Source organism: Rhizobium sp. NZLR1 (assembly GCF_017357385.1).
Lineage (GTDB): Bacteria > Pseudomonadota > Alphaproteobacteria > Rhizobiales > Rhizobiaceae > Rhizobium.
In genome coordinates this window covers 567944-623617 of the sequence record NZ_CP071633.1, presented here as the reverse complement: position 1 = coordinate 623617, position 55674 = coordinate 567944, and the positions used below count along the sequence as shown (strand labels likewise).

52 protein-coding genes and 7 pseudogenes (1 of these 59 running past the window's edge) are annotated in these 55674 nt (G+C 60.0%); 32 read left to right on the top strand and 27 right to left on the bottom strand.

Annotated features, from left to right (window positions below; all coding sequences use genetic code 11):
* On the top strand, positions 1–890 hold the 3' portion of the coding sequence (locus tag J3O30_RS25375; RefSeq protein ID WP_207584540.1) for a GGDEF domain-containing protein. Its footprint begins 418 nt before the window's first position; 890 of the gene's 1308 nt are visible here — the last part of the coding sequence; its start codon lies beyond the left edge, outside the window; its stop codon occupies positions 888–890.
* Positions 891–924: 34 nt separating this feature from the next.
* On the opposite strand, the gene J3O30_RS25370 is transcribed toward J3O30_RS25375, so the two are convergent.
* On the bottom strand, positions 925–1125 hold the full coding sequence (locus tag J3O30_RS25370) for a hypothetical protein (RefSeq protein ID WP_207584539.1): 201 nt from the start codon (positions 1123–1125) through the stop codon (positions 925–927).
* A 213-nt stretch (positions 1126–1338) separates the two neighbouring features.
* Here J3O30_RS25370 and J3O30_RS25365 point away from each other — a divergent pair, with 213 nt between their 5' ends.
* The 3 genes from J3O30_RS25365 to J3O30_RS25355 all read left to right on the top strand — a co-directional run bounded on the left by J3O30_RS25365 (position 1339) and on the right by J3O30_RS25355 (position 4344).
* The gene (locus J3O30_RS25365; RefSeq protein ID WP_207584538.1) at positions 1339–2031 is read left to right on the top strand and encodes a GntR family transcriptional regulator; all 693 of its coding nucleotides are present in this window, start codon (positions 1339–1341) and stop codon (positions 2029–2031) included.
* A gap of 76 nt (positions 2032–2107) precedes the next feature.
* Positions 2108–2995 (top strand): dihydrodipicolinate synthase family protein, encoded by an 888-nt coding sequence (locus J3O30_RS25360; RefSeq protein ID WP_207584537.1) that lies wholly within the window; start codon positions 2108–2110, stop codon positions 2993–2995.
* A gap of 8 nt (positions 2996–3003) precedes the next feature.
* Positions 3004–4344, top strand: coding sequence for an FAD-binding oxidoreductase (locus J3O30_RS25355; protein WP_207585188.1), 1341 nt, complete (start codon positions 3004–3006; stop codon positions 4342–4344).
* 21 nt (positions 4345–4365) lie between these two features.
* On the opposite strand, the gene J3O30_RS25350 is transcribed toward J3O30_RS25355, so the two are convergent.
* The 8 genes from J3O30_RS25350 to J3O30_RS25315 all read right to left on the bottom strand — a co-directional run bounded on the left by J3O30_RS25350 (position 4366) and on the right by J3O30_RS25315 (position 11617).
* Positions 4366–5400 carry an L-idonate 5-dehydrogenase gene (locus tag J3O30_RS25350; RefSeq protein WP_207584536.1) on the bottom strand — a complete coding sequence of 345 codons (1035 nt, stop codon included), beginning with the start codon at positions 5398–5400 and terminating at the stop codon, positions 4366–4368.
* Between the two features lie 10 nt (positions 5401–5410).
* Positions 5411–6817, bottom strand: coding sequence for a TRAP transporter large permease (locus J3O30_RS25345; RefSeq protein ID WP_207584535.1), 1407 nt, complete (start codon positions 6815–6817; stop codon positions 5411–5413).
* A 4-nt stretch (positions 6818–6821) separates the two neighbouring features.
* Positions 6822–7394, bottom strand: a complete 573-nt coding sequence (locus tag J3O30_RS25340; RefSeq protein ID WP_207584534.1) for a TRAP transporter small permease — start codon at positions 7392–7394, stop codon at positions 6822–6824.
* Between the two features lie 58 nt (positions 7395–7452).
* Positions 7453–8427 (bottom strand): sialic acid TRAP transporter substrate-binding protein SiaP, encoded by a 975-nt coding sequence (locus tag J3O30_RS25335; RefSeq protein WP_207584533.1) that lies wholly within the window; start codon positions 8425–8427, stop codon positions 7453–7455.
* A gap of 28 nt (positions 8428–8455) precedes the next feature.
* A complete protein-coding gene (locus J3O30_RS25330) occupies positions 8456–9214 on the bottom strand; it encodes a FadR/GntR family transcriptional regulator (RefSeq protein ID WP_207584532.1) in 759 nt (252 codons plus the stop codon).
* 390 nt (positions 9215–9604) lie between these two features.
* On the bottom strand, positions 9605–10381 hold the full coding sequence (locus J3O30_RS25325) for a molybdopterin-binding protein (RefSeq protein ID WP_207584531.1): 777 nt from the start codon (positions 10379–10381) through the stop codon (positions 9605–9607).
* Positions 10378–11220 carry a cytochrome b/b6 domain-containing protein gene (locus J3O30_RS25320; RefSeq protein ID WP_207584530.1) on the bottom strand — a complete coding sequence of 281 codons (843 nt, stop codon included), beginning with the start codon at positions 11218–11220 and terminating at the stop codon, positions 10378–10380. The genes J3O30_RS25325 and J3O30_RS25320 overlap by 4 nt, the downstream gene beginning before the upstream one ends.
* Positions 11221–11368: 148 nt before the next feature.
* Positions 11369–11617, bottom strand: a complete 249-nt coding sequence (locus J3O30_RS25315) for a pentapeptide MXKDX repeat protein (protein ID WP_207584529.1) — start codon at positions 11615–11617, stop codon at positions 11369–11371.
* A 186-nt stretch (positions 11618–11803) separates the two neighbouring features.
* Here J3O30_RS25315 and J3O30_RS25310 point away from each other — a divergent pair, with 186 nt between their 5' ends.
* Together J3O30_RS25310 and J3O30_RS25305 are read left to right on the top strand one after the other, a co-directional pair.
* Positions 11804–12352, top strand: a complete 549-nt coding sequence (locus J3O30_RS25310) for a sigma-70 family RNA polymerase sigma factor (RefSeq protein ID WP_207584528.1) — start codon at positions 11804–11806, stop codon at positions 12350–12352.
* Complete coding sequence (locus J3O30_RS25305; RefSeq protein WP_207584527.1) at positions 12349–12993, top strand: NrsF family protein; 645 nt, start codon at positions 12349–12351, stop codon at positions 12991–12993. Before J3O30_RS25310 ends, J3O30_RS25305 begins: the two co-directional genes overlap by 4 nt.
* 730 nt (positions 12994–13723) lie before the next feature.
* Here J3O30_RS25305 and J3O30_RS25300 read toward each other — a convergent pair.
* Positions 13724–15601 carry a HAMP domain-containing methyl-accepting chemotaxis protein gene (locus J3O30_RS25300; protein ID WP_207584526.1) on the bottom strand — a complete coding sequence of 626 codons (1878 nt, stop codon included), beginning with the start codon at positions 15599–15601 and terminating at the stop codon, positions 13724–13726.
* A gap of 323 nt (positions 15602–15924) precedes the next feature.
* Between J3O30_RS25300 and J3O30_RS33365 the strand changes: the two are divergent.
* Positions 15925–16182 (top strand): annotated as a pseudogene (locus tag J3O30_RS33365) (phosphopantetheinyl transferase); the annotation flags it as partial.
* Positions 16183–16190: 8 nt separating this feature from the next.
* Here the strand turns inward: J3O30_RS33365 and J3O30_RS25295 are convergent.
* A pseudogene (locus J3O30_RS25295) lies at positions 16191–16950 on the bottom strand (IS5 family transposase).
* Positions 16951–17018: 68 nt separating this feature from the next.
* Here J3O30_RS25295 and J3O30_RS33360 point away from each other — a divergent pair.
* The 9 genes and pseudogenes from J3O30_RS33360 to J3O30_RS25255 all read left to right on the top strand — a co-directional run.
* Positions 17019–17105: pseudogene (locus J3O30_RS33360) on the top strand (phosphopantetheinyl transferase); the annotation flags it as partial.
* Between the two features lie 452 nt (positions 17106–17557).
* Entirely contained in the window at positions 17558–18301 is a 744-nt protein-coding gene (locus tag J3O30_RS25290; protein WP_207584525.1) for a FadR/GntR family transcriptional regulator, read from the top strand.
* A complete protein-coding gene (locus tag J3O30_RS25285) occupies positions 18285–19883 on the top strand; it encodes an ABC transporter substrate-binding protein (RefSeq protein WP_207584524.1) in 1599 nt (532 codons plus the stop codon). Before J3O30_RS25290 ends, J3O30_RS25285 begins: the two co-directional genes overlap by 17 nt.
* A 65-nt stretch (positions 19884–19948) precedes the next feature.
* The gene (locus J3O30_RS25280) at positions 19949–20908 is read left to right on the top strand and encodes an ABC transporter permease (RefSeq protein WP_207584523.1); all 960 of its coding nucleotides are present in this window, start codon (positions 19949–19951) and stop codon (positions 20906–20908) included.
* A 2-nt stretch (positions 20909–20910) separates the two neighbouring features.
* Complete coding sequence (locus tag J3O30_RS25275; RefSeq protein WP_207584522.1) at positions 20911–21789, top strand: ABC transporter permease; 879 nt, start codon at positions 20911–20913, stop codon at positions 21787–21789.
* A gap of 18 nt (positions 21790–21807) precedes the next feature.
* Positions 21808–22725 (top strand): dihydrodipicolinate synthase family protein, encoded by a 918-nt coding sequence (locus J3O30_RS25270; RefSeq protein ID WP_207584521.1) that lies wholly within the window; start codon positions 21808–21810, stop codon positions 22723–22725.
* An 8-nt stretch (positions 22726–22733) separates the two neighbouring features.
* Complete coding sequence (locus J3O30_RS25265) at positions 22734–23750, top strand: ABC transporter ATP-binding protein (RefSeq protein ID WP_207584520.1); 1017 nt, start codon at positions 22734–22736, stop codon at positions 23748–23750.
* Positions 23751–24704, top strand: a complete 954-nt coding sequence (locus tag J3O30_RS25260) for an ABC transporter ATP-binding protein (RefSeq protein ID WP_207584519.1) — start codon at positions 23751–23753, stop codon at positions 24702–24704. It begins immediately after the preceding gene.
* A gap of 24 nt (positions 24705–24728) precedes the next feature.
* The gene (locus J3O30_RS25255; protein WP_207584518.1) at positions 24729–25664 is read left to right on the top strand and encodes a dihydrodipicolinate synthase family protein; all 936 of its coding nucleotides are present in this window, start codon (positions 24729–24731) and stop codon (positions 25662–25664) included.
* A 47-nt stretch (positions 25665–25711) separates the two neighbouring features.
* Here J3O30_RS25255 and J3O30_RS25250 read toward each other — a convergent pair whose 3' ends face one another.
* Positions 25712–26476, bottom strand: a complete 765-nt coding sequence (locus tag J3O30_RS25250) for an IclR family transcriptional regulator (RefSeq protein ID WP_207584517.1) — start codon at positions 26474–26476, stop codon at positions 25712–25714.
* A gap of 193 nt (positions 26477–26669) precedes the next feature.
* Here J3O30_RS25250 and J3O30_RS25245 point away from each other — a divergent pair.
* The 9 genes and pseudogenes from J3O30_RS25245 to J3O30_RS25205 all read left to right on the top strand — a co-directional run bounded on the left by J3O30_RS25245 (position 26670) and on the right by J3O30_RS25205 (position 36290).
* Positions 26670–28243: pseudogene (locus J3O30_RS25245) on the top strand (ABC transporter substrate-binding protein).
* Positions 28244–28391: 148 nt separating this feature from the next.
* On the top strand, positions 28392–29246 hold the full coding sequence (locus tag J3O30_RS25240) for an alpha/beta hydrolase (protein WP_207584516.1): 855 nt from the start codon (positions 28392–28394) through the stop codon (positions 29244–29246).
* A complete protein-coding gene (gene ggt, locus J3O30_RS25235) occupies positions 29243–30853 on the top strand; it encodes a gamma-glutamyltransferase (RefSeq protein WP_207584515.1) in 1611 nt (536 codons plus the stop codon). The genes J3O30_RS25240 and ggt overlap by 4 nt, the downstream gene beginning before the upstream one ends.
* A gap of 124 nt (positions 30854–30977) precedes the next feature.
* Positions 30978–31952, top strand: a complete 975-nt coding sequence (locus J3O30_RS25230) for an ABC transporter permease (protein WP_065282810.1) — start codon at positions 30978–30980, stop codon at positions 31950–31952.
* 4 nt (positions 31953–31956) lie between these two features.
* Entirely contained in the window at positions 31957–32871 is a 915-nt protein-coding gene (locus tag J3O30_RS25225; protein WP_207584514.1) for an ABC transporter permease, read from the top strand.
* Positions 32868–33845: an ABC transporter ATP-binding protein gene (locus J3O30_RS25220; RefSeq protein ID WP_207584513.1), complete on the top strand. Its 978-nt coding sequence runs from the start codon at positions 32868–32870 to the stop codon at positions 33843–33845. The genes J3O30_RS25225 and J3O30_RS25220 overlap by 4 nt, the downstream gene beginning before the upstream one ends.
* The gene (locus J3O30_RS25215; protein WP_207584512.1) at positions 33842–34843 is read left to right on the top strand and encodes an ABC transporter ATP-binding protein; all 1002 of its coding nucleotides are present in this window, start codon (positions 33842–33844) and stop codon (positions 34841–34843) included. Before J3O30_RS25220 ends, J3O30_RS25215 begins: the two co-directional genes overlap by 4 nt.
* 221 nt (positions 34844–35064) lie before the next feature.
* Entirely contained in the window at positions 35065–35739 is a 675-nt protein-coding gene (locus tag J3O30_RS25210; protein WP_207585187.1) for a L,D-transpeptidase, read from the top strand.
* A 14-nt stretch (positions 35740–35753) separates the two neighbouring features.
* Complete coding sequence (locus J3O30_RS25205) at positions 35754–36290, top strand: OmpA family protein (RefSeq protein ID WP_207584511.1); 537 nt, start codon at positions 35754–35756, stop codon at positions 36288–36290.
* Positions 36291–36388: 98 nt separating this feature from the next.
* Here the strand turns inward: J3O30_RS25205 and J3O30_RS25200 are convergent, their stop codons facing one another.
* Positions 36389–38851 (bottom strand): beta-glucosidase, encoded by a 2463-nt coding sequence (locus J3O30_RS25200; RefSeq protein ID WP_207584510.1) that lies wholly within the window; start codon positions 38849–38851, stop codon positions 36389–36391.
* A 148-nt stretch (positions 38852–38999) separates the two neighbouring features.
* Here J3O30_RS25200 and J3O30_RS25195 point away from each other — a divergent pair, with 148 nt between their 5' ends.
* Complete coding sequence (locus J3O30_RS25195; RefSeq protein ID WP_207584509.1) at positions 39000–39638, top strand: TetR/AcrR family transcriptional regulator; 639 nt, start codon at positions 39000–39002, stop codon at positions 39636–39638.
* Positions 39639–39837: 199 nt separating this feature from the next.
* Here J3O30_RS25195 and J3O30_RS25190 read toward each other — a convergent pair whose 3' ends face one another.
* Positions 39838–42864, bottom strand: a complete 3027-nt coding sequence (locus tag J3O30_RS25190) for a glycoside hydrolase family 38 C-terminal domain-containing protein (RefSeq protein ID WP_207584508.1) — start codon at positions 42862–42864, stop codon at positions 39838–39840.
* A gap of 176 nt (positions 42865–43040) precedes the next feature.
* Here J3O30_RS25190 and J3O30_RS25185 point away from each other — a divergent pair, with 176 nt between their 5' ends.
* From J3O30_RS25185 to J3O30_RS25165, 5 genes are all read left to right on the top strand, one after another.
* Entirely contained in the window at positions 43041–43457 is a 417-nt protein-coding gene (locus tag J3O30_RS25185; protein ID WP_246762820.1) for a hypothetical protein, read from the top strand.
* A gap of 349 nt (positions 43458–43806) precedes the next feature.
* Positions 43807–44073 (top strand): PepSY domain-containing protein, encoded by a 267-nt coding sequence (locus J3O30_RS25180; RefSeq protein ID WP_207585185.1) that lies wholly within the window; start codon positions 43807–43809, stop codon positions 44071–44073.
* Positions 44074–44076: 3 nt separating this feature from the next.
* A complete protein-coding gene (locus J3O30_RS25175) occupies positions 44077–44643 on the top strand; it encodes a cytochrome b/b6 domain-containing protein (RefSeq protein ID WP_207584507.1) in 567 nt (188 codons plus the stop codon).
* Positions 44640–45227 (top strand): response regulator transcription factor, encoded by a 588-nt coding sequence (locus tag J3O30_RS25170; RefSeq protein ID WP_207584506.1) that lies wholly within the window; start codon positions 44640–44642, stop codon positions 45225–45227. The genes J3O30_RS25175 and J3O30_RS25170 overlap by 4 nt, the downstream gene beginning before the upstream one ends.
* Complete coding sequence (locus tag J3O30_RS25165) at positions 45224–46540, top strand: ATP-binding protein (protein ID WP_207584505.1); 1317 nt, start codon at positions 45224–45226, stop codon at positions 46538–46540. Before J3O30_RS25170 ends, J3O30_RS25165 begins: the two co-directional genes overlap by 4 nt.
* Positions 46541–46602: 62 nt before the next feature.
* On the opposite strand, the gene J3O30_RS25160 is transcribed toward J3O30_RS25165, so the two are convergent.
* The 4 genes from J3O30_RS25160 to J3O30_RS25145 all read right to left on the bottom strand — a co-directional run bounded on the left by J3O30_RS25160 (position 46603) and on the right by J3O30_RS25145 (position 48845).
* A complete protein-coding gene (locus J3O30_RS25160; RefSeq protein WP_221166908.1) occupies positions 46603–46770 on the bottom strand; it encodes a hypothetical protein in 168 nt (55 codons plus the stop codon).
* 106 nt (positions 46771–46876) lie between these two features.
* The gene (locus J3O30_RS25155) at positions 46877–47488 is read right to left on the bottom strand and encodes an HXXEE domain-containing protein (protein ID WP_207584504.1); all 612 of its coding nucleotides are present in this window, start codon (positions 47486–47488) and stop codon (positions 46877–46879) included.
* Complete coding sequence (locus J3O30_RS25150) at positions 47485–48135, bottom strand: TetR/AcrR family transcriptional regulator (RefSeq protein ID WP_207584503.1); 651 nt, start codon at positions 48133–48135, stop codon at positions 47485–47487. Before J3O30_RS25150 ends, J3O30_RS25155 begins: the two co-directional genes overlap by 4 nt.
* Entirely contained in the window at positions 48132–48845 is a 714-nt protein-coding gene (locus J3O30_RS25145; RefSeq protein WP_207584502.1) for an HXXEE domain-containing protein, read from the bottom strand. Before J3O30_RS25145 ends, J3O30_RS25150 begins: the two co-directional genes overlap by 4 nt.
* A 125-nt stretch (positions 48846–48970) precedes the next feature.
* Between J3O30_RS25145 and J3O30_RS25140 the strand changes: the two genes are divergently transcribed.
* Positions 48971–49852, top strand: a complete 882-nt coding sequence (locus J3O30_RS25140; RefSeq protein WP_207584501.1) for an SDR family oxidoreductase — start codon at positions 48971–48973, stop codon at positions 49850–49852.
* Positions 49853–49928: 76 nt separating this feature from the next.
* Here the strand turns inward: J3O30_RS25140 and J3O30_RS25135 are convergent, their stop codons facing one another.
* The 9 genes and pseudogenes from J3O30_RS25135 to J3O30_RS25095 form a co-directional block, all read right to left on the bottom strand.
* Positions 49929–51473, bottom strand: coding sequence for an IS66 family transposase (locus J3O30_RS25135; RefSeq protein WP_207584500.1), 1545 nt, complete (start codon positions 51471–51473; stop codon positions 49929–49931).
* A gap of 92 nt (positions 51474–51565) precedes the next feature.
* Positions 51566–51895 (bottom strand): IS66 family insertion sequence element accessory protein TnpB, encoded by a 330-nt coding sequence (tnpB, locus tag J3O30_RS25130; protein WP_207584499.1) that lies wholly within the window; start codon positions 51893–51895, stop codon positions 51566–51568.
* Positions 51892–52278 carry a transposase gene (locus J3O30_RS25125; protein ID WP_207584498.1) on the bottom strand — a complete coding sequence of 129 codons (387 nt, stop codon included), beginning with the start codon at positions 52276–52278 and terminating at the stop codon, positions 51892–51894. The genes tnpB and J3O30_RS25125 overlap by 4 nt, the downstream gene beginning before the upstream one ends.
* A 533-nt stretch (positions 52279–52811) precedes the next feature.
* Positions 52812–52979, bottom strand: a pseudogene (locus tag J3O30_RS25120) (pyridoxamine 5'-phosphate oxidase family protein); the annotation flags it as partial.
* Between the two features lie 24 nt (positions 52980–53003).
* Positions 53004–53447, bottom strand: coding sequence for a plastocyanin/azurin family copper-binding protein (locus J3O30_RS25115; protein ID WP_207584497.1), 444 nt, complete (start codon positions 53445–53447; stop codon positions 53004–53006).
* 172 nt (positions 53448–53619) lie between these two features.
* Positions 53620–53865, bottom strand: a pseudogene (locus tag J3O30_RS25110) (nucleotidyl transferase AbiEii/AbiGii toxin family protein); the annotation flags it as partial.
* Positions 53858–54451 carry a DUF6088 family protein gene (locus J3O30_RS25105; RefSeq protein ID WP_207584496.1) on the bottom strand — a complete coding sequence of 198 codons (594 nt, stop codon included), beginning with the start codon at positions 54449–54451 and terminating at the stop codon, positions 53858–53860. The pseudogene J3O30_RS25110 and the gene J3O30_RS25105, both read right to left, overlap by 8 nt.
* 153 nt (positions 54452–54604) lie before the next feature.
* A complete protein-coding gene (locus J3O30_RS25100) occupies positions 54605–54856 on the bottom strand; it encodes a hypothetical protein (RefSeq protein WP_207585204.1) in 252 nt (83 codons plus the stop codon).
* Positions 54851–55157 (bottom strand): annotated as a pseudogene (locus J3O30_RS25095) (hypothetical protein); the annotation flags it as partial. The gene J3O30_RS25100 and the pseudogene J3O30_RS25095, both read right to left, overlap by 6 nt.
* Positions 55158–55674 lie beyond the last annotated feature (517 nt).

The window sequence follows — 55674 nt, the reverse complement described above, 5'->3', positions numbered from 1 at the left end:
TTTTTGCCGGAGGGGAGTTTTACGAACGGCATTTGAACATCATGCTGTTCGTCGCAACGAGTGCAATCACCATCTTCAGCGTGCCGCTGGCGTGGACAATCGCGATCGCCTTTTATGCCGTCTGCCTTTATTTTATCCTTCAATGGCATAACCCGATCTTGGAAGCGGGCAGCGTCGTCGCCGCGACGCTGTTCTTTTCCTGCGGTATTATCGCGACCGTGGTTGCCCGGCGGACGATGAACATCCTGGCGCAAAAGACATTTCTGCTGGATTGCAGGGATCGGCGCCGGGTCGCGGAGCTTGCCGATGCAAATGCAAGGTTGGAGCGGCTGGCCAGAACCGATCCGCTGACGGGAATTGCCAATCGCCGCTGGATGATGGAAACGCTCGAGGGTCTGTGGCGCGACGGTCGTGAAACCGGCGTCGTCGCAGCCATGCTCATGTGCGACATTGATCACTTCAAGGCGCTCAATGATAAGCTCGGCCATGGCGAGGGCGACCGCTGCCTCGTCAAGGTTGCCGGCATCATCCAGAGCTGCGTGCGAGCCGATCGCGACCTCGTCTCGCGCCATGGCGGCGAGGAATTTTTAATCGTGCTTCCGGATGCCGAAGAAGAAGAGGCAGTCGGGGTTGCAAAGCGAATACGCGAGAGCGTGGAAGCCGCCGCCCTTCCAAACCCCTCCTCCGGTGTCGGCCCTTCCGTGACGCTCAGCGTCGGAGTAGCCTTGAAATCGGCTCTCGATACCGACATTTCACTGACCAACCTCCAGCACCAGGCCGACATGGCGCTTTATCGCGCTAAGGAGGCGGGACGCAACCAGGTCTGCGTCTTTCGTCGGCCGCAACAGGCAGCGCTATCCGCCGCCGAGCAGATCGCCGCCCGACGCTAGAACGGGAATCCCAGTGGCCAACGGCTGATCGACGTCATCGGATCACCAGGATTGCAACCATGGCGACTGCCGAGGCGAGGCCCGCGGCGTTGAGCCCGAACATCAGATATTCCGCCGCTTTTTGTCGGGGATGACCGGGCTCCACGTTTCCGAAGACGGCCGTCAACCCGCCTGCGATCCAGCTCGCCAATGTCAGGGCACCGAGAAGAAGCGCCCACTGCGTTGCTGTATCCATGTCCTGCTCCAATGCGGATACACGCCAGGCAGGGAAATGCTGCTGCGCGGGTTGATCGGTAACACGCGGGGTCCGTTTTTGTTTCCCGGCGGTAACGCACTTTGTTGTGAGCACCCTTAGGCAGCAGGCTTGAGAGATTGAGCGACGAAGACTTGACGTCCACCTAATGTCTACATAATGTCTTCAAAAGAAATTATATAGACGAGCAACATTATGAATGCCATCGCCGCCCCGGACCGTAAATCCAGCCTCGAACTCGCCTTGCGCAGACGCATCCTGACGATGGAACTGCCTCCCGGTGCGGTGCTTGATGAAGTGGCCCTGAGCGAAGAGTTCGGGCTGTCGCGACCGCCAGTGCGCGAGCTGATGCGGCAGATGGCTGGCGAAGGTTATATCGAGCTTGAGACGAACCGCGCCGCGCGCGTCAGCTCGATGAGCTACCACTCCCTGCGCGACTTCTTCCTGCTTGCGCCGATGATCTACATTACCGCCAACAAGCTTGCGGCGGAAAACCGGACGAAAGCAGAACTCGAGATTCTCAAAAACACACAGCGCGCCTTCCGCAAGGCGGTCGACGACTGCGATGTCGAGGGCCGGGTGTTCTTCAATGACCAGTTCCACCGGCAAGTCGGCGAGATGGCTCACAATGTCTACGTGGTCCCAAGCCTGCGCCGCCTGCAGATCGACCATGCTCGCATCGGAAAGATCTTCTACAAGCATCCAAATACGCCACGCATGCAGGAAGAACTCGAACTGGCGACGGATCAGCACGACGAGATGATCGAGGCCATTGAGCGGCGCGACGCCGAAGCCTCCGGGGAATTGGCGCGGCTTCACCTCGAACTGTCCCGGCGGAACATGGCCATGTACGCGGCCCCTGAGGGAATGGAAGCGCCGACCCTCTAGGCCGACCAAGATCAATACACGCAGCTCAAGACAACCTAGCTCGAACTTTCGGCCTAACGCAACGGGATTTCACTCCATGACAGCCTTTCCGTTTCCAGGACTCAATCTCGCAATCACCACCCCGTTCGACGATGCCGGCCGCATCGACTACGGGCGGCTCGAAGTCAATGTCGAGCGCTATCTCGCGGCCGGGGTCCGCAGCTTTCTGTTCAGCTCCGGGACCGGAATGCACGTCTATCTCTCCAAGCAAGAATCCGAGGAACTGATCGCCCGTGGCGTGAAACTCGTCAACGGCCGTGCGAAGGTGATTGCCCAGACCTCGGCGCTGCTGGTGGAAGAGGTCGTGGAGCGGACCGCCCGGGCGCGTGATGCCGGGGCCGAAGGCGTCATGGTGCTTCCGCCCTTCTTCGAAGGGCCGACCGACGACCAGGGCATTCTCGATTTCTACGCCGAAGTTGCTAAGGCCGGCCTACCCGTCATTGGTTACAATGTGCCGCAGACGGTTGGCGTCGCGATCACGCCGGAACTCCTCAATAGGCTGAATGAAATTCCAGGCTTCTGCGCCGTCAAGGACAGCAGCGGAGACCTAGGGAAACAGGCGGCACTCATCCGCACCGGCCGTTTCGTCATGAACGGCGCTGACCCCCTCGTTCCCTATGCACTCTATGCCGGCTGCGACGGTTTGATCTGGGGCGGAGCGAACTTTGCGCCGCGCACTTCTGTCGCCCTCGTCGAGGCGGCAGCACAGTGCAAATGGGATGAGGTGCGCGCGCTCTGGAAAATCCTGGAGCCGTCGATGGGGCTGATCTGGGAAGGCGATTACGTGCAATCCGTCTATGTAGCCGCCGAGCTCATCGGCTACGGCGCCGGCGCGCCGAGAAAGCCGCTGCGGGCGCTCGATCCGGAAAAGCTTCCAGCCCTCCGGCGCTCCCTGGAAATGCTCATGGAGCGAGAAGCGATTTGACCGAGACCATGGCCGCCAAGAACATCTTCGTCGCATCGAAGTTTCCGAAACGCGCCGGCGTTTCTGGCTGGGTGGCCACACTTCCGCCACGCACGCCTCGACCCGCATTGGGCGAAGCGATCAGCGTCGACGTCGCGATCATCGGTGGTGGTTTTGCCGGCCTATCCGCGGCCCACCGGATCTCGCGGCTCGACCCGGCCGCCCGGGTGGCCGTTCTCGAAGCGGGCATTGTCGGCGAGGGACCGGCGGGAGCCAATTCGGGCTTCATCATCGACCTTCCGCACGAGGTTTCCTCGGCCGATTTCAGCGGCGAGTCCGAAGGCAAGTTCCGCGACTCCGTGCTCTTGCAGCGTTCGGCGATCGCTTTGGCGACTGAGCTGGCCGCTGAGAACGGCTGGGGAAAGGCGCTGTTCGATCCGTGCGGCCGCTACAGCGTCGCGATGAGCACGGAAGGCGATAAGCATCTCGAGACCTATTCGATGCAGCTTTCCAGGATGGGCGAAGCGCATCGCCTGCTGAAGGCAGCGGAAATCGAAGCAGTGACGGGTTCGAAGGCCTTCACATCAGGTCTATTCTCGCCGGGCACGATCATCATCCAGCCGGCCGCCTATATCGGAGCGGTGGCCGATTGTCTGAAGGAGCCGGTGAAGCTTTTCGAGCAGACGCCGGCTCTCTCCTTCGAGCGCTCCGGCGACGGCTGGCTGGTGAAGACACCAAAGGGAAGCGTGCAGGCGGGGAAGATCATCCTGGCCAATAATGGCCATGCGGAGAGCTTCGGCTTCTTCCGCGGGCGCCTGCTCCATGTCTTCACCTACGCATCTCTGACGGAGGAATTCGATCCGGCAAGGCTCGGCGGCGACCGGAAATGGGCGGCGACTCCGGCGCTGCCGATGGGAACGACCGTTCGGCGCATCAACACCGACGGCTGCGACCGGATCCTGGTGCGCTCGCGCTACAGCTACAATCCGAGCATCGAAATCAGCAATGCCGCCATCCAGAGCGCCGGCCGCCTGCACGACGGCAAATTCTCCCACCGTTTCCCGACGCTTGCCGGCGTCGGCATGCAGTATCGCTGGGCAGGCGCGATGGCGCTGACACGCAACCATGTACCGGCCTTCGGGGAAATCGAACGGGGTGTTTTCGCAGCCTGCGGCTGCAACGGCCTCGGGGCGTCGAACTCGACCGCCGCCGGCATCGCCGCGGCCGAACGCGTGCTTGGGCATCAATCTGAACTCGGTCGCGTCTTTAGCCGACTGGCCGAACCGGTTTCGCTGCCGCCGCGGCCGCTGACGACGATCGGCGCCAGGGTTCATCTGGCCTATCGCGAATGGCGTGCGGGAGCGGAATGACAGCGTGCCGGCGCCACACCGCTAAAACGTAAGCTGTACCTTACAGGCGGCACTGCGGTCACCAGCAAGAACGAAAGCTGCCATGGCCTGTTCGAGCGGCAGGCTGTGGCTGATGATCGGCCGTATGTCGATCGTGCGGCTCGCGATCAGGTCGACCGCGGTGGCGAATTCCTCGTGGAAGCGCTGCGTGCCGTGGATGTGAAGCTCCTTGCCGACAATGGCATTGAGAGGAATCGGAATCTCTCCCGTTACGCCGACCTGCACGATCGTGCCGCGCGGCCTGATGGCGGCGATGGCGCTGCGGATCGCCGGGGCGGCGGCGGAGCATTCGAAAACGAGATCGAAATAGCCCTTCCCCGCCTCGAATTCCCCAAGCGCTGCGGCATCCCGGGAAACGTTGATCGTCCGGCTGGCACCCATCGCCTTGGCCCTCTCCAGCGCCGCGTCCGCCAGATCGGTCACCACGATCTCGGCTGCACCGTGATAAGCGGCAACGGCGACCATCAAGGCGCCGATCGGGCCGGCTCCGGTGACGAGGACACGTTTGCCGGTGATATTGCCGGCGCGCGATGCGGCGTGCAGGCAGACCGAGAGGGGCTCGCTGCAGGCCGCTTCCGCGGCGGTCGTCGCGGCCCCCACGTCGAAGCACTGCCTGGCCGGCACCACCAGCCACTCGCGGAACATGCCCTGCTCATGCGGCAATCGCATCGCGCTACCCATGAAGCGCATTTCAAGGCAGTGGATCGGCAAGCCCTGCTGGCAATACTCGCAATGTCCGCAAGGCTGGCTCGGATTGACCGCCACCAGCGTGCCGGCCTTGAGATCGACGCCCTCGCCTGCCTGGCTCACGGTTCCCGAGGCCTCGTGGCCCGGTATGATCGGCTCGCGAACCCTGACAGGTCCGAAGCCGCCATCCTGATAATAATGCAGATCGGAGCCGCAGATGCCTGCGGCGGCCATTTTGAGAAGCACCTCGCCTGAACCGGGGACCGGAACGGTGTCGGTTTCTATCCTGAGATCGCCCTTTTGGTAAAGCCGTGCCAGACGTGTCTGCATTGTATCCCTCCTATCTCAGCAGCCCGAGCTGCTCCGGCAGCCAAAGCGATACCGAGGGCACGAAGGTGATCAGGATCAGCGCCAGGAAAAGCGGCACCAGCCAGGGCAGGATCGCCATCGTCGTGCGTTCGACCGAGAGTTTCGCGACCCTCGACAGCACGAAAAGCACCATGCCGAGCGGCGGGTGTAGCAGGCCGATCATCAGGTTCAGCGTCATGATCAGGCCGAATTGAACCGGATCGATGTCGAACTTCGCGACGATCGGCAGCAGGATCGGCACGAGGATTGTGATCGCCGCGATCGTATCCAGGAAGCAGCCGACGAAGAGCATCAGCAGGTTCACGAGGATCAGGAACACCCATTTATTGTCGGTGATCGACAGGATCGCATCGGACAACAGTGCTGCGGCCTGGCTCACCGTCAGCAGCCATGCGAAGACCGAGGCCGCGGTAACGATGAAGAGAACGGATGCCGTCGTCTCGATCGTATCGAAGCTTGCCTTGGCAAGCGTCGAGAACGTCATCGTGCGGTAGCGCACAAGGCCGAGAAATAACGACCAGAGGACGGCTGCGACGGCGGCCTCCGTCGGCGTGAACCAGCCCATCGTCATGCCGCCGATCAGAATGACCGGGGTCATCAGCGCCATGACGGCGGAAAAGCGGAAATGCCAGTCGAGCGCCAGAAGCACGAGAAGAGCAATGCCCGCCGCCGCGTTCATCGATAGCCCGGCGCGCATCATCAAATAGATTGTTACAGGCACCAGCAGGACGACGACGATTTCCATTCCGGCCGACAGCAGCTCGCGCATATTAAACGGCGCGTCCGAGCCCCATCGCTTCCAATAGGCAAAGGCGGCGACGGTGATCATCATCAGCAACGTCATGACAATGCCGGGCAGGATGCCGGCCATGAAAAGTGCGCCGATCGAGACGTTCGCCATCATGCCGTAAATCACGAAAGGCAGCGACGGCGGGAAGATCGGCCCGAGCGTTGCCGACGCCGCCGTCACGCCAACCGCGGCCTCGACCGGATAGCCGTGGTCCTTCATCGCCTTGATCTCGATCGTGCCGATACCGGCCGCATCGGCAAGTGCGGTGCCCGACATGCCGGAGAAGATGACGGAACCAATGATATTGACCTGCGCCAGCCCGCCCTTCATCCAACCGACGAGCGCAACCGCAAAGGAATAGATGCGGCCTGTGACACCCGCCGAATTCATCAGGTTGCCCGCCAGAATGAAGAACGGCACGGCGAGCAGGGGGAAGCTTTCGACACCGGCGATCATGCGCTGGGCGACGATGATGTCGGGGGCAACGCCGTAGAGAACGATGTAAAGCACGGACGCGACAGCCATCGAGATTGCGACGGGCACCCCGATCAGCATCAGCACCAGAAACGAGCCAAGAAGCAGCAGCATCGGATCAATCCTCGACGGTCTGGAATTCTTCCGGGCGCTCCAGAACGGAGTAGCCGCGGCGCATATTGGCGATGAAGACGATGACCGCGCGGATCAGCATCAGCACGAAGGCGACGAGAACGGAGTAGAAGACGATGTTGCGCGGCAGCTCGACGGTGACCATCTGCTCGTCGGCGACGATATCGACATAGCGCCACATCAGGTGGCAGCCATAGGCGAAAAAGCCGATGCGAACGATGTCGACGACGGTCGCCAGCACGCGGGCAAGGCCTGCCGGCATATAGTGATAGAACACGTCCACCTGGATATGCCGCGAGGTGCGCACGCACATGACGGCGCCCAGAAAGACGACGCCGATCAGGCAGTTGATCGCGATCTCCTCGGTCCATGCATAGCTGTCGTTCAGCACATAGCGCGTGAAGAACTGCAGGAAGACACAACCCGCCATCAGCCAGAAGATCATTAGCGTGATCCAGTCTTCGATGGCGTAGTCCGACATGTTTGCGGTCGGCGCGTGGCCTTCGAATTCGTGACCGATTTCCTCGGCCGTGATTTGCGTGTGTATTTCTTGCGACATGATCGGCCTTGTTCCGGTTGGGGAAGAAGGGCGCGGCGGCTAACGCCGCGCCCTGGCTTTACTGGATCGCGCGGATTGCTTCCCAATCGGCTTTCTCGTAGCCGAAGTCCTCGAACTTGACCTTTTCCATCACGGCCTTCTCGAAATCGCCCTTATCGACCTCGGCAACGTTCAGCCCCTTTTCCCTAAAGGTCGCAATCAGGCTGTTTTCCTTGCCGGCGATCATCTTGCTCGTGCGCTCGGCGGCTTCCTGCATGACGTCGCCGAAGATCTTTTTGTCTTCGTCGGACAGGCTCGCCCACCGCGTCTTCGAGATCACGGTGTTGAGGTGATCGACGATGTGTCCGGTGAGGATGATGTTCTTCTGGACTTCGTAGAACTTCTTCGCCTCGATTGTCGTCAGCGGGTTTTCCTGTGCCTCGACCGTGCCGTTCTGCAAAGCGAGATAGACTTCGGCAAAAGCGATCGGCGTGGTGTTGGCGCCGCAGGCCCGCGGCATGGCGAGATAGGCCGGAACGTCGGGCACCCGGATCTTCAATCCCTGCATATCGGCACATTTGGCGATCGGCTTGTTCGCAGTTGTGTGGCGCGTGCCGTAATAGCTGACGGCGGCAATGTGGTTGCCGGTTTTATCCTCATAGCCTTTGGCAAGGCGTTTGAAGACATCGCTCTTGGTGTAGGCGATCAAATGATCGGGACCGCGAAAAATATAGGGGAAGTAGGTGACGCCGATCGGCTTGTAGTCGCGTGCGGCAAAGCTCGATCCCGAGATGATGATGTCGACCGTGCCGAGCTTGAGGCCCTGGTTGATATCGGCTTCCTTGCCGAGCTGCGAGGCCGGATAAACCTCGATCTTGTAGCGCCCGTCGGTTCGCTTGTTGATCTCTTCCGCGGCCCAAACGGAATCCGTGTGGAAGGGCTCGGACGTTTCATAGACATGCGCCCATTTCAGCACTGTCTCAGCATGCGCGACCGCCGTCGTCGCCATGATCGCGGCTGCGGTGCAAAGTATCGTTGTCAGTCTGCTCTTCATCGCTCTCTCCTCCGGGCTCAGTTAAGTCTCAAGTCTTGGTCGTTCCTTTCGCAGGCCGCTTGCTGCGGCCGCGCTGCTCCTCTCCCGAAAGCTCCTCCCCGAAGCTCTCGGAAAACCTCTTCTGCGACATGGTGAGATGGGCGCGCATGGCCGCCTTGGCGCCTGCGGCATCGCCGGCGGCGATCGCGTCGCGAATGGTTCGATGTTCGTCGACGGCGCTGCGCCATGTTCCCGGCCCCTCGAAGTGGCTGGCGAGCTTGGCGAAATAAGGCGTCATCCGCATGTCGAACATCTCGCCGGTTACCCGGATCAGCGTCGCATTGCCGACGATCGCGGCAATGCCGGTGTGGAAAGCGCGATCGGCGGCAAGCACCGTGCTCGCATCATTGACGCCGCCGCTCATACGCGTCAGCGCTTCATCGAGCAGGGCGATATCGTCCGGCTTGGCGCAGCCTGCAGCTTCCTCGGCAATCGCGCATTCGATGATGGCGCGCGCCTGCAGCAGCTCGAAAGGCCCCTCCACCGGCTCGCGCTCGCTCCCCGCCACAGTCGCGGCATGCTGGCGCACCACATAGATGCCGGATCCCATACGGATGTTGACGAGGCCTTCGACCTCCAGGACGATCAGCGCTTCGCGGACGGTCGGGCGTGACACCGACAGCTGTTCCGCCAGGTCACGTTCGGCCGGCAACCGCTGACCGACGGCAAGCTCGCCGCTTACGATCATCAATCGAATCTGATCGGCCACCTGCCTATAGAGGCGGCGTGATTCAACAGGCGAAAACATCTTGGGCCTCCTCGGCGCGCTTCTCCTCAAGCACGCATCTGGTCAACTGGCCTGACCAATTGGCGCATAGGTATCATCGCTGGGGTTGTGCGTCAATCCGTCGCATAAACGTTAAACAGGAAAACCACAGATGGGAACCTTCATGATTTCCAAGGATCGCGGGCTATAGGGAGAATGCGACGATCGAACAGGATCTGCCGGGGAAGTGACGCCAGACAGGCCGACTATCTGGGAGATGATCGGCCAATGGCGGATAGTGGGGCGATGGCTGATCCCGTCCTCTTGTACCAGGAACGTCATGGCGGCTTCGAGCGACGCTCGCAGATCATTGCCACACCCCGGGTGGAATAGATGGGAGGCTCGCCTCGGTTTCAGAGCCCTACCGAGGAGCTATATCCCGGCATACCATTCGTAGCCGCGATCCTCCCAGAATCCGCCATTGCCGCCGTAAAGCCGACCGAGATCCGCGACCGCTTCGATGCGGGTCAGATACTTCGCCTGCTTGTAACCGAGCTGCCGCTCGACTCTGAGCCTCAGCGGCGCTCCATGCGCCACTTCCAGGTCGCGGCCGTTCATCGAATAAGCAAGGATCGTCTGCGGGTGGAAGGCATCGACCAGATCGATACTCTCATAATACCAGCCGGTGCCATCAAGCGACTTTTCGTATTCGTCGGCGCAGTGGAACACGATATAGCGCGCCTCGGGCTTCAGCCCGACCGATTGCAGCAAGGCGCCAAGCGGCAGACCAGTCCATTTGCCGATCGCACTCCAGCCTTCGACGCAGTCGTGGCGGGTGATCTGGGTGTGCGACGGCATCGCCTTCAACTGGGCGAGCGACAGCTGAGCCGGTTTTTCCACCAGTCCGCCGATATCAAGTCTCCAGGTCGAAAACTGCTGGCTCATCCAGTCGAGATATTGCGGGTTGTCAGGCATGCTGGTGCCGTTCGAGCGAAAGACCGGCGAGAGATCCGCCTCGCTGAATTCACGCGCCAGCGCGTTGTCGCCTTGCAGGAAGCGCTGCGCCTTCATGCTGAACCCCTCAGCGATCTTCAGGACCGATTTCGTCCGGTCGCTTTCGACCAATGCGTCGCAGCCGCTCAATCCCAGCGCGGAGGCAGTCAGGGTCGAACCGATCAGGAAGCGGCGGCGGGTGATGAGGCGGCTCATTGTTCATCTCCCTGTTCGATGGCGAAATAACCGGTGATCATCGAACGCAGATTGTTGAAGACACCCGACAGGATCACCATGGCGACATGCACCAAGACGAAGGCGACGAGCGAGAAGGCAGTGAGAAAATGCAGTGTGCGGGCCGATTGCCGCCCACCGAAGATATCGAGCAGCCAGGGCGCCACGGCATCGAAGCCCGGCGACATGGTCAACCCCGTCGCAACCATCAACGGCAGCAACAGGAAGATCACCAGGAGATAGGTCAGCTTCTGTAGCGTGTTGTAGTGGCGTGCCTCGGCTCCTTTGGGAAAGCGCAGCCGGGCATGGTTGACGACCTCATGGCCGAGATGCGTGAGTGTCAGCTCCGCGCCGGCCGGGGCGAGATCCCGGCCGAAATGCCGGCTGACCAACCCATAGGCGAGATAGACGAGACCGTTGAGGACGAACAACCAGGCAAAAAAGAAATGCCAGTGCCGACCGGTCGACAGATCCTGATAGCTTGGAAGGGTAAGCCAGCTTGGAAAACCCCTCGCTGTCGCCTCGCCGTCGACATTCGAAAGACCGAGCATGCCTGTCGTATCGAAGGTGAACGAACCGACATGCGTCAGCCCCTTCACCTGACTGCCGTCTTCGGTAGCTTCCATGGAGATGAAGGACGGGTCGTTGTCGGCGCCATACTGGCCCCAATAGAGCGCCGGATGTGCATTGAATATCTGCAGGCCGCTGAACAGCAGCACCGTGAGGCACAGCACGTTCACCCAATGCGACAGGCGCACAGTAAGGCTGTGGCGGTAGATGAGCGTGCGGCCGGTTTGCGTGCCGGCATCGATCGTCGCCATGACTGTTCTCCGGATGAATGGACATTTCGGGACAAGAAGACGCGGCCGCCTACAAATACATAATTCAAAGTGCGACAGCGTCCTTTGCGTCTCTAAAAAGACGCGCGGCGCTGTAGAAAGTTTCAGCAGCCGCGCAGATGCGAAACGCCTACTTCATCGCATCGCAGGTCTTCATCATGTCGGTCTTTTTCATCGCGTCCTTTTCCATGCCGGCCTTGTTCATGCAGTCCTTCTTGGTGCCCGACATCTTCATGGCATCCTTCGACATCTTGCCGCTCTCCATAGTGTCCTTCTTCATCGCATCGGTCTTCATGGCGTCCTCAGCCGATGCGACGCCTGCGAGAGAAAGACCGACGACGAAGGTGCAGGCTGCAAGGCTGGAAAAAAGCTTGGTCATGGAACTCTCCTGAAAATGGATTTTCGTGTCCGCTGGCGACGTGCCGATGGCTCACATTAAGCTATTCGAGAGAGCGTCGGAATGCGTTACAGCCTCACGTGCATGTGATAGAGCTGTGATGCCGTTACTTTTTTGATCTTCCCTGTAACCGATTGGCCGCTTCTAGCGAATGAACTCTCTGACAGCATGACAACCGCCCATTCGGAAGAAGCCCTGAAAGCATTGATGCTTCTGTCCCTTGACGGGGACGAGGCGGCGTATCGGCGTTTGCTGGCGGCTTTGCGCCTGCTGCTCGTCGGTTATTACAGCCGCAGGATGGCCGCGGCGACGAAAGCGGATATGGAAGACCTGGTCCAGGAGACATTGCTGGCACTGCATTCTCGCCGATCCACCTATGACCGAAGAAGACCGTTCACGGCCTGGTTCTTCTCGATCGCCCGCTACAAGCTGATCGACCATCATCGCGGCCGCGGCGGACGCAGGCTGGCAGAGACCGAGCTTGGCGAGGAAATCGAAAGCGACTTCAGCGAGGATAGCTTGACGGCCCGCATGGACGTCGAGCGGTTGCTCGACGGCTTGCCATTGAGACAACAGGAGCTGATCCGGCTGGTGAAATTGGAGGGCCAGTCGGTTGCCGACACCGCAAACCGCACCGGCCAGTCTGAATCGGCGGTCAAGGTCGGCATCCACCGGGCGCTCAAGGCGCTCGGAGAGAGATTGCGAGGCGCATCGTGACAAAGACGGACGACATCATCGAAAGCCTGGCAAGGGACCTGACGCCGGTGCCGCGCAATTCACTGTGGCAGCACTTTGCGCTCGGCATATTGCCGGCCCTCGGGCTCTCCCTGGTGCTGATGCTGACCATTCTCGGTCCGCGGGTCGATATGCCTGACGTGCTGATGCTGCCGGTCTTCTGGATCAAATCGGCCTATAATGCGCTGATTGCGGTAGCGGCCTTCCTCGCCGTCTATCGGCTCTCCCGACCCGACGGTTCCGAGGGCCGCTTTTTCGGTTGGCTTGCCGTGACCTTCGCCGCCATGGCAGCGGTGGCAGCCGTCCAACTCATCATGGCTCCGACCGAGACTTACCCGGTGCTGATCCTTGGCTCCTCGGCGCTCCATTGCCCGCTGCTGATCCTTGGCTTCGCGATACCTATTTATGCCGGCGCCGTCTGGGCACTGCGCCGTACGGCACCCTCGGATCTGCGGCTGACGGGCTTCGTCGCCGGTATCGCCGCGGGAGCAGCGGGCGCCTGGGTCTATTCCTGGTTCTGCACCGAAAACGGCATGCCCTTCGTGCTGATCTGGTATTCCCTCGGCATCCTGCTCACCGGCGCGCTCGGCGCTTTCACCGGCCCTCGCCTGCTGCGCTGGTAGATCCTTCCCGGCTGGAGATCAGCGATGTGCGAACGACACATGATCTATTGCTTCATCCAATACGAAATCACCCGAATGCATGGTCAATCTGAAATCAGGCAATTCCCAGAAATGGATACCAAGGCGGCCGACTCTCGTTGGCGTCCCCAATTTCTCCTCCGCATCGGCCAGTGTGCTGGAGAAGCTCAAGTCCTTCCAGATCGGACCCTTATAGCTTTCGTACTCATCCTCATCCCCCAGAAGGCGCAGTGCGTCAACAGGAACGGACCTTTGCCGTCATCCTGGAATTCATGGTCGAAGACCACGCCCGAATGCTTGAAAGTAAGGTGTATACCCAGTCGGGGCGCGGAAATGTCGTAGGTATCCAATCCTTTATCGAGGGCGACAGCGTTGCCCCAGACAATTCCGAAAGGCTCCACTATCGTCCTGCCAGTCTCGCTATCGAATGCTTGCCCAAGCGCAGCAACGAAACTCTGCGGAGCAGGATATTCCACCGGCGAAGTCGGCATTCGGTCTCCTGACATTATCCCGATTCATGCCTTCAAGGCGGTGGTCATCTCACGCGCGGACAACACCTTCATGACGCTTAGATCGGCGTTGTCTCATTCGCCGACTGATTGGCCCGATCACTTGCTCCGAGGCGGGCCAATACGGGTCCGGAAAACGGCCGACCTGACCATCTCAGCACGTCGCTCCACCTCTGAGGCGAACAATCTGACGTCATCGCGCTTCATCTTTGCGTCACGCGTCGCGGAGTGACCAACCGGATTGGCATGTTGCCTTCGAAGGCCCGGCTGCTGCGCTCCACGCCCGCCGCGTTTTTGTCGCCGTCCAATTGAAATTGACTGACCAGATCCCGCAGACGGCCTGCCTCGGAGGACAAAGAGGCGGCAGCAGCCGTCGACTGCTCGACCATGGCGGCATTTTGCTGGGTCGCCTGGTCCATATGATTGACGGCTGTATTGATCTCGGCAAGGCCAGTCGACTGCTCGCGCGCCGATGTGGCAATCGCATCCATGAGTTGGTTGATCTGTACGACGTATTCACCGATCGACTTGAGCGACGTACCGGTTTCGAGAACCAGTTTCACGCCATTTTTCACGTCGGTTGACGACTTTTGAATAAAGCCCTTGATTTCCTTGGCTGCTTGCGCGGCGCGCTGGGCAAGCTCACGGACTTCCTGTGCGACCACTGCAAAACCTTTGCCGGCCTCACCCGCACGGGCGGCCTCAACGCCGGCGTTCAGCGCCAGGAGGTTGGTCTGGAAGGCGATTTCATCGATTGCACCAATGATGTTCGAAATCTGCTCCGAACTGTCCTCGATGCGTCGCATGGCCTGCTCCGCCTCCGACACGACAGCTGCCGACCGCTGCGCGCTGATATCGGCTTCCAGGGCCACATTGCGTGCCTCGTCGGTACGTTTGGACGCCATCGACACATTCGAGGTGATCTCGTCCAAAGCTGCAGCCGTCTCCTCGAGAGAGGCAGCTTGCTGTTCGGTACGCTTGGAAAGGTCCTGCGCGGCAGAGGCAATCTCACCAGTGCCGTTGTCTATGCTGTGCACCGTCTGCAGCACGGCTCCGATCGTCGCCCCCAATTGCCGGAGCGAGGCGTTGAAGTCTTCGCGCAAGCTTTCGTATTCGGATGCAAATTGTTCCGAAAGCTGGAAAGATATGTCGCCTGCTGCAAGCCGCCGGAGGCCTCCGCCCAATGTTGTCGTTGCGAAGCGCAATTGTTCCGCCTCGCGTTCGGCGCGCTGCTGGGCTGCCGCGCGCACTGCTTCGCTCTCGCTGCGGGATGCAGCCGCTTCCGTTTCCAACCTGACGACATTGAGAGCATTCTGGCGGAAGACTTCGACGGCACCGGCCATTTCGCCAACTTCGTCGGCGCGGCCGGCACCGGGTATGTCGCTATCAAGGTCACCGTCCGACAGACGCCTCATGGCGGAGGCGATGCTTCGGATCGGATTGGCGATGCCGAATATCGCAAACACCATGCCAGCCATGGCGATCAGTACGGCCAGCGCTGCGATTGCGGACGTCAACATGAAAGCGGACGTCGCTGAACCATCGCTGGCGGCCACAAACCCTTCAGCCTGGTTGAGAATAAAAGCGACCAGATCGCCCACAGCCTTGTCCACCAGCTCGGATTGAGGTTCCATATTTTCCTTGAAGAAACGGACTGCGTCAGGCTCCTTCCCGCTGTTCTCAAGTGCGATCATTTGCTCTGCCAATTCGCGATATTTGCTCACTTCAGGCTTGAGCTGATTGATCAGTTCGCGCCCTCGCTCGGTACGGACGCCCTTTTCGTATTCGGTGACGACCTTCTCGACCGCGGCGCCGGCGGCATCGATTTTTTGCCGTGCGACGGTCTGCTCCTCCGCTGTATCCTCCAGAAGGTATTGAGCGTAGACCAGTTTCAGCTCGAGGAAGTTGTCCTTGATTTCGCGAGCGGTCACGAGCCGCTGCATCCAGAACGTCCCAATCTGCTCGGTATTGGCACGGAGTGTCGAAATCGTGCTCAGCGAGACATAGGACAGGCCAACCATGAACAGGCTGATGATCGACAGCTTCACGATCAGGGCTTGCTTGATACTGGGGCGCTTCATGCGGGTCTCCTCGAAGATAACTGGTGCGACCGGCTTGCCGGTTAATGCAAAATCTCGCACCAGATTCAAAAATTTAGTATTAACTAAACAACGGATCCGTGCGGTTTCCAGAAATCTTTTGCGCCGGCCGAAACTTCCGCGATTATTTAAACGCACAACGACCCTAAGTTACTGGAAACTCCAGCAATAAAGCAGCCATAACGAGCGAAAATCGGATCTCAATCTCCGAAAAATAACGCTCGGCCGATCGGGCCAGCGCCGGCTGATGAACGATTGGCGGACTGCGTGCTTGCCGCGCGGTCCTGAGCAGACATACTGGATCTATGCAACAGTCAGAAAATCAACCCGCCGCCATCGAAATTGCGCTCTGGCGATATCCCAAGAAGGAACACGACTGGAACCGCTGGGAGCAGTCGCTTTCACAGGCCGAACGGGATCGGGCGACGACCTACCGATTTGAAGGAGACCGAGCCTCGTTCATTGCCGGCCGCTATCTCTTGCGGCGGCTGTTGAGCGGGTCTATCGGGACAGTGCTAGGCAATGTCGTATTGTCTCCGGACAAGTACGGCAGACTAGGAATTGCGGACAGTTATCTGATCCATAGGACGATAGCCGCGATAATGACGACTGCGAGGTAGTTTTCGGCGGTTTTTTCGAAGCGCGTAGCGACCCTGCGGAACTGCTTGAGTCTTGAGAAGCAGCATTCGATGAGGTGGCGCTGGGCATAGAGATGCTTGTCCAGCGGGTATTTTTGCGCACGGGAAGGATTGTTGGGGATCACCGCCACGGCACCTTTATCGGCGATGGCATTGCGCAGGCGATCGCTGTCGTAAGCGGTGTCGCCATGACGATGTCGGCGGATAGGCCCTCGATCAGGGCTTCGGCTTGCGGCGCGTCGCCCTTCTGGCCTGCGATAAGTGTGAAGCGGACCGGGCAGCCGAGACCACGCACAGCCATGTGGATCTTGGTGCTCAGGCCGCCGCGAGAACGGCCAAGGGCCTGATCTTCAGCCCCTTTTTTGCGCCGGCAGCGTGCTGATGGGCGCGGATGATGATGGAATCGACGATCAGGTATTCGAAGTCCGGATCGTCCGACATCGCGGCGAACATGCGCCACCAGATGCCCTTCCGGCTCCAGCGGCTGAAACGGCGGAAGACACTGTTCCACTCGCCGAATACTTCCGGCAGGTCACGCCAGGGTGAGCCGGTACGGACAATCCAAAGCACCGCTTCCACAAACATGCGGTTGTCGCGGCCGGACGAACCGCGCGTGCGCTCGTCACCAATGATGTGATGCGATATCCGCTCCCACTGCTCATCCCGAAGGATCAGACGATCCAAAACACCCATGACTGCCTCCAAAAGACAGTCTTGAATCTGATTTGCTAAGCCTTGGGAATCCCAAGAGTCCACACTTCCTAAGGCTCGAGGATCGTGATACGCCGCAATTCAGCCTCGCCAACACCGACGGGCTTGTGACGGTCGCTGTCGCTTCAGGATGTGATCGCCGGCGATGCTGCAATGCCGATCACGACCAAAGCTGTCGTGGCAAACAGGCTATTCCTGTAAATTCCCGATACAACATTAGAAACATTCAAAAAAACACGCGCCATTCTTGGTCCCTTCCTCACGGATGCGGGCGGAACCTTTGGAGCGGTACAAGCCTTGTCAACATAAGGTGATTATTTTAGTCATCTTTTACCGATGAAATCCACTGCCTCCACACTCCCGAGTAGGTTGCACGCGTCACCGAGGCTCAGCAGGCGCCCTACCTTGCATTTCAACTGCATAGCCGCGACATCGAAGTGGGGAGGGCTCTCGCCGGGACGCTGTTTTTCGCGGGCGATGTGGCTGCAACGACGTTGCTAGATGGGCCCATCAGCCTAACCATTTGACAGATATCCTACAAGTATATATGCAACAAGCATCTTATTGGCGATGCGAGAAAGTGACCGGCATGACATTGAAATCGATGAAGCCGCTGACGCGCGCGCCGCTGCTGCATGTCTCCGTTCAGGAAAGTCTGCGCGCCTATATCGATGACAACGGCCTTGCGCCCGGAACCCTGCTTCCGGCGGAAGGAGAGCTTGCCACCCAGCTCGGCGTCAGCCGCAATTCGCTGAGAGAAGGCATCAAGGCCTTGGAATCGCTCGGCGTGCTGGACACGCGGCGCGGCGTCGGCATCTTCGTGAAGGCATTTTCCTTCGAACCGCTTCTCGACAACCTCGCTTACGGCCTCGGCGGCGCCCTGCGGCAGATCGAGGAGGTGCTTGAAATCAGGCGTACGCTGGAAGTGGGATTGATCGGCAAAACGATCGATGTAATCGGCGAGGAGGACATCGCCGAACTGCGCGCCACCGTCGGTCGAATGCGCGCCCATGCCGAGCGCGGCGAAACCTTTGCGGCAGACGACCAGCTGTTCCACCGGCTGCTGTTTCGCTGCCAGGACAATGAAACGCTCGTACGGCTGATCGACGTCTTCTGGCTCGCCTTCTACAAGGCGTCGGATTTCGTCAACCTTGAAAATCTCGATCCGATGGCGACGTGGCGCGATCATGCCGCGATCGTCGATGCGATCGAGGCAAAGGATCTGGAGGAGGCACGCCGACGCCTGGATCGTCATTACGAGGGTATTGCCCGGGTGATTGCCAACAACAAGACAAGTTCAAACGTGGGAGGAACACATGAAAAGACTGTCTAGATTATCCGTTATCGCCCTCGGCGCCCTGCTGTCGACGGCTGCCGTTCCGGCTCTTGTCGTTTCAGGCACTGCAGCCGAGGCTCAGGCAGCCACGCTGTCCGGCGGCTTCGATGTCGGCCCGGGCGGCTTTCAGGGCAACTTCAACCCGCTTGCGGCGACCGCCGGTTTCACCTGGCTCAGCATCTACTACGAACCGCTGATCACCTATGACGAGAAGTTGCAGAAGGTCGTCGGCGCACTGGCAAGCTCCTACGAGGTCAGCCCGGATCAGACGACCTACACGTTCAAGCTGGCGGACGCCAAATGGCATGATGGCAAGCCCTTCACCGCCAAGGATGCGAAATTCACCATCGGCCTTGCGATGGACGCGAAGACCGGCTCGGTGCTCGCTGCCCGGCTGAAGGGCATATCGTCCGTCGAGACGCCGGACGATCACACGGTCGTCATCAAACTCAGCGCACCCAGCAGCAGTTTTCTCGACACGATGACCAAGGTGATGATGCTGCCCGAGCATGCGCTCGCTTCGATACCGGCCGACCAGCTGGCAAAGAACACTTGGTGGTCCACCGCTCCGATCGGCACCGGGCCGTTCAAATTCACCAAATACGTCTCGGATCAGTATGTCGAGCTTGCTGCAAACACCGATTATCGCGGTGGCAAACCGGCACTGGAACGCGTCATCAACCGCTATTTCGCCAGCCCCGCCGCAGCGATTGCGGCGCTGAGATCCGGCGAGATCCAGTTCACCTATGTCGATTCCAACGACGTGCCGACCTTCAAGGACAACAAGGACTTCAAGGTCATCGAAGGCAACTCTTTCGTCGTCAACTATCTGGGCTTCAATCACGATTCCCCGATCTGGAAGGATGTTCGCGTCCGCCAGGCGGTGATGTATGCGATCAATCGCGATGCCATCATTCAGAGCCTCTATGGCGGCGCGGCCAAGCCAGCCAACTGCGCCTATGTCGCCGAACAGCTGATACCCCAGGGCATCGACACCTATGCCTATGATCCCGAGAAGGCCAAGAAGTTGCTGAAGGACGCCGGCTGGGACCAGATCAACGGCGCCAAGCCGATCACGCTTCTGACCTATTACAGCACGCCGCTGGCCACCAACGTGCTTGCCGCCGTCCAGGCGATGCTTGCGCAGGTCGGCATCAACATCGTTCCGCGCGCCGTCGATGCGCCGACCTATAACAGCATGGTGCTCAATGCGACGCCGGATATTGCCCAGTTCCAGATGGTTTACGCCGGGCTACAGAACGGGCCGGATGCCGGAAGCATCAATGTCGGCATCAACGAGAAGCAGATCCCTCCGGCCGGACCGAACGTCGCCAGAGTTCGCATGCCCGACCTCACCAAGGCACTCGACAGCGCCCTTGCCGAGCCCGACAGTGCCAAGCGGGATGCGGCCTATCAGGACGTCTGCAAGGTGATGAACACGAACCTGCCCTGGGCGACGCTTTGGGTGGCAAACCGCTACGGCATCGTCTCGACAAAGGTGAAGGATTTTGTCTGGACGCCGGCGCCGGGTGGTGGCCCTTACCAGGCCGCCCCGCAGAAATGGTCGATCGCCGAATAGGCGTTTCCGCAAGCCTGGGTGGCTTCGGCCACCCTGATAGGACGGCCTGACAATACGGATTGACGATGCTTCGATACAGTCTTAGACGCCTGATCATAGGGGTAGGCATGCTCGTTGCCCTGAGCATGCTGATCTTCCTGCTGCTGCGCCTGACACCCGGCGATCCGATCGATGCCTATATCGATCCGAACCTGCCGATGTCGCCGTCAGATCTTGCCGATCTGCGCAGAAACCTCGGACTCGACCAGCCCTTGCCCGTCCAGTATCTGGGTTGGCTGCAGCAGGCGTTGACCGGCAATCTTGGCTATTCGATCAAGCGCCTCGACCAGCCAGTACTCAGCCTGGTGCTGTCGCGGATCGGACCTACGGTGCTGTTGATGGGCACCGCACTTGCCGTCGCCATCGTCCTCGGCATCGCCTGCGGGGTGATCGGCGCCGTCCGCCGCAATTCGTTCGCCGATCTCTCCTTGTCGGTGGTTGCGCTTGCCGGCATTTCGAGCCCGGCATTCCTCAGCGCACTGATCGGCCTTTATATTTTCTCGGTCCGCCTGCACTGGATGCCGTCGGGTGGCATGCTGACGCCCGGCGAGGAGTTCTCGGTCGGTGATCTCCTTCACCATCTGATCCTGCCGGCCGCCCTCCTGTCCGTCGCGCAAACCGCATTGATCATGCGTTACATGCGCGCTTCGCTGCTCGAAGTTCTGAACCAGGATTACGTGCGCACGGCCCGCGCCAAGGGCGTTCTCGAGTTCTGGGTCATCGCTAAACATGCGTTGCGCAATGCGCTTCTTCCGATCGTCACCCTGATCGGCTCAACCATCGGGCTTGCGATCGGCGGCGCCATCTTCATCGAGAGCGTCTTCAACTGGCCGGGCATGGGGCTTTTGCTCGTCGATGCCGTGCAGACCCGCGACTACCCCGTCATCATGGGAGCGACGCTCGTCATCGGCGCTTGCGTTATCGTCGTCAATCTTCTGACCGACATCACCTATGCGGTTGTCGACCCGCGCATCAAGGTGGGCTGACCATGCTGGCACGCTCCCCCCAACGCCGCAGCCCGGGGCCACTTGCCCGCGCCTCCAGCCGTTTTCTGCTCAACAGCGCGGCCGTTGCCGGCGTTTGCATTGCCATTCCGATGCTGCTGCTGATCCTCTCCTATCCTTTATGGTGGGCTTTCCAGCCGAACGATATCGATCTTCTGGCGATGAACAGCGGCCCGACGGCAACCCACTGGTTCGGAACCGACGGCGTCGGCCGCGATGTCTTTGCGCGCGTACTCGAAGGCGGCAGGATTTCTCTGCTGGTTGCCGTCGCGTCGACCGCCCTTTCCGCGGTCATCGGCTTTCTGTTCGGAGCCATATCGGCGCTTGCGGGACGTTGGACGGACGCGGTCTCGATGCGCTTTGTCGATCTGGTGATGACCCTGCCGCCTGTCATCTTCCTGCTTGTGCTCGCCTCGATTGCCGGCACCGGCATCTGGCCGACCGTGCTCGTCATCTCGCTGCTCTCCTGGCCGCTGCTTGCCCGCATGATCCGCTCCCGGCTGCTGGAATTGCGTGAGCGCGACTTCGTCATGGCCGCCCGCGGCATGGGCGCCGGTATCGGGCATCTGCTCTTCCGCCACGGTCTGCCGAACTCGATCGATATCCTCGTGGTCTACGCAACGCTGCAGATTGCCAATGCCATCCTGCTCGAGGCGGGCCTGTCCTTCCTCGGCCTCGGTATCGCGCCGCCGGCGGCCAGCTGGGGCAACATGCTGAATGCGGCGCGCTCGACGGCCGTACTCGAACAATATCCGTGGCAATGGCTCTTCCCCGGCGGCGCGCTGATCCTTGCCGTGCTTGCAATCAATTTCATCGGCGATGGCCTCAGAGATGCCTTCGACCCGCGTGCCGAACTGAACTGACAATCGAAAGAAGCGAAAATGACCAAATTCAAGGGTGTCGTCCCCCCCGTCGTAACACCGCTCAATCCGGATCTCACCGTCGACTACCCCTCCTATACCCGCGTGCTGGAACATCTGATCGATGCCGGCTGCCACGGCGTATTCGTGCTCGGCTCGACGAGCGAAGTGATCTTCCATGACGAAAAGACCCGCCGCGAAATCATTGAGCATTCCGCCAAGGTGGTGAATGGCCGCGTGCCGCTGATCGTCGGCGTCATCGATCCGGCCACGGATCGGGTCATCGCTCATTCGAAGGTCGCAAAGGCCGCCGGCGCCGACGCAGTGGTGGTAACCGCACCATTTTACACTGTCACCAGCCAGTCCGAGATCCTCGACCATTTCCGTTATGTGAGAGACGCGGTGGATGTACCGCTGATCGCCTACGACATTCCTGTCTGCGTTCACGTCAAGCTGCAGCGCCAGACCGTCGTCACGCTTGCCAGGGAAGGCGCCATTATCGGCCTCAAGGATTCCAGCGGCGACGACGGCAACTTCCGCTATGCGCTCCTCGACCTTGCCGAACACAAGGACGTCTTCCTGATGACCGGTTCCGAGATCGTCGTCGACACAGCGCTATTGATGGGGGCCGACGGCGTTGTTCCCGGTATCGCCAATGTCGATCCGCACGGTTATGTGCGCCTTTGGGATGCCGCGCAGCGCGGCGATTGGGTCGCAGCAAAGAAGGAGCAGGAGCGCCTCTGCCGGCTCTTCGAAATCGTCTGGGTCGCGCAGGGCCGTGTCAGTGGAGGTGCATCGGGTATCGGCGCCTTCAAGGCCGCCATGCAGAGCCTCGGCATCATCGACAGCGCCGTCATGCCGCGACCGCGTGCCTCGCTCAACGATGCGGAAACGGCACGGATCGACGAGATCCTGCGTGCAACCGGCCTGCTGAACTGAGCAAGCCGATGGAACAGACCGCCGGACCGGTACTCGATATCAGGGGATTGCGAACGATCTTCCGCATGCGCGGCGGCGAGATCACCGCGGTCAACGATATCGACCTGACGGTTGCCGCCGGCGAGACGCTGGCGCTCGTCGGCGAATCCGGCTCCGGCAAGTCGGTCACCAGCCTGTCGGTCATGCAGCTGCTCACCCGCAACATCGGTGTGATCGCCGCAGGCAGCATCCGCCTGACCACGCGGTCCGGCGCGGTCCGGGACCTTGTTTCCCTTGATGAAAGGAGCATGCGCGGGATCAGGGGCGACGACATCGGCATGGTGTTCCAGGAGCCGATGTCGAGCCTCAATCCCGTTTTCACCATCGGCGACCAGATCGCCGAACCGATCCGCATCCATCGCGGGGCGGGCCGCAAGGCGGCGATGGACGCAGCCGTCGCCTTGCTTGAAAGCGTCGGTATACCGGACGCCCGGCGCCGTGCCGGCCAATATCCGCACGAATTGTCGGGCGGCATGCGCCAGCGTGCCACGATCGCCATGGCGCTCGCCTGCGATCCGGCGCTGCTGATCGCCGACGAGCCGACCACGGCGCTCGACGTGACGATCCAGGCGCAGATTCTCGATCTGCTTCTCAGGCTGCAGCGCGAGCGCGGCATGGCCATGCTCTTCGTCACCCACAATCTTGGCGTGGTCGCCGAAATCGCCCATCGCGTCGCGGTGATGTATGCCGGCCGGATCGTCGAAGAGGGACCGGTCGGCGAGGTTTTCCGCAATCCGAAGCATCCCTATACGATGGGCCTTCTCGCCTCCATGCCGCGCCTGGGTGACGCGGCGCGGATGAAGCAGGCCGGCGACAAGCTCGCCGCCATTCCCGGCATGGTCCCGAGCCTGATGAACATGCCGAGCGGCTGTGCCTTTTCGCCGCGCTGCAAATTCGCGATCGATGCCTGTAGCGCCGCGGTTCCCGTGCTTGAACAGGTCAATCCGCAGCACCGCAGCCGCTGCATCAGATGGCAGGAGATCTAGATGAGCGCACCGCTGCTATCCGTCCGCGACCTCTCGAAACATTATACTTCCCGCGGTACGCGGCTGAACATTCTTGAGGGCATCTCCTTCGATATCGGCAAGGGGGAAGTCGTCGGACTCGTCGGCGAATCCGGCAGCGGAAAGACCACGATCGGGCGCTCCGTCCTTCGGCTCGTCGAACCTTCGTCAGGCAGCGTCCGCTTCGACGGGAATGAACTCACAGCACTTTCCGCCTCGGCGCTCAGACGGCAACGGCCGCGCATGCAGTATATTTTCCAGGATCCCTTCGCCAGCCTGTCGCCGCGCATGACGATCGGCGAAATCCTGACCGAGGGCCTGAAGATCCAGGGGATCGGCACCTCTCACGACAGGTTGGAACGGGCGCTGTCGGCCTTGGCCCAGGTCGATCTGCCCACTGAGGCGATCAATCGGTACGCGCATGAATTTTCCGGTGGCCAGCGCCAGCGCATCGGCATCGCCCGGGCATTGACCTTATCGCCCGAATTCATCGTCGCCGACGAGCCGGTCTCGGCGCTCGACGTGTCGATCCAGGCGCAGGTGATCAATCTGCTGCGCGAACTGCAGCAGCGGCTTGGCCTTACCATGCTGTTCATCTCGCATGATCTTGCCGTCGTCGAATATATCTGCGACCGGGTGATCGTGCTCTATCTCGGCCGTATCATGGAAATTGCGCCAAGCGCCGATCTCTATGCGAGGCCGCAGCATCCCTATACGCGCGCGCTGCTCTCGGCGATTCCGTCGCCCGATCCGGATGCCCGCCGGAACAGACAGATCCTGAAAGGCGATATTCCAAGCCCGGCCAATCCGCCGAGCGGATGCGTTTTTCGCACGCGCTGTCCGAGCGCGCTCGATGCCTGCGCCGGCGTCGTCCCGCAATTGCGGGAAATCGCGCCCGGCCACGTCAAGGCCTGCATTCGCGACGACTTCGACTGATCCGCCATCTACCGGAGAAAACAGATGAACGCGAAGACGCCACATCCCGCCATCGGCGGAAACTGGGCGAGCCTGCTTTTGCCGATCGCAGCCGATGACAGTATCGAATTCGACAAGCTCGGCGAAGAGATCGATATCCTCATCGATGCCGGTGTCGATGGTATCTATTCGAACGGCACGGCAGGGGAATTCCACAATCAGACGGAGGAGGAATTCGACAGCATCCAGGCGATGCTGGCCGAACGCTGCAAGGCTTCCTCCATGCCATTCGTGATCGGCGCCTGCCAGCCCGACCCGCGGATCATGCTCAATCGCGTCCGCCGCGCCGCCGGGCTCGATCCCCGCGCCATTCAGGTCATATTGCCGGACTGGTGGCCGATCAGCGATGCCGAAGCAGTCGACTTTTTGAAACGGGCGGCCCTCGTCGCCGACGGAATTCCGCTCATCCTCTACAATCCGCCGCATGCAAAACGGGTGCTGGCGCCAAAGGAGTTGGGCATGGTCTGCGCGGCAGTGCCGGAGGTGACCGGCATCAAGCTCGCCGACGGCGACGCTTCCTGGTATGCCGAAACACGCCGGCATCTGTCCGGGCTTTCGCTCTTCGTCCCCGGCCATCATCTCGCAACCGGCATCAAGCAAGGCGTCGCAGCAGGCTCCTTTTCCAATGTGGCCTGCCTTAGTCCCCGCGGTGCTCAGACCTGGACACTCTCGATGCGAAGCGATCTCGACGCCGCACTCGAACTGGAACGACACATCTGCATGTTTATGGACGCGCATATCGTCCCCTTTCGCCAGGATTTCGGCTATTCGAACGCCGCTCTCGACAAGCTTTTGTGTGCCATCGGCAATTGGGGACCGGTGGGCACCCGCTTACGCTCTCCTTATCAATCGATAGACTCGGCAGAAGCGGTCAGGTTGCGACGCATCGCACGCTCCGAACTCCCCGATCTTTTCCCCTGAATTTGCTTAAAGAAGGGGCTTTCCGATATGGCGCAGAACGAAAAGCTCTACCATCCCAGCCGGGCCGATATCTTGCTGGAGGCCTCCTTCAGCAGAACGATGAAGCGGTCGACGTCGCTTTTTTGCGTGCGAAAGGCGGGGGCGCCGACATTCACCGCGGCGATCACGGATCCGTCGAATGCCAGAACCGGCACTGAGACGGAGACGAGTTGCTCGCTGACTTCACCGTAACTCACACAAAATCCCTGGCGGCGGATTTTATCCAATTCAGCAACCAACTTGCTGCGATCCGTGATGGTGCGCTTGGTCAGCCGCGGCAAAGTCTCGGGGATCATTTGCAACTGCACCTGGGGGTGGAGATAGGCGAGAAGCACCTTGTACGAGCCGGCGGTGAGCGGTCGTCTTCGACCGATCACCGCCTGTACCCGCAAGTCGCGCATCGGTTCGAACTTTGCAATGCACAGGGATTCGCCATTGTCGATGATCCTGAGCTGGGTCGTTTCGTTCGCCTTCTGGCCAACTTCTTCAAGAACAGGATTGGCTATTCGCACCAGATCAACCTGTGTCGAGGCGGCAGTCCCGAGAATGATCGCAGTCGTCCCCAGCCGGTAAGTGCCTGTATCGCTCTTCCGCACCAGGCCGCGCCGTTCCAGTGTGCGTAACATGCGCAAAATTCTCGGCTTGGTTTCCCCGAGGTTCTGCGCCACCTCAGTCAATCTGATATCCGGGTTTTTGGCGACATTTAGCAAGACGTCGATGCAGACATCAACAGACTGCACGATATCGCTTTTTGACGGTTGTCTTTTGTCCATGGGACCAGAATTTTTTCCGCGACAGAGGTTGAAGGCATGGCATAGTTTGAAGTTACACCTATCGTAACGCGCTTGTTTTCCGTTTGACAACCCCCTTGAGGGGCCCTTACCAATTTGTGTCGAGAGTGGACGGGAACCTGCTCGTACCGACCAAGCAAGGTCGGCCTAAAAACGCTAAACCGGGATTGAAGAAATGGCCGTAAAAACATTGACGCGAGCAGCTATCGGGCTGTTCGGCACGATTGCTATTCCTGCAATGGTCGTCGCACAGGAAACCCCGCTGACGATCGGGATGTCGACGACGCCGACGACGCTCGACCCCATGAAGACAGTTCGGCGCCCAACAATGCGACCTCGCGCCATATCTGGGACAGCCTCATAAACCTCACCGGAACGTCGGCAAATGCGCCGGAACTCGCCACCGAATGGAAGGTCGTCGACCCTACCCACTGGGAATTCAAGCTGCGAAAGGGCGTGAAATTCCATGACGGCAGCGAGTTCAACGCCGATGACGTCATCGCTTCGCTTCTGCGTGCCCGCGACAAGCCCAGCCAGAGCTTTGCTTCCTACACACGCAATATTGTGAACGTCACGGCCACGGATCTCTATACCATCGTCGTCGAGACGAAGGTTCCGGATCCGATCCTGCTGAATTCCGTCAGCCGAATTCGCATTATCAGCGCCGATTGCAAGGAGGCGCCAGTCCAGGATTTCGACAACGGCAAGTGTGCAATCGGAACCGGGGCATATTCCTTCGTCTCCTATTCGCCAGGCAGCAACCTGACCTTGAAGCGCAATGACAGCTATTTCGCTGGCCCCTCGCACTGGTCGAACGTCACGCTCCGCTTCCTGCCCGACGATGGCGCCCGTCTGGCATCGCTTCTCTCCAACGAGATCGACATTGTCGAAACCCTTCCTGCCGATGGAATGGCACGCGTGGAAGCGAGCGATAATCTGCAAGTCATCAACGGCCTGTCTTCCCGCTTCGTTTATCTTGGCCTCGATGTCAGCCGCGATGTTTCACCTTTCGTGAAGGCTGCGGATGGCTCCGATCTCGACAAGAACCCGCTCAAGGATGAGCAGGTGCGTCGCGCAATGCTGATGTCGATCAACCGGCCGGCAATCGTCGACCGCGTCATGCAGAAGAACGGCACGGTGGCCGACCAATTCGTCGCCCAAGGCTATGCCGGCTATTCCGAAAAAGTCGAGAAGGTGGGCTATGATCCTGCCGCCGCCAAGGCGCTTCTGGCCGAGGCCGGTTATCCGGATGGCTTCAGCCTGACCCTGCATGGTCCCTCTGGCCGTTACGTCAAGGATGCCGAAGTTCTGCAGGCGGTCGGCCAGATGTTCACGCGCATCGGCATCAAATCGAAAGTCGAGGTCCTGCCCTGGTCGATGTATTCGGAAGCCTATTCGAAAGGCGCCTACAGCACCTATTTCGGCTCCTGGGGTGTCAACACCGGCGAAACCACCAATCCGACTGTTGCGCTGGTCGCCACGCGCGACGAGAAAAAGGGGACCGGCAGATATAATGGCGGCGGCGTGTCCGATCCGCAGATCGACGAGGTGCTGGCCAAGGCGAGTTCGACGCTCGATGAAGCTGCACGCGCGCCCCTTCTCCAGGAGCTGTCGATTGAGACCTTCAACAACCTCTGGCTCCTACCGATGCATTACGAAAATGTCGTGCTGGGTGCCAAGAAGACCGTGTCCTACACTCCGCGCGGCGACAAATATACGCTCGCTTACGACGTGAAGCCGGCGGACTGATGCATGTCGTCCAAAAGCGTGCAGCGGTTTTGAGACAAATTAAGATTTGAAGTGCGTCGCATCGATCCATTCGATGCGACGCGGTTTTAAAACAGCAGCATGGGGCCGCACCAGAGCCGTCCCTTTCTTCATCTTCCAGGAGACATTCATGCAGGAACTTGGAACGGGCGAAGCCGTCGCCCGGGCGAAGGCCATCTATGACTATGGCCAGACGGCCATCTTCGCCTCTCAGGCCGATCCCCGCCTCCATATGGTGCTTTATGTGCCACCGACGGCGGCAGATGGCCGCGAGCTCGACCTCCTGGTCGCGGTCCACGGCACCGGGCGCACGTCGGCCATCGACTTCCGCGACGGTTTTGCCGAATTCGGGCTCTACAACGACTGCGCCATCCTTTGCCCAATCTTCCCGGTTGGCGTTCTCGGCGATGGTGCGCGTTCCGGCTACAAGTTCCTTGAGGAAGGCGACATCCGTTACGACCAGGTCGTCCTCGCCATGGTCGCGGAGATGGCCGACAAATACCGCCAGAACTGGTCCAAATTCGCCATGTTCGGCTTCTCCGGCGGCGGGCATTTCGTGCACCGTTTCACCATCCTGCATCCGGAAAAACTCTGGGCGGCATCCATCGGCGCACCTGGTTCCGTCACCCTTCTGGATCCGACGCGTGACTGGTGGGTCGGCATTCGGGATCTGGAGGCGCGCTTCGGCAAGCCCTTCCGGCCCGAAGATCTCGCCAGGGTGCCGGTGCATATGATCGTCGGCGATGCCGATCTGGAGACCTGGGAAATCACCCACAAGCCGGGCGGCAAATATTATATGGACGGCGCCAACGACGCCGGCAACACCCGGCCCGAGCGCCTTGCCGCCCTGGCGAACTCATTCCGCAAAGCGGGTGTCGATGTGACATTCGATCGTGTTCCGGGCGTCTCTCACGACCGGATGAAGGTTCTCGGTCACGTCAAGGCCTTCCTGGCAAAGGTGCTGGAGGAGCGGCTCGCGAAATGAGAAATGCAACGATCGTAGCGCCTCAGCCGGAGGCAGTCGAAGCCGGGGCGGAAGTTCTCGAACGCGGCGGCAATGCCATCGACGCAGCACTCGCCTGTGCTTTCGTCCAAGGGGTGGTCGACCCGCAGATGGCCGGCATCGGCGGCTTCGGCTCGATGCATGTCTACATGCCGAAAAAGGGCGTGCACGAGATCCTCGAATTTTATGCGCGCGCGCCGTTGAAGGCTGCACCGGACATGTGGCTCGACAAGATCAAGCACCAGAGCCGCGACGGCTTCGGCTACGTGCTTGAAGGCAATATTTCCGATATCGGCTACCTTGCCGTCTGCACCCCCGGCTCGCTCAAGGGCTATGAGACCGCGCTGCGCGACTACGGCACCTTCGATTGGGCCGATCTCATCAAGCCGGCCATCCACCTTGCCCGTAACGGTTTCATGATCCGAAACCACATGCACTGGTATTGGGCCAAGGACCAGTCGAACGACGGCTTTGCCAACACGCTCGCCAAGCTGCGCTTTTCTGCAACGGGCCGGAAAACCTATTTCCACGACGACGGCACGCTCAAGAATGTCGGCGACCTGCTCGTCAACAAGGACATGGCCGAGACCCTCGAACGCATCGCGCGAAGCGGCGACTCGGACATTTTCTATCACGGCGAACTGGCCGAACAGATCGCCGACGATTTCAAGACACATGGCGGCTTGATCGATCGGGAGGATCTGGCGCGTTACGAATTATCGAAGGTAGAGCCGGTTTGGGGCGACTACCGCGACAACCGCATTGCTACCTCACCTCCGCCAGGCTCGGGCTTCTCGATGCTCGAACTCCTGCATATCATGGAGCAGTTCGATGTCGGCTCGCTGCAGCATGGCAGCACCGAACATGTCCGCATCCTGTTCGAAGCGATGAAGCGGATGACGATCGACAAGGACGCGCATATGGGCGATCCCGCCTATGTCGACGTGCCCTATGAAAAGCTGCTGTCGAAAGAGCATGCAAAGGCGCATGCCGGCGCGATCAAGGCGGGCGAGATCGCCAGTGTTTCGCGTCCTGATGGCTCACAGCGCGACACTACCCACATCTCGGTGATCGATAAGGACGGCAATGCAGTCGCGATGACCCACACCCTCGGCAGCCCCTCGGGCGCGATCACCGACGGCCTCGGCTTCATGTATAATGGCACGATGAGCCGCTTTAATCCGCTTCCCGGCAAGCCCGGGTCGATCGCACCCGGCAAGCGGCGTCCCAGCTCGGCTGCACCGACGATCGTCTTCAAGGGCGACGAGCCCAGCATCGTCATGGGAGCGCCAGGCGGCAGCTATATCGCGCCGGCCGTTGCGCAATCCCTGATGAACATGATTGATTTCGACATGTCCGTGCTCGAAGCCGTCTCGGCGCCAAGGATTGTAGGGGTGTCAAACACGATCGACATCTGCAATCGGATTCGACACTCTGTCGAAGACGGGCTGCGGGCGCAGGGCTACCAGGTGGCGCGGTCGCCGCAGACATACGCGTTCGCCGCAGTCCACGCGATCAAGATTGACGGCGGCATCTCGAAAGGCGCGGCCGATCCGCAGCGCGACGGGATGGCGATCTCCGTCGGCTAAAGCGTGTCGCGCAAAAGTGCGCAGCGGTTTTGCGACAACGACATGCGTGAAAACAACGACGTCGATCAAAGTGTTACAGCGTCCTTCGCGGCTCTCGGAAGACGCGCGCTGGAGGGAGAGTTCAATGGTCACATCCATTATCAGGCGGTTGATACAGGCGCTGTTCGTCATTGTCGCGATGACGATCATTGTCTTCATCGGCGTCAATGTGATCGGCAACCCGGTCGACATCCTCATCAACCCGGACGCCAATCAGGCGGAGCGGGCACTGGTTATCGCCCATTACGGTCTGGATCAGCCGCTGTGGAAACAGTATCTGCTGTTTCTCCAAGGACTTCTGCATGGGGACTTCGGCAACAGCTTCGTTTATGGGCGGCCGGCGCTGGGTCTGATCCTCGAACGTCTCCCGGCGACGCTCGAACTGGCGATCACGGCTCTCGGCATCGCGCTGCTTTTCGGCTTGCCGCTTGGGCTGTATGCAGGGCTCTACCCCAATCGGATTTCCTCCAAGCTGATCATGAGCGGCTCGATTCTGGGCTTCTCACTTCCGACCTTCTGGGTCGGCCTCATGCTGATCATGGTGTTTTCCGTCGAGCTCGGCTGGTTGCCGACGAATGGCCGCGGCCCAACGCGGGAACTGCTTGGTGCACAATGGTCGTTTCTGACCGGAGACGGCATCCGGCATCTCTTATTGCCGGCCTTCAACCTGGCTCTGTTCAAGACGTCGCTCATTCTTCGGCTGACCCGCGCCGGTGTACAGGAGGTTCTTCCCCAGGACTATGTGAAGTTTGCCCGCGCCAAGGGATTGCGAGAGCGGCGGATCATTTCGGTGCACGTTCTCAAGAACCTGATGATACCGGTGGTGACCATCATCGGTCTCGAGTTCGGCTCACTGATCGCCTTTTCGGTCGTCACCGAAAGCATCTTTGCGTGGCCGGGCATGGGCAAGCTCATCATCGACTCCATCAACCTTCTCGATCGCCCCGTCATCGTCGCCTACCTGATGATGATGGTGCTGCTCTTCGTTGTCCTCAATTTCATCATCGATATCTGTTATACCCTTCTGGATCCTCGGGTCCGGCTGGAAGGAAAGGCTTGACCCCATGGCCGAACCAAACACGCAAGACACAAGCGCTCCAACGCCCGAACCCGGTCGTCTGTCGAAAGGGATCGCGGATTTCTTCAGCTCTCCGGCAGCCGCGATCGCATTCCTCACGCTGGTGATCATCTGTTGCCTGGCGTTGCTCGCGCCATGGATTTCCCCGCAAAATCCCTATGATTTGATGCAGCTCGACATCATGGACGGGCGACTGCCGCCGGGGTCCGAATCCATGACCGGGCTCGTCTATCACCTCGGTACCGACAGCCAGGGCCGCGATATCCTGTCCGGCATCCTCTATGGCCTGCGCACCTCGTTACTGGTGGGCGTTCTGTCGGCTTTCGCTGCTGCCATTATCGGAACCTCTGCCGGGCTGTTCGCCGCTTACATGGGAGGGCGCACGGAAACCGCAATGATGCGGCTCGTCGACCTGCAGCTGTCTTTTCCCACCATCTTGATGGCGCTCATGATGCTCGCCATCCTCGGCAAGGGTGTGTCCAACGTCGTGATCGCACTGATTATCGCCGAGTGGGCGACTTATGCCCGCACGGTCCGCGGCACCGCTCTGGTCGAGCGCGAAAAGGAATATATCGAGGCGGCCCGGATGCTGCGCCTGCCCGGATGGCGCATCCTCTTCAGGCACCTGCTGCCGAACTGTCTTGCGCCGGTCATCGTCATAGCCACCATGCAGATCGCCAGGGCGATCAGCCTCGAAGCAACCTTGTCCATCCTCGGTCTCGGTGCATCCGTGACCGAACCCTCGCTCGGCATGCTGATCTCGACCGGCTACCAGTATCTTCTGACAGGCCTCTACTGGATCAGTTTCTTCCCAGGCATTGCCCTTCTGGTCACGATTGCGGCGATCAATCTCGTCGGCGACCGGCTACGCGATGTCCTCAACCCGAGGAACATGTCATGACCCCGTTGCTGCAAGTGAGCAATCTCGTCACCGAATTCGGCGACGGCAGGGGACGCCCCAGCCTTTGCGCCGTCAATGATGTGTCGTTTACGGTGGAGCGCGGCAAGGTCCTTGGTCTTGTGGGAGAATCCGGATCCGGAAAATCGGTGACCGGCTTCTCGATCATGCGGCTTCTCGATAAACCCGGCCGGGTTGCCGGCGGCAGGGTCATCTTCGACGGCGCCGACATTGCGAAATATTCGGACGAGGAGATGCGGCAGCTACGCGGCAAGCGGATCGCCATGGTATTCCAGGATCCGATGATGACGCTCAATCCGGTCCTGACGGTCGGGACGCAGATGGTGGAAGCCGTCCAGGCACATGAGCGTGTCTCAAAGGATGCCGCCAGGCAGTGGGCGCGGGATGCTTTGGCGCTGGTCGGAATACCAAGCCCTGAAGAAAGGCTTGCCGCCTACCCACATCAGTTTTCCGGCGGAATGCGCCAGCGCGTGGCGATTGCCATCGCGCTTCTTCACAAGCCGGACCTTATCATTGCCGATGAACCGACAACAGCGCTGGATGTGACGATCCAGAGCCAGATCATTTCCGAATTCCAGAAACTCACCGAAGGGGGAAATACGGCGGTGATCTGGATCACCCACGATCTGGCGATCGTCTCAAGATTGGCCGATGAGATCGCTGTCATGTATGCCGGCCGCCTCGTCGAGACCGGACCGGTGGGCAAGGTTCTGACCGATCCCCACCATCCCTACACTGCCGGCCTGATCGCTTCCGTTCCTTCGCAAAACAGACGCGGAGAGCCGCTTCGCCAGATCCGCGGCATGACGCCGGCGATCAACCGCCTCCCACAGGGATGCAGTTTTCGTACGCGCTGTGATCGGGCAACCGACGGCTGTCTGGTCATGCCGGCGCTCATGCCGGAAGGTGATCGCTCCTTCCGCTGCATTCACCCCGTAACGAAAGAGATAGCATGATGACCGCCATGCCCCTGATCGAAGCGAGGAACGTGTCGCAGCGCTTCGGAGCCAAGCCCGACCTGGCCGCCAAGATCGCGCTCAAGCTCAAGCTGGCCAAACCGGCGCCTGTCGTTCACGCACTTGATGATGTCAGCCTCAGCATCCGGCCTGGAGAGGTTGTCGGCCTTGTCGGCGAAAGCGGCTGCGGAAAGTCGACGCTTGGCCGCGCCATTGCAGGGATCACCTCGCCGAGCCAGGGCCACATTCTCTGGAAGGGGATGGACCGAAGCGCCATGTCGAAAGGCGAGCAGCATCAGTTCGGTCTCGCCAGCCAGATGATCTTCCAGAACCCGATGGCGGCTCTCAATCCGCGAATGACCGTCGAGGAGCTTATCTGGGAGGCGCCTCGAACACATGGGCTTGCCCGCTCGACGGAACGCGACGCCTATGTCGACAGATATTTGATGCTGGCCGGTTTCAACCCGGCCATGAAAAAGCGATACCCGCACCAGTTTTCCGGTGGCCAGCGGCAACGCGTCAACATTGCGCGCGCGCTTGCCGTGCAGCCGAAATTCCTCGTCTGTGACGAAAGCGTCGCGGCGCTCGACGTTTCCATCCAGGCCCAGGTCATCAACCTGTTCATGGAACTTCGTGACAAGCTCGACCTGACCTATTTGTTCGTCAGCCATGATCTCGGCGTCGTGGAACATATTTCCGACCGCGTTGCGATCATGTATCTCGGCCGCATCGTCGAAGAGGCGCCCGTCGAGGAAGTTTTCAGGCGGCCCAATCATCCTTACACGAAAGCGCTCTTGGCCGAGGTGCCGCGCATCGAACCCGGCAAACGACAGTTCAAGCCCGTCGATGGCGAACTCCCCAGCCCGATAAACCCGCCGAAAGGCTGTCACTTCCATCCGAGATGCCCATTCGCGATGGACCGCTGTCATATGGAAGTGCCGGTGAAAAAGGAAATTGCACCGGGGCATCTGTCGGCTTGCCATCTCAATGATGAATGATCTCAAACGACAGGACCGCTGACAGCGATCTGTTTGTGCAAGTGGTTCGCGGGTTTGTAGGCGTGGCGTCATCTTGGATGAGTAACGATTTGAGCAAAATTTATCCAGAAGGCCGGCAACTCGACCCCGGCCCTGAGGGAAGGGAAGAATTTTCTGTTGTCGCAAATGAAAAATCTGTTTTACTGATTTTCACTGCTGTGGCTTTAAGGGGGATATTGTCGATGGTGGGGACCCGCAGAGATATTTTGCTTGGTGGTTTGGCGTTACTTGGCGCCGGTGCAGTCGGGAAACCGGCGCTCGCCGCGGCGTCTTCCTATTTTGGTGGCACGATCGTCGATAATGGCGTGACGTTCCGAGGGACCAACTTCGCCAAGATCGACAAACAGTGGCACCGCCAGGTCGTCAAATACTTCAGCAGCGAGCCGATCGGCACCGTCGTCGTCGATACAAGGCACCATTTTCTTTACGTGATTATGGAGAACAAGACCGCCATCCGCTACGGCGTCGGCGTCGGTCGCGAGGGCTTCAAATGGTTCGGCCGCGCCACGATCGATGCCAAATCGCTTTGGCCGCGCTGGACGCCGCCGCCGGAGATGCGCAAGCGCCATCCAGAACTGCCGGAATTCGTGGCGGGAGGCTCCCCGAAGAACCCGCTTGGCCCGCGCGCCATGTACCTGCATCGCGACGGCGTCGACACCGGCTATCGCTTCCATGGCACGCTTGAGCCCTGGAGCATCGGCAAGGATGCCTCCAGCGGCTGTATCCGCATGTTCAACGAGGACGCCATCGATCTTTACCAGCGCTGCCCCATCGGCACGGCCGTACAGGTTCTCCCGCATATCGCCGACCAGGCTGAAAGCACCACTCAGGTCAGCCAAACAACTCCGGTCGAATAAGGAATATCACCCTGATGTCTATCACGACCGGATACACGAGACGCCTTCTTGCTGCGGCCATGCTCCTGGGGCTTGTGGCCTGCTCCACCACAGAAATCGCCTCCCTGGAAGAACCCACCGCAGCGCCGATGACCGGCCAGACCAACGATCCCGCGCCCGGTTTCGAAAAAGTGGCGGCGGGCAGCGAAGAGGATTTTATCCTCAATGTCGGCCGGCGGATCTACTTCAAGCAGGACTCCGCCGCGCTCGATTCCGTCGCCATGGCAACCCTGGATAATCAGGCCAATTGGCTCAATAGGAACCCGACCTGGCTGCTCAAGCTGCAGGGATTTGCCGACGATTCCGGTTCCGCTTCGAAGATGGAGACGCTGTCGCAGAAGCGCGCCGATGCGGCAATGGCCTATCTCACCTCGAAGGGGGTGGACGCCAAGCGCATGTGGGCCAGGGGCTACGGCAACGATCGCGAAGTTCGCGACTGTACGGATCGCTCCTGCAAGGTGCAAAACAGGCGCGTCGTCACCAATCTCCGCACCCAGCCCGACGCGGTCTGATCGCAGATCGAACCAACCAATCGTCTCTGAGAAGACTTACGGTTCAAGGTATCGGCAAGGCCCGGTTGAAGTACAACAAGGGCCTCGCCAGCCTACCGTTAATGTGAAGGTGGCAGCACATAATCGAATGGTAACGGCAGATCGATGACGAACCTGATATCCGCGGCATTCGCCGCCACGACCAGCTGATAGTCGCCCGGTTCGGCCCGAAAGGCACCGGCCCCGACGTCGAAATAAGCGAGATCGCGCGGCAGGATCTTCATTGTGACCGTGCCGGTCTCACCGGGCTGCAGCGATAACTTTGCGAAGGCGCGCAGTTCCTTGTCCGGCCGCTCCACTTTGGTCTTCGGTGAACGCACATAAAGCTGCACCAGTTCCGATCCCGCCCGGTCGCCGATATTGGTCAGATCGACACTGACAGTCACGCCTTCGGCGCCCATTTCGCTGGCCGAAAGCCGCGGCGCACCCCAGTCAAAGCGCGTATAGCCAAGGCCGAAGCCGAAGGGGAAGAGCGGCTCGACGGCGCGTATGTCGTGATGACGGTAGCCGACGAAGACGCCTTCGGCATAGCGTACATGCCCATCCTTGCCGGGATAGACGATGGGATCGCCAGTGATGGCGGAATTGTCGGCCAGCGCCTTCGGGAAGGTCTGCGGCAGGCGCCCGCCGGGCTCGGCATCGCCGAACAGGATATCGGCGACGGCATTGCCCAGTTCCTGCCCCGGATACCAGATCTGCAGCACGGCGCGAACCTTGCCGAGCCAGGGCATTTCCACCGGGCCGCCGGTCTGCAACACGACCACGGTGTTGGCGTTGACAGCCGCAACCCGCTCGATCAGTTCCTCCTGCCGGCCGGGAAGCCGCATGTCGGGCAGGTCCAGACCCTCGGTATCCCATTCGCCATCGCGGCCGACGAAGAGAAGCGCAACATCGGCATTGCGGGCCGTCTCGACGGCTGCCCCGATATCGGCCTCGCCGAGCGGCTTTTCCAGACCGAAACGGACGGCGATGAGGTTGATGCCCTCCCCGCTCGCGGTAGACGGCTCATACTCGACGGTAACCGCATAGTCCCGGCCGGCTTCGAGCGTCAGGGTGCCGCGCTGCTCGTCATTGGCTGTGCCGAAATAGTTCTCGCCGCGCGTCCAGCCATCATGGCCGTCGACCGTCAGCACAGCATCGACGAAGAGCCGCGCCAGGCCGGCATTGGTCATGCCGAAGACATGATCACCGCTCTCCTCGGGCACGAATTGCATCTTCATCCGGGCCGAGAAATCTGCGGGGTCGAGTTCGCCCGACGGCAGCTCGAACCAGAAGAACTCGCCCTTGTCGACGGTCTCGACATGCAGCGGATTGCCCTGACAGCCACGCCCCTTGAAATATTCGACGGTGATCTTTCCCTTGAACACGTCGATCAGACGGTTGTGGCGGCAGCCGACCGCATGGCTGATGCTGTTGGCATTGGAAAGCGCGGCCCGAATGCCTTCGAGCGGGCTAACCGTATAATGCGCCGCCATCTGCGCACTGCCGCCGCCCATGACACGCGCGCTTGCGGCATTGGGGCCAATAACGGCAATCCGGTCGAGCGAGGTCTTGGCAAGCGGCAGGATGCCGTCGTTCTTGAGGAGGACCGCGCCTTCCGCGCCGAGGCGCCGGATCAGTGCCCGGTCTTCAGGCAGATCGATCGCCTGCTCGGTGAGATCGGGCTTCTTCTCGAAGGCGCCGACCCGCTCGAGCAGACGCAACATGCGCCGCGCCGCCGCCCGCACAGTGGCGGCCTCAACCTTGCCCTCGCGCACGGCGGCAACCAGCTTCTCGCCGCGATCGCGCGCCGGACCCGGCATTTCAAGATCGAGACCGGCGTTGATCGTCTCTTCAGTCGAATGCGATCCGAACCAGTCGGACATGACGATCCCGTCAAATCCCCATTCCTCACGCAGCACCTTGGTCAGCAGCCAGTGATGCTCGCTCGTATAGGTGCCGTTGAGGCGGTTATAGGAAGACATGACGGCCATCACGCCGGCGCGGCGGACGGCCTGTTCGAAGGGCGGCAGATAGATTTCGCGCAACGTCCGCTCGTCGATATCGGAGGACATGGTCTGCCGCTCGATCTCGGATTCATTGCCGGCGAAGTGCTTGATCGTCGCCGCGATCCCCTCGCCCTGGACGCCGTCGATATAGGCGACGGCGAGTTCGGCGGTCAGCATCGGATCTTCGGAATAACATTCGAAATTGCGTCCGTTGAGGCCGGAGCGATGGATATTCACCGTGGGCGCCAGCAGTACCGCCGCACCCTTGCTCTTTGCCTGACGCGCCAGCGCCACACCCATCTGCCGGACGAGATCAGGATTCCAGGTGGCGCCGAGGGCGACGCCGACGGGAAAACAGGTCGCCTTGACGCCGGCGACCAGTGAGCCGGCGCCGCGGGCGCCATTCGGCCCGTCTGTCACCTTGATCTTCGGTACGCCGAGACGCTCGACAGGAACGGTCGTCCAGAAATCGGCGCCGGATAGCAGGGAGACCTGCTCCTCGAGCGTCATCTGGTCGAGAATGGAATCGATCATGCAAACCTCCCAAGAAAATCCTTAAACCTACCGATTACTCGGTATTTTTAAGATGTCAATCGGGCAAGCCTGATGTATGGATGAAGAGCACCGGAGAAATCAGTTGAGGCGCGCGCCGATCGCCGCTCCAAGAGGCAGGCAAGAGACGATGGCGGAATTATCAGAACAGAAGACCGGACAGGACGAAAAGCGGCAGCGTCGATCCACCAAGGGCGAAGCCCGCCGCGCGGAAATCCTGACGGCGGCGATGCGGCGCTTTGCCGAAGACGGCTACCAGAATGCCGCCATCGCCGACATCGCCCGGGATGTCGGCCTGTCGCTGCCCGGTCTTCTGCACCACTTCCCGACCAAGGTCGATCTCCTGCTCGCCATCCTCGCCAGGCGCGATCTCGAAAGCGCGGATTTCATCGGGCACTACCGCTCCGATCTCAGCGGCCTGCTCAAGGGCATGATTGCAGTCTTCCGCCGCAACGCCGAAATGGTCGAGGTGGTCAGGGCCTTCGCCATCCTGAATGCTGAGAGCCTGATGAAGGATCACCCCGCCAAGCCATGGTTTCTCGCTCGCGCCACCCAGATGCAGAACGATGTCGCCTCGACCTTCGAACGAGCCATCTCAGATGGCACGATCGACGCCAAGATCGATGGCGAGGCGATGGCCGCCGAACTGATCGCCGTGATGGACGGCCTTCAGATGCTCTGGCTGCGCGATCCCACCCGCTTCGACATGGTCGGCGGCCTGGAAGCCTATGTCGGCCGGCTGTTGGCAAGCCTCGGTTTGGAAGACTGATTGGATTTATCTTCCATCAAGCCGGGCCAACCAGTTCACGATGCCGCTTACGGCTTCGCGATACCTCTGCCCGACCAGCAAACCCGTATATCTCGCACCCTGAATATCTATACGTGCCGCCAATGTGCCGCGCTGTCGCCCGGCCTCGTCCTCACCGCCGCATCGGAGCGGCGGTGCGGGCTCTCCCAAGAAAGCAACGTCAGGCCCTTTGCAGTCTCCAGGTCCTGATTTCGAACGGCATGATGTCGGCGGGTCCTTTCCGCTCCATCGGCTCTTCGAGAATGTTCAGCGGCTGCGAGGCCGACCATCCGGAAGGCAGGGCAAGGGAGAGGCGGCCGCGCCGGCCGGCGGGTTCGTAGAGGCGCAGGATCAGGCCATCGCCCTCCTCGGCCGGCTTCAGGCCCGAGAAGGCGACAGGGGTGCCGGCGATGGTGAGTGGCGCGAAATTGCCGGCGGAGAGATCCTTGGCTTCGGTCGCGACGAGCGGCTGGTTGAGATCGATCGCCTCGTCGAGGACGCCGCCTTCATGCCAAGCGCCTTCATGCGGCATCAGCGCATAGGTAAAGCTCTGTTCGCCTTCGTCTGCCAGCGGATCAGGATAGATCGGCCCGCGCACCAGGCTCATGCCGATCACGTTGCCACGGGCGCTGTGGCCGTATTTGGCATTGTTGAGCACTGCGACGCCGAAGCCGGGTTCGCTGATATCGACGAAACGATGGGCGACGGCCTCGAACATTGCCTGCTCCCAGGAGGTGTTCGTGTGCGTTGCCCGCTCGACGAAGCCGAAGGCGCATTCGAACGTGGCCTTGCGAGCCCGGACGTCGACCGGGTTCAATGTTCGTAGCAGGGTGCGGCGGTCATGCCAGTCGATCGTCGTTTCGATATCAAGCCGTTTGGCGTTGGCTGTCAGCACATAGGTCTGGGTGACGCTTGAATTGCGGTATCGGTGGATGACGCGGATCGCCGCGCGGTGCGGGCCGCTTTCGACGAGGGCGATGCTCTCCGGCGCCTCAAGGCGGACGGCCTTTTCGGCATAATCCGCATCGATATCCCAGGCGTCCCAATTGCGCGGCTTGTCGGCCGGATAGACCCAGAGCTGGTTGGCCGAGCCGTCGACCGCTTGACGGCCCGTCGCCTTGTGGATGAGGCTCGCAACCGCGCCATCCTTGCCGATGATGACGGCGAGATGGTCGTTTTCGAGGCGGTCGGGACCGGCCTTCAGCCCACCCGCCGGCCGGAGTGCGCGCTTGTCGAAGACCGCGACGGATAAGGGGGCGACGATATCCTCGGCAGAGACGACAGTGCCGTCGGCAAACGTGGCGCTGAGCGCCCGCGGCGCAAGCGACGGATTGACAACGACGAGCGCATCAGCAATCCCGCCCTTCGGCAGATTGGCCGACAGCACTTGCAATGCATTTGCCTGCTCGTTCCTCGCATTGTCGATGACGCCATCGAGCTCCTGCTCCGCATCCTGATAGACTTCATGGATGCTCGAGCCCGGCAGAATGTCGTGGAACTCGTTCTTCAGCACCACGCGCCAATCCGCTTCGAAGCTTTTGGGCCTGTCGGCGCCCAGCAAATGCGCCAGCGACGCCAGAGTTTCAGCGGTGATCAGCGCCCGCTCCGCCTGGCGATGCTTGCGCTTGACGCCGCTTTGGCTCGTCAGCGTGGCGCGGTGCAATTCGAGATATATTTCGCCGTCCCACACAGGAAGGCTCTTTTCCCCCGCGGTGCGGTGCGCCTGCTCATAGAAGCTTTTGACCGTGCCCCAGCGCGCCTGCGGGATGGCCGGGAAATCACGCAACTGCACTTCGCGCTCGACCATTTCAGGCGTCACGCCGCCGCCGCCGTCGCCGTAACCTACAGCCAGAAGCGAGGTCTCATGCTGCGTCTTGCCGCGGAAATTCTTCCATGTCGGTACGTAGCAATCGGCCTGCACGAAGCCGTTATAACCTTGCATCGGATTGTCGAAGGTGTGGGTCAGCACCCGGCTGCCGTCGAGGCCCTTCCACCAGAAGAGATCGGAGGGAATATGATTGGTCTCGCTCCAATTGACCTTGATAGTGAAGAAGCTGTCGATGCCGCCTTGCCTCAGTATCTGCGGCAGAGCGCCGGAGAAACCGAAACAATCCGGCAGCCAGCAGACCGTGTGGCGCGTGCCGAAGGTCTTTTCGAAATAGCGCTGGCCGTAGAGAACCTGGCGGACGAGGCTTTCGCCGGTCGGCATGTTGGTGTCGGGCTCCACCCACATGCCGCCGACGGTTTCCCACTTTCCTTCCGCGACCTTCTGCTTGATGCGTTTCAGAAGCTCCGGGTCTTCCTCTTCCATCTGCGCGTAATAATGGGCGGTCGATTGGTTGAAACGGAAATCGTCGGAACGCTCCATCAGCGACAGCGCCGTATTGAAGGTGCGCCGCATTTTGCGCCGCGTCTCGCGATAGGGCCAAAGCCAGGCGAGATCGATATGCGCATGGCCGGTCAGCAGCAATTCGCCATTCGGGGGAAACCGCTTCTGCAGCGCCTTCAATCTTGCCGTCAAAGCCTCGAAGGCAGAGGCCGCCGAAGCGCTCTGCTCGTCGGTCAGTCCTGCGGGATTTGCCTCAAGCTCCGGCAGTTCCCAGATCTTCTGCTGCATCACGGCGTCCGACGTGCGGGAGACATAAGCCGCCGTATCCGAGGGCCAGTCGAGGTTGCGAAGCGCATGCTCGGCCGCCTCCATCAGATGCGGCACGACGTCATGCTCGCCCAACACGTCGATCGCTTCGGTAACCTGCTTCAACAGAAGATGCAGACGATGCGCCGGACCGTCGAGCCAGATGAACCGGGCCTTGTTCAGCCTCGGCGCCCGGTTCGGCTCCCCGAACGGAAAGCGGGCGACGCTTTCCGTCGCAATCTGGAAGCGGCGCCCCTTGACCGGAAATTCCTGATGGTAGGGATCGAGGCCGAATGTCTCGCTCTGGCCATCGGGATAGCTCAGCGTGATCAGGCTCTCGCCGCCGAGATCGAGCTGCAGGCGGATATCTTGGAGAGGCCAGCCCGCCGGGGCTTCAGCGCTCGCGGCAAAATGTACGACGCCCCGACGATGCGGCCAATCCTGCTGATGGCCGATCGACTCGCCCTCAAATGTCCAACCCTCGATCGCCGCACTTTGTCGATCCCGCCAATGCGCCAGCTCGGCAATGCGGACTTTGAGGCCATTGAGGCGTTGGGTGATAGTCAGAGACATGGCTTATCCTGTTGAAAATCGACGGCGAACGATCCGGAATCATGGCTTAGGGCGATGAAGATGGTGCGACAGAGACCGCGAAAGCTCGGTCCCGCTCCTCCAAGAGTTCCGAGCCCGTTAGATTAAGTAACTTTGATTTCCCGTCAAGCCCGAAGGAAATTCATTCGACGCCATTCTTGTCGATGTCCCAATCTCATTTCCATTTATCCCAGCTTCCTTTCCCAATGTTCGATAAGTCGCTTCCACCCGTTCAAAAAGGAGGCGAACGAACTCTGCTGGCTGCCAAAGCACCGAGAGGGATGATTGCCCGAAAGGAGACAACAGCCGCGACGCCGACCGCCGGGCTGGCCCCGGTCGAGCGGAACGCCACCGACCTGGTTCTCGAGCGCCGGGACGAGGATCGCTGGGAGGTGACGGTGGCAACGCCGCGAGGCTTGTCGTGGGTGAGAGATCACTTTTGCTGCCCGTTGAGGCAGTCGTTCAACGGAGCCATGTGCCTCGACATCATGAGCGCCGACCGTCTCCTCAAGGAAGCCCACATCGAAGGTCTGACGACCGAGTTTATCGGCCTGTCTGGGAAGGACGTCTACTGACATGTACGCCACCGTCTGCGCCATCGGCCGAGGATCGTGACGCATGCTCCGGTTCATCGAAACCACCCGCATGTAGGTCGCTCCCGACGGGAGCCGTCACCCCGTTCTTGCCGCGGAGGGACCGACGTCTTCGATGGCCGGGCGGGACTGCTGCGGCCGGCGTTGCAGCCAACGCCGAGAACAGACTGACGGAGGCGCCGCGGTCGACCGTAACCGCCGTGGCGCTCGCACATTGACGCCTGAATGAGTCGCCGAGAGCACCTTTCGTACCGTCTGACAGCAAACGGACAGCTGGAGAATTCTATTGCTCGGTTCGTCGCCCGGTTGGGTGTAAGCAAAGGACCGCATGATTATGTTGAAACTGATGACCGCAGTCGCAATCGTCGCTTCAGTACCGGCACTGGCGTTGGCCAGCCCGAGTTGTACAAAAGAGCCGAAGTCCAAGTGGATGTCGGAGAACGCCATGAAGGCGAAGATCGATACGCTCGGCTACAAGGTCAAGACCTTCGAAGTCACGGGAAACTGCTATGAAATCTACGGCAAGGACAAGGAGGGCAAGCGAGCCGAGGTCTACTTCAATCCGGTATCCGGTGACATCGTGCAGAAGGGCGATTGAGCGATGACGGTGATCTCGTCGACGAAGGGGGGCGTATCGCCCTCCGACACCGCACAAAAGAGCGTCAAGGTCTGGGACCCGATCGTCCGTATTTTCCATTGGACCATTGTCACAGCTTGCACACTCAACCTTTTCATCCTGGAGGAAGGGAAATACTGGCATCGCATCACTGGTTACGTGGTGGCGGGAGCGATCATCGTTCGTCTCGTCTGGGGCCTTGTTGGCACGAAGCATGCGCGATTCACCGAGTTCTTTCCGACACCGCGCAAGGTCAAGGATCAAATCAGCGGGATCATTCAGCGCAAAGAGAAGCGATACCTCGGCCACAATCCGCTGGCATCGATGATGATGCTCTTGCTTATCGCTCTTCTTGGGGCAACTGCCCTGACAGGCTGGATGACGACGTGGGACGCCTTCTGGGGCGAAAAATGGCTTGAACAATTGCACGGCACCATCGCCAACAGCATTATGGTTCTCGTCTTCGTCCACGCTGGCGCTGCTATTTTGGAAAGCTGGAGGCATCGAGAAAATCTCGTCTGGTCGATGGTTACGGGTCGAAAGAAGGCATGAGGATTCTGCTCATCGAGGACAGCGCCCGGCTTCGTGGGCTTCTTTGCGAGGCAATCCGGGATGAGGGTTGGAAGATCGACGCGTTCGAGACCGCACAGGAGGGACGCGTGGCCCTTCGAGAAGGGGAGTACGACCTGCTGCTGCTCGATCTCGGTCTCCCTGATGAAGATGGGATCGACGTTCTGAAGTCGCTCAGGGATGCGGGCACCCAGACGCCAGTGCTTGCCTTAACTGCAAGAGGTGCGATCGACGAACGGATCGCCGGACTTGATGCCGGCGCTGACGACTATCTGGCTAAGCCGTTCCACAACGGCGAACTCACTGCGCGGATACGCGCACTTATCCGCCGGTCGCCCGTCACATCCATGCCAGGATTGCTCGAATTGCTGATGCGCAATGGTGGAAAAGTTGTCGCCAAAGCCAGGATTGAGCATACATTCTCGGAATTTGGCGATGAGAGAAGCAGTAACGCTGTCGAACTGGCCGTATCCCGTCTCAGAAAGAGGCTAGAGAGGCACAATACCCACTTATCAATCGAGACGATCAGGGGCGTGAGCTATCTGATGCGTGAGGTGCGTGATTGAGCCAGTCGCGCGCGACGCTAGGGGCCATTCTCGCTCGCCGGATCGCGTTCTTCGCGCTCTTCGCCATGCTTCTGCAACTTGCCATCGTCTTCTCGGACTACTACTGGAATGTTGGTGAGCTATCTCGATTGTTCGTTGAGCAGGAAACAGAGCGGCTTGCGGCCGGGATCACAGTGGAAGAATCCAGCATTCGCTACCGTCTTCCAGATAGTGTGCAGCAACGTTACCATAAAGGAGACAGCGGTTATGTTGCCCGAATTCGTGCAGCAAACGGTGCGCTGGTGTTCCAATCGTGCGACGCCGCCTGTGAGGATCGCTTCCTCCCAACCGATGTGAACCCTCCGGACTTCTGGCTGCGATCTTTGGTACCTGGAAAGCCTCTGTCGCTGGTCGGCGGGCGGGCGTTCGTAATTGCTAATCAGCGCTTCCTCGTCGACATCGCGACAATCGGTGATCCCTCTGACATTATGTCTGACGTCCTCTGGAACGAGGTGATTGAACACCTGATTGTGCCGATGAGCATTCTCCTCGTGCTCGTACTTGGTGGAACCTTGTTGTCTGTCCGCCAAGCATTGCGGCCGGTCCGAGCTGCCGCAGATGCAGCCGACCGGATTGACCCTATGGATTCACGTTCGCATTTGGACTTCGACCAAATGCCGCGGGAAGTTGCGCATCTTGCAGCCGCAGTCAACCGCGCCTTCGAGCGCGTTGGCGAGTTGATGATGTCGCAGAAGGTCCTGACATCCGGGATCGCCCACGAAATCCGAACACCGCTTGCGGCGCTGAAGTTGGAACTCGGTCATATCGATGATCCCCGTGCCAGGAGGGCAGAAGCCGACCTTGATGACCTGGTGAACTTCGTTGCTCAGCTTACCGCCCTTGCTCGGCTCGACAGCGTTGATCACGGCATGTTCGAGGAGGTCGACCTCGTGGAGCTAACATCATCCGTCGTGGCGCAACTAGCCCCCTGGGTTTACGAAAACAAACATTCGCTGGAGTTCTTCAGTCAGGTCGAAAGCACCATATTCAGGGGTGCGCCTTCTCTTCTAAGAGACGCGGTTCGCAATTTGATCGAGAACGCCGTCAGGCACACCCCTGATCACACCGTGGTGATAGTTTGTGTGGGCAACGGCACCATCGCAGTCGAGGATCGCTCCCCCAAACTCTCGCCGCTTCATAAAAGCGCGTCCAGCCCCCCTGACAGCCTTGGGATCGGGCTGAAGATTGTCGGACGCATAGTAGAAATACATCAAGCGTCGTTCTCGACATCACGATCGAATTCTGGACATATCGTCGAATTGGACTTCCGATAAAGCGGTGCGCTTTGCACGATTTGCACTCAATACCGCGCGTTTCTGCCAGATTATGGGGTGATCTATGGCATTAACTCGTCGATCTTGCTCTGCTTGTGGCTATTGGCGGTAAGCGTCGCGGTCAGGTAGGCCAGCAGATCGACGGCGAGCTTGCAGATCTTGATAAGCGAGGCGATGATCGCCCAGTTCTCAGCCCCTGCGCCATGCCGTAACCGGTGTTCCGATGCCACATTGCGCTGGCTGCCCTAATCCGTGATCGACTCTATGGATGCGCAACGGAAGTTACTCCGGAGGTCGATGGCCTTGAAGGACGCGACAAATGTGCGCCGGTTGCGGTCATCGTCGAGTCATGATGGCCGCTCGAACGGTCTTCAGAAAGTCCGCGTACTTAACGCCGCTCGCGCGGATAACGACCTGTTGCGCAATCATGAGACCAAACAGCATGTAAAGGAACGAAAACAGCCACCAGAGCGGGCGCATAAGGTCGTGCTGGATCACGTAAATGAACGTGTAAAGAGAGATCGGAAACAGTACGAAGGCTGCGGTGACCAAGCCGGGCGAATAGAAGTGCTTCATCCGAAACATTCTGATCATAGCCGTATGCATCACCACTTCCATGATGCCGAGCATCATCGAGGACATTGCGAGAAACGGGACATTTGGAAAGAACAGTGGCACAAAGGCGATGACCAGCACGTAGGCGGCCGTGACGACTTCTCCAAACCAGCGGCTGCTGGCCGTGAAGTGGAGATGCTCGGTGATCAGTTCCACGAAGCCGCCGGGAAACCGCCCTTCCTCCCACAGGTGCATGACCAGTCCGATGAAGAACAGGCCGGACATTCTCTGAAGGACGGTTAGTGCCTCCCAGTTCACGCCGACATAGATTGCCACGCCGACGCCGAGCGCGGCCATGACGTAGAGATTTCGTTCGAGAATGAATCGGATCATGGCGTGGGTTCCTTCTGGTAGGGAATTGATGCGGCCATGCCGCGCAGGATCGTTTCCGCGTGTTGGCTGGCGAGGGCTTCAAGATCGGGCGCATCGGCCCTCGAACCGAACGCCTCGTGATAGAGGAGTGCCACCGAGATCGGGCCGATTATCGAAAAGGCATACAGCCTTGGATCGCCCGGCCTCACTTCGCCTCGGTCCTGGGCTTTGGCGACCATGCCTGCAATGAGATCGAGCATTCGTGCCGCCAGTTCATCATGCCAGACGGCGGCCAGATCGGGGAAGGCACGGCCTTCGGCAAGCATCACGCGGGCCAGACCGGGCAGACGATCATCGCCCAGGCTTTGAGCGGCCCGTTTGAGCAGCATCGGCACGAATTCGGCGAGCGACCCTTCGAAGGCCTTGCCAGCTTTCTCGACCACTTCAAGATGGTTGGTGAGCAGGTGTTGGACAACTGCACGAAACAGGGCCTCCTTGGTATCGAAGTAGCGATACAGCGTGCCTTTCGCGACGCCCGCCCGCCGTGCCACGTCGTCGAGTTTGGTGTTGGCAAACCCGTTTTCCGCAAACAGCGCCATCGCAGCATCGACGATCTCGGAAGGTCGAGCGTCTTTACGGCGGTTCCACTTTGGTTTCGCGTCTGTCATCGGCGACCCTGCTGCGAATGCCCGTCCTTTAGCCATGGAATGAGTGGCGACCACAGGAAGTTGAACAGTTGAATGCCGATCAGCGTGTCGCCCGAGATCAGGCCTCGCGAGAAAGCCACCAATGATGCAGCCAACACGCCGTTCACCAGTAGCCCGGCCAGAAAGATGGTAGCGATGCCTGACCTTCCGATGAGCGGGTTCTTCCAGGTGGCGAAGGCGACCCAGACAGACAGCGGAAGCAGCACGACGAACGCCGTGAGGACGCCTGGATTGTAGTCGCCCGTCGCTGCAAACATGCCGATATGGGACAACGCATTGACGAAGTGGACACCGTAGAGGCCGAGGCCGACAAGCGGATACCGGCGGCTCAGCAACGCGCAGATCAGGCCTGCGATCCAGATCACCGGAATGTTGATCGCGACGTACAGGGACGGAGGGTAAGCACAGTCCGGATAGGGCGGTTGCCCGAATGTCGCGCAGACGAGATTAGGAAATGCGAAGAACTGCCCGAGCATGTCGACGCCATACTCCTCCGTCTGGTGGAGCATGTACCCGGCGGGAGCAAGCCAGGCCAGCCATCGGGGATCACGCCAACGCGACACGCTTCTTTCGCCTCGTAGCGCATCAGTCCCGAACAGCACCACGAGGAGGATCGCTGCAATGAATAGCCCGATCCACGGCCAGTTCATATCGAACCATCCAAAGGGCATGTGAACTCCTGTCTCGATGCTACAAACGGGCCTTGCATTGACGATTTGACTTGAAGAGAGCATAAATGACTCTGAAGTCAATTACGAGAACTGATCGTTCATCGCCATCCGCAAAGGAACAAGCTATGACCACTCCTGTTTTCGCCATACCTGAATCTACCCCGTTTGAAGACCTGCTTTCCCTGAAAGGCCGCCGTGCCATTATCACGGGTGGAACGCGCGGGATTGGCGAAGCCATCGTGCTGAGGCTCGCCCAGGCGGGTGCCGAGGTCGTCGTAACGGCGCGAGGCCAGGAAGCCCTCACCAAGATCGAGGAAAAGGTGTCGGCCTTCGGCGGGCGTGCCATCGGTTTGCGGGCCGACGCCAGCAAAATGGAAGACGCGAAGCGTGTGATCGATTTTACGGTCAGCAAGCTCGGCGGCGTCGATATTCTGGTCAACAACGCCGCCGTCTTCCCACCGCGCCTTTCGGTCGAAATGACTGAGGAGATTTGGGATCAGACCGTCGATACTGATCTGAAGGGTCCGTTCTTTCTCTCCAAGTTGGCGGCACTCGAAATGATCCAGGCCGGTCATGGCGGACGCATCATCAATGTGCTCTCGACAGAGATATTCAAACCCACCGGCTTCCTCGCCCCCTACGGCGCGGCGAAATCCGGACTGATGGCAGTAACGCAATCGATGGCGGTGGAACTCGGGCCACACGGTATTCAGGTCAACGCGGTCATTCCGGGTGCAACGATGACCGCCGAGCGGATTGCCATGATGCAGAATAGCGCGACCAAGGCACCGTTTTCGGATGCGCCGACCGACGCTCCGCTGACGCTCGCCAAGCAACAGGAATTGCTGGAGAAGGGCGGCTTGGCCGAGCATTTGGGCAACATGCCGCTCGGCCGAACCGGGTATCCTGACGACCTTGCCAAGGCCGTACTGTTCATGGCGTCTGATCTGGCGAGCTATGTGAATGGAACCTCTCTGACCGTCGATGGAGCGCAAACTCTTCGATGAAACCAAGGGTTCTCGGAGAGCATAACTGGTGGAGCTTCTCTGCGAACGCTTGGACACTGGTTCATGATGGCCTTCTTTATATGTGCTGTTCCGCCCGATAGTTCCACGGCAAAAGTTCTTCGATGTGCCTCTGCCTGTGACCCTCTACGATGGCAGTGAGCGTAGCGCTCAGATATGTGAACGGATCGACATCATTGAGCTTGCACGTCTCAACCAGCGAGGCGATGGTCGCCCAGTTCTCCGCCCCAGCGTCATGGCCAGCAAACAGAGCGTTCTTGCGGTTTAGCGCTATCGGTCGGATCGTTCTTTCGACGCTGTTGTTGTCGATCTCGACGCGGCCGTCGGTCAGGAACACGCACAGGCCATCCCAGTATTTGGCGATGTAGGCGAGCGCCTCGCCAAGCGGCGACTTGCCAGCGACACGGGCACGATGTTGGCTCAGCCAGGTCCGCATGTTAGCGATCAACGGCGCTGACCGTGTCTGCCTTCCAGTCAGACGTGCGTCGGGGTTGAGACCGCGCAGCTCGGCTTCGATGCGATAGAGTTCGCCGATCCGCTTCACGCCTTCCTCGGCAATAGGCGCTGGGCCAGTGCGGGTGATCTCGACCAACTTCCGCCGAGCGTGCGCCCAACAATATGCAAGCCGGATGTCCGGGCCTACTCGGTCCGGTGCCACTAGGCGATTATATCCGGCATACCCATCGACTTGAAGGATGCCCGTGAACCCATGCAATATCCGTTCGACATGCTGCCCACCGCGACCGGGAGCATAGGTGAAGGCTACTGCAGGTGGAGCACCGCCGCACCATGGTCGGCCGTCACGAGCCAGCGCCCAGAAGTATCCGGTCTTTGTTTTGCGGGAGCCTGGATCGAGCACCGGTGCACGGGTCTCGTCCATGAACAGCTTCGTCGAACGCTTCAGATCGGCAATCAATGCGTCGAAGACCGGGCGCAATTCGAATGCTGCCCGGCCGACCCAATCTGCCAGAGTGGATCGGTCGAGATCAATGCCTTGGCGACTGATGATCTGGGCCTGACGGTAAAGCGGCAGATGATCGGCATATTTGGACACCAGCACATGGGCGATGGTCGCTTCCGTCGGCAACCCGGCCTGGATCAATCTTGCACGCGCGGGAGCCTGGGCAACGCCGTCGGAGCAGGAACGGCAGGCATATTTGGGACGACGGGTGACAAGAACACGGAACTGCGCCGGGATGACATCCAGCCGCTCGGATACATCTTCTCCGATGCAATGCAGGCCTCCGCCGCAGGCGCAGTTCAGGCTTTCCGGCTCGATGATCTCTTCAATGCGCGGAAGATGAGCGGGCAGAGAACCACGATTGGCGGCGCGTGGTTTGGGGGGCGGCTTTCCCGAAGGGCTGTAGGCCTCGTCTTCGGTGTGGATGGCCGCAATTGCCGTTTCCAGGTCTTCTAGTGCCAGATCGAACTGCTCGGGATCAGCCTTCTCGGATTTGCGGCCAGAGGCCGCCTGCTTGAAAGCGGCGACCAACTTCTCCAGCCTTTCGATCCGCTCGTCCTTGCGAACTTCACGCGCCTGAGCCGCGATCAGCATCGCCTTCAGGGCAGCGACATTGTCAGGAAGATCGGCGGCGTCCAACATGGTCGAAGTCTATCAAAGCCAGCTTCACTTCGCCGTTGGAATTTGCCGCCCGAGTCATCGTGACGCACCTATTCGATGGCTTCCGGCGCTCTCTATTCCACAGAACGGACCCGACGCCAGTCGAGCCCTGCAAACAGCGCCTCGAACTGAGCATGGCCCAGGGTCATCAGGCCATCCTTGATGCCTGGCCACGTGAACGTGTGCTCCTCCAAGCGCTTGTATGCCATCACCAGACCACTGCCATCCCAGTAGATCAGCTTCAATCGGTCTGCTTTGCGCGACCGGAATATGAAGACCGTTCCGGTAAATGGGTCTTTGTGCAGCACATTCTTGACCAGTGCCGCCAAGCCATCATGACCTTTGCGAAAGTCGACCGGCTTGGTTGCCACCATGATCCGTACACGGTTCGACGGAAAGATCATGCTGGAACCGCGCAAGCACGCGCGACGGCAGCAATCCGAGCAGCCGATGCGCCTTCTTCCAGGCGGATAGTGACAGAACCGATGACGATCTCAGGGCGACAAGCTTCTTTGTCCAGCGACTCCAATGCAGGCGGATCGACAATTACCGCTGCAAACTCCACCGCATCCTCGGGTGCGGGTAGAACCAGCTTGCCCTGTCGTGCCATCGTACGCCACGTCGAAATGCGGTTGGCCCGCAATCCATACCGTTCGGCGACCTCACTCACCATCACGCCGGGCCGCAATGTCTCTGACACGATCTGAGCTTTAGCTTCATCGGGCCAATGACGCTGACTCTTCCGTCCAGCCTTCTTGGGTGTGAGAAACTCCGTTGTAGACTCCATGGAGAAACTCCCCGCTCTTCCGTGAAAAAGCGATCACAGATCAGGGTGGCGAGGGCAACGTGGGAGCGAGACAGCGGTTACGCCATGCCCGACAAAAAGAGCGTCCTTCCGTTTGAGAGCCGTCCCCCGTTCATTCCGCCCAAGTCGGCGATGAAGTGGAAGTTCATTACCCTTGGCATCCGTATTTCGGTCAGAAGGTCTGTGTTCGTCGCGTCGAGCGGTGGGCGACAGGTGAGTTTTTCGGGTCTTAGGTCCGACCGGTGTCGTAATCGCGATGGCCGGATGGATGATTAATCCTATGACCTGTGCCGGCAAGACGATGGGGCCGGCCCGTCGACACTCCCGCTTCGGTTCACGCGTGTGCGAGCAATCGGTTCCAGGTCATCGTTTTGATCGGCAAAGAAGTCGGCGCCAATCTCGTCGCAATTGCCGCCGATTGGGACGTGTTCGGCTCGGTCGTAGACCATGCCGTTTAGCGCGCGCCCTGCTCCATTTTTCGTTCTGCGGACGACCGCTCGAGTCGCGCCAGGACGTCAGTTGGTGTCGGACGCTCTCCTTCCTGATACGCTCGTGACGGCGATGCCGTAAAAGACATGCGGCGACACTTCGAGCACGGGGAGCTCCTGGGGCTTCATGGAGCCGATCTCCCACCAGTCCATGTGCTTCTGCAGAAGCGACCAGGCCCGCATCCTTTCGCTTTGCCACACTCCGCTGGGACTAAACACCTAGGGTTCAACCATGAAAGCAATGTACATTCCCGCACCGAAGTGTCCCTGCTCGTTGCAGAACAGCACGTATTTGCCGGCCTTAAGGGTCAAGGTGGTATTTCGCGACTTGCCCGGATGCACATCGCCGAGCTCTTTGAGGCCCTTGAACTTGTCTTCATCGACGCGCGCGCCGCTTGCATCCATTGGAAAATCCGCGGGGGCAAGGTCCGTCTTGACGAGCAGAAGTTCGTGATCTTCGTCGGTGGAGACGTTCTTTACCTGGAACTGAACTTTGCCCGGTTTGACGTGATCAGTGCTTAGGGTAACGCCTTGCGAGCCATCTGGTTTGTTCCACAGTTCCGCCTTAACCACGGTCTGGCCCAAGGCGTAGGCCGGAACGGCAACGGCAACGGCAAAGAAGAACGCGACCACAGCGGGCCCAATTGGAGATGATCTGATCATTGACGTAGTCCCCTTTTAGCCCTGCGCACCAATCGCCAAAGCAAGACCACAGTATAGCCAACCGGTGAGGACGCGGGTTGATCTGGATCAAAGTCCTGGTTTTGGTCAGTTTCGGCGAGGAAGCGCTTTGTTATGTCAACGGCGGAGCAAAATCAGGCCAATTGGCGGCGCTTACCAGGGCTTCGATGAGTTTCTCGGCTTTTTTCTTGCTGATGCCACCGAACGCCTTGGAAAGCGAAGTGCCACCCTTGAACACAAGGGTGGCCGTATCTTTCTGCTGCAGGCCGAAAAGCCGCTTCAAGGTCCAGCAGACCCAGAAGTCTTTTTCTATGATCGTATTGGTGACGCCTCGGCCAGCACCCGTCTCGCCAAAGAGGGCCGCCCGATCATCGGCAGGAAGAAGAGCAACCTTATCCATCGATCTCACCCGATGCTGCGTTGGCGATCGAGACGAGCGTCGGCCGCATCCATGCGGGGGCCTGGATCGCATTGGATGCAAGCGTCTTCTTGTCGCTGGCCGACAGCCGACGCGACGCGATCTGCCCAACGTCGGCGGCACGTATTGCCCCGACGTGACGAAGGGCCTGTACGACGGTGCCTGCAGCACTGCCCGGAGCAATAAGGTGCTTGGGCGAAGCGTGGCGCAGATCCACGACGCGCTTACCGAGTACGACACGGCGGGAGGGGCCATTGGTCAGATAGGTGCTCTTTGCCGGGACCTGTGTTGATAGGCCAAGGGCATTCGCCGCACGCGCGCCGGCAATCTGCACCTGGGATCCGGTCTCCCGCGCCAACGCTTTCGCCACATCGTCAGGCGTCGGCGAAAGGGCCCCAAGTTGCGGATGAACCTTCGGGAAATCGTACAGTCCTCGCGCCAAGCGGCGGAGTTTCCCATTCTTGGCCAACCGGGAAAGGGCTTGGTCGACCGTCGCCCGCGCGGCCACGTCCAAAAAGTCACTGGGTGTGAAGACGCCGCCACGCCCGCTGGCACGGGCGCGCTTCATGATTCGGTCTGGAACTGATGCCGTGAGCGTTTTCATGTGTCAGAAAATAGGCTATATTTTTCTGACATTCAAGCCCTCAGATAGTCGTCGAGATGCTGATCGTCATAGTGTATAAACGCGAACGAACAAAACGCTGCGAAGGGTAATCGAGCGTCACGATGAAGACGGGAGACTTTCAATGAAAGCTGGTGGATCCGCCCCTTCATCGACCGGATCACCCGCCTCGGAGTCTTCCCCGACAGACATGGCCGCATGAACCATTTTGTAGCCGTCGAGGTAGCTCTGATATGGACCGGTATAGCCGACCTCGTGGAACATGATGTGTGAGACAAGTTCGCGGACGAACACGATCTTTGGCCAAAAGTCACCTTCTGGCGCAGGGTGCGAATGCACCTCAGCGGACATCGCCCAGCCAGGTCGTTGGCCGGCGATGCGCCGGCGCGAGCGGGTGATGGTCAGCTTGGGTGGGTGTGCGGATATCGCGAGTGGCGTCGTCGGGGACGAGGTCCTCGAGATGCACAAGCTCGCCGTCGATCCACAACGAGGCACAGGCATCGGCAAACTGGGATCGTTCGAGGAAGCCGGCGCCAACCGGCGAGCGGGCAATGCGCGCATCGAGACGCGCCAATGCGATGCCGGCGCGGAAGGCCGGCTCCATCCGGGTACGTGGGGCAAAATCGGTGGCAGCATTTCGGCGACCGCCCATAGAAAGTGTGCATAACCCGGCGCGTAGAACCCTATTGGTCGGCGCAGGGATTCCTAAGACCGGGCAAATCATGATTCGGTCCGGGGATGGCAAAGAAACGGCTCCCCTCCCCCGAGCATGCCGACACGCTTTCACTGAATGCGTTGCGCAGTCTGGTGACGGTAAATAACGGCGCTGTGGCCGAAAAGTCGGCGCGACAATCCGAACGTAAGGGCATTCGATGCGTTTCTCGTCTAGCTTTCCCCGGATCCAGCGCCGTGGGATTGCATTCGCCCTCGCGTGAACCATTGGCTGCTGTCATAGGCGTGACGGTCAGGACAATGCCGATCGCAGCTAGATCGGCGCGATCGAGCTTTTTCTGTTCAGATCAAACGCCTTGATGGGAAATGAACTGCTGACATATCAGTTGAATTCAAACATATACTTTTTGAATGGGGCGTAACGCAAGGTGGATCGGGCAACACTGCTTTTTGCCTCGTTTAAGCAATATGGAGGTAGTCATCGTGCGTCGAACGAT

What these genes read in the sequence shown, in the direction of transcription:
- ggt (WP_207584515.1), top strand. Translation starts at nt 29,243, where the DNA reads ATGAGAAATGCAACGATCGTAGCGCCTCAGCCGGAGGCAGTCGAAGCC.
- J3O30_RS25315 (WP_207584529.1), bottom strand. Translation starts at nt 11,617, where the DNA reads ATGACCAAGCTTTTTTCCAGCCTTGCAGCCTGCACCTTCGTCGTCGGT.
- J3O30_RS25280 (WP_207584523.1), top strand. Translation starts at nt 19,949, where the DNA reads ATGCTTCGATACAGTCTTAGACGCCTGATCATAGGGGTAGGCATGCTC.
- J3O30_RS25260 (WP_207584519.1), top strand. Translation starts at nt 23,751, where the DNA reads ATGAGCGCACCGCTGCTATCCGTCCGCGACCTCTCGAAACATTATACT.
- J3O30_RS25290 (WP_207584525.1), top strand. Translation starts at nt 17,558, where the DNA reads ATGACATTGAAATCGATGAAGCCGCTGACGCGCGCGCCGCTGCTGCAT.
- J3O30_RS25230 (WP_065282810.1), top strand. Translation starts at nt 30,978, where the DNA reads ATGGTCACATCCATTATCAGGCGGTTGATACAGGCGCTGTTCGTCATT.
- J3O30_RS25350 (WP_207584536.1), bottom strand. Translation starts at nt 5,400, where the DNA reads ATGCAGACACGTCTGGCACGGCTTTACCAAAAGGGCGATCTCAGGATA.
- J3O30_RS25270 (WP_207584521.1), top strand. Translation starts at nt 21,808, where the DNA reads ATGACCAAATTCAAGGGTGTCGTCCCCCCCGTCGTAACACCGCTCAAT.
- J3O30_RS25275 (WP_207584522.1), top strand. Translation starts at nt 20,911, where the DNA reads ATGCTGGCACGCTCCCCCCAACGCCGCAGCCCGGGGCCACTTGCCCGC.
- J3O30_RS25140 (WP_207584501.1), top strand. Translation starts at nt 48,971, where the DNA reads ATGACCACTCCTGTTTTCGCCATACCTGAATCTACCCCGTTTGAAGAC.
- J3O30_RS25255 (WP_207584518.1), top strand. Translation starts at nt 24,729, where the DNA reads ATGAACGCGAAGACGCCACATCCCGCCATCGGCGGAAACTGGGCGAGC.
- J3O30_RS25310 (WP_207584528.1), top strand. Translation starts at nt 11,804, where the DNA reads ATGACAACCGCCCATTCGGAAGAAGCCCTGAAAGCATTGATGCTTCTG.
- J3O30_RS25330 (WP_207584532.1), bottom strand. Translation starts at nt 9,214, where the DNA reads ATGTTTTCGCCTGTTGAATCACGCCGCCTCTATAGGCAGGTGGCCGAT.
- J3O30_RS25105 (WP_207584496.1), bottom strand. Translation starts at nt 54,451, where the DNA reads ATGAAGCGCGCCCGTGCCAGCGGGCGTGGCGGCGTCTTCACACCCAGT.
- J3O30_RS25340 (WP_207584534.1), bottom strand. Translation starts at nt 7,394, where the DNA reads ATGTCGCAAGAAATACACACGCAAATCACGGCCGAGGAAATCGGTCAC.
- J3O30_RS25210 (WP_207585187.1), top strand. Translation starts at nt 35,065, where the DNA reads ATGGTGGGGACCCGCAGAGATATTTTGCTTGGTGGTTTGGCGTTACTT.
- J3O30_RS25265 (WP_207584520.1), top strand. Translation starts at nt 22,734, where the DNA reads ATGGAACAGACCGCCGGACCGGTACTCGATATCAGGGGATTGCGAACG.
- J3O30_RS25215 (WP_207584512.1), top strand. Translation starts at nt 33,842, where the DNA reads ATGATGACCGCCATGCCCCTGATCGAAGCGAGGAACGTGTCGCAGCGC.
- J3O30_RS25115 (WP_207584497.1), bottom strand. Translation starts at nt 53,447, where the DNA reads ATGATCAGATCATCTCCAATTGGGCCCGCTGTGGTCGCGTTCTTCTTT.
- J3O30_RS25205 (WP_207584511.1), top strand. Translation starts at nt 35,754, where the DNA reads ATGTCTATCACGACCGGATACACGAGACGCCTTCTTGCTGCGGCCATG.
- J3O30_RS25190 (WP_207584508.1), bottom strand. Translation starts at nt 42,864, where the DNA reads ATGTCTCTGACTATCACCCAACGCCTCAATGGCCTCAAAGTCCGCATT.
- J3O30_RS25170 (WP_207584506.1), top strand. Translation starts at nt 44,640, where the DNA reads ATGAGGATTCTGCTCATCGAGGACAGCGCCCGGCTTCGTGGGCTTCTT.
- J3O30_RS25320 (WP_207584530.1), bottom strand. Translation starts at nt 11,220, where the DNA reads ATGGCGACGATCGATGCCGGCACGCAAACCGGCCGCACGCTCATCTAC.
- J3O30_RS25150 (WP_207584503.1), bottom strand. Translation starts at nt 48,135, where the DNA reads ATGACAGACGCGAAACCAAAGTGGAACCGCCGTAAAGACGCTCGACCT.
- J3O30_RS25250 (WP_207584517.1), bottom strand. Translation starts at nt 26,476, where the DNA reads ATGGACAAAAGACAACCGTCAAAAAGCGATATCGTGCAGTCTGTTGAT.
- J3O30_RS25360 (WP_207584537.1), top strand. Translation starts at nt 2,108, where the DNA reads ATGACAGCCTTTCCGTTTCCAGGACTCAATCTCGCAATCACCACCCCG.
- J3O30_RS25355 (WP_207585188.1), top strand. Translation starts at nt 3,004, where the DNA reads ATGGCCGCCAAGAACATCTTCGTCGCATCGAAGTTTCCGAAACGCGCC.
- J3O30_RS25195 (WP_207584509.1), top strand. Translation starts at nt 39,000, where the DNA reads ATGGCGGAATTATCAGAACAGAAGACCGGACAGGACGAAAAGCGGCAG.
- J3O30_RS25345 (WP_207584535.1), bottom strand. Translation starts at nt 6,817, where the DNA reads ATGCTGCTGCTTCTTGGCTCGTTTCTGGTGCTGATGCTGATCGGGGTG.
- J3O30_RS25125 (WP_207584498.1), bottom strand. Translation starts at nt 52,278, where the DNA reads ATGGAGTCTACAACGGAGTTTCTCACACCCAAGAAGGCTGGACGGAAG.
- J3O30_RS25135 (WP_207584500.1), bottom strand. Translation starts at nt 51,473, where the DNA reads ATGTTGGACGCCGCCGATCTTCCTGACAATGTCGCTGCCCTGAAGGCG.
- J3O30_RS25300 (WP_207584526.1), bottom strand. Translation starts at nt 15,601, where the DNA reads ATGAAGCGCCCCAGTATCAAGCAAGCCCTGATCGTGAAGCTGTCGATC.
- J3O30_RS25200 (WP_207584510.1), bottom strand. Translation starts at nt 38,851, where the DNA reads ATGATCGATTCCATTCTCGACCAGATGACGCTCGAGGAGCAGGTCTCC.
- J3O30_RS25175 (WP_207584507.1), top strand. Translation starts at nt 44,077, where the DNA reads ATGACGGTGATCTCGTCGACGAAGGGGGGCGTATCGCCCTCCGACACC.
- J3O30_RS25155 (WP_207584504.1), bottom strand. Translation starts at nt 47,488, where the DNA reads ATGATCCGATTCATTCTCGAACGAAATCTCTACGTCATGGCCGCGCTC.
- J3O30_RS25365 (WP_207584538.1), top strand. Translation starts at nt 1,339, where the DNA reads ATGAATGCCATCGCCGCCCCGGACCGTAAATCCAGCCTCGAACTCGCC.
- J3O30_RS25370 (WP_207584539.1), bottom strand. Translation starts at nt 1,125, where the DNA reads ATGGATACAGCAACGCAGTGGGCGCTTCTTCTCGGTGCCCTGACATTG.
- J3O30_RS25100 (WP_207585204.1), bottom strand. Translation starts at nt 54,856, where the DNA reads ATGTCCGCTGAGGTGCATTCGCACCCTGCGCCAGAAGGTGACTTTTGG.
- J3O30_RS25325 (WP_207584531.1), bottom strand. Translation starts at nt 10,381, where the DNA reads ATGAGCCGCCTCATCACCCGCCGCCGCTTCCTGATCGGTTCGACCCTG.
- J3O30_RS25240 (WP_207584516.1), top strand. Translation starts at nt 28,392, where the DNA reads ATGCAGGAACTTGGAACGGGCGAAGCCGTCGCCCGGGCGAAGGCCATC.
- tnpB (WP_207584499.1), bottom strand. Translation starts at nt 51,895, where the DNA reads ATGATCTTTCCGTCGAACCGTGTACGGATCATGGTGGCAACCAAGCCG.
- J3O30_RS25335 (WP_207584533.1), bottom strand. Translation starts at nt 8,427, where the DNA reads ATGAAGAGCAGACTGACAACGATACTTTGCACCGCAGCCGCGATCATG.
- J3O30_RS25145 (WP_207584502.1), bottom strand. Translation starts at nt 48,845, where the DNA reads ATGCCCTTTGGATGGTTCGATATGAACTGGCCGTGGATCGGGCTATTC.
- J3O30_RS25285 (WP_207584524.1), top strand. Translation starts at nt 18,285, where the DNA reads ATGAAAAGACTGTCTAGATTATCCGTTATCGCCCTCGGCGCCCTGCTG.
- J3O30_RS25225 (WP_207584514.1), top strand. Translation starts at nt 31,957, where the DNA reads ATGGCCGAACCAAACACGCAAGACACAAGCGCTCCAACGCCCGAACCC.
- J3O30_RS25220 (WP_207584513.1), top strand. Translation starts at nt 32,868, where the DNA reads ATGACCCCGTTGCTGCAAGTGAGCAATCTCGTCACCGAATTCGGCGAC.